The following is a 56,677-nucleotide window of genomic DNA, read 5'->3' on the forward strand; positions in this document are numbered from 1 at the left end:
CATAAACTTGGACACTGGGTCTGGATACTTGACCGGGGAATGGTCTTCGAACGTGACACAGATGGTAATCCTCTGCGCATGGTTGGCTCCCATCAGGATATCAGTACACGAAAAAATATTGAACAGGCACTTTCACACGCCCAGACTTTCGAGCGTATCGTAACAGACCTCTCCAATCAGTTCATCAACCTGCCCTTCGAGCATATTGATGCGATGATCTATAACACGCTGCAGCTTATCGGTAACTTTGTCGAAGCCGACCGAAGCTATGTTTTCCAGTTCCGTGATGATCTTCGCTTGATGGACAACACCCATGAATGGTGTGCCTATGAGGTTAAGCCACAACTCGAATCACTTAAAGGAATTGAAACCATTGGCTTCCCCTGGTGGATGGAGCAGATCAGGAACAACCGGATCATTCATCTTCCCCGGATCGCTGATATGGAAGTGGAGGCGTCAGCCGAAAAAAAGATCTTTGAGGCCCAACAGATCAAGTCGCTGATTGTCATTCCTCTTGTCGCAGGGTCATACCCTTTCGGCTATATTGGTTTTGATGCCGTAAAAGAGGAACGGGAATGGATGCCGGAAACCATTTCCATCCTGAAGCTTGCTGGCGGAATCATTGCAAATGCACTGCAACGCAAGCAAGTTGAGCACTTTATCCAGGCAGAACTTGATCTTGCCATTAAACTCAATCAATCATCGTCTGTCCACGAAACCCTCCGAACCTGCCTCCATGCTGCTATTCAAGCTTCCGGGCTGGATTGCGGAGGCATTTACCTGGTCAACAAACTTGACGAAACCATCACTCTTTCCATTCATGAAGGATTGCCGCAATCATTTATCAATAATTCAGCATCATACAGCTTCGAATCCCAGAATGCCCAGTTGATCCTGAAGGGAAAACCGATATACCACAAGTTCTATGATCTTGACCTTGCAAAAAAGAAAATACACCGGAACGAACAACTGAAGGCTATCGCCATCCTCCCGATCACCTACCGGGGAGAGGTTCTTGCCTGCCTCAATGTCGCTTCCCACACTCTGACACAGGTCCCTGAATTTTCCCGGAAAGGGCTTGAAACCATTACCGCACATATCGGTTCAGCCATCATGCAGGCTCGACAGGAGGAGGCAATTGCTGAAGCAAAAAGCAACCTTGAGTCACTCTTTGATACCATTGATGATCTCCTCTTCATTATCAACACGGAGGGCAATGTTATTCATACCAATGCCGCTGTCCGAAAAAAACTTGGCTACTCAGCAGAAACCATCCTCGACAAACATGTGCTTCATTTTCACCCCGAAGAGCAGTGGGAGATCGTAAAACGCAATATTGAAGGAATGCTTGCTGGTGACAAGAGCTCCTGTCTTGTCCCCTTACAGACAAAATCGGGAACACTGTTACCCGTCGAAACCAAAATCACAAAAGGCATCTGGAACAACAAACCCGTTCTGTTTGGAATAAGCCGCGACTTTTCTGAGCGGATACTCTCCGAAAAGAGCTTGCGAGAGAGTGAAAAGCGATTCAGGGAGCTGACCGAACTTCTTCCCCTTACGCTCTTTGAAACGGATATAAGAGGCGCGGTAACCTATGCCAATGCCAAAAGCCTCGAGGTTTTCGGCTACACCCCCGATATCACCCAAAAAAGAGTGTTCGCCATCAATTTTTGTGTTCCGCAGGATGCGAAAAAAGCATTGCTCCATTTGGACGCAATAAAAAAAGGGCAGAGTATTTCCGAAGAATATACCGCACTCCGACAAGATGGCAGCACCTTTCCGGCACAGGTCTACAGTTTACCAATCATTCATAACGGTCTGGTCAAGGGCATTCGGGGACTGGTCGTCGACCTTACCGAACTGAAAAAAGCGGAACAAGCCCTGAGAACCAGTGAGGTTCAAAAAAGGATCGTCCAGGAATTCAAGGCCCTCATCGACAATATTCCCGGGGCTGTCTATCAAACCAATGAAGAGAGCAAAACGACAATGCTCTCGATGATGGGTGATATTCTGCTGGATTATACCAAAGAGGAGTTTGAACATGAACTGTTTGAAACCGGCAGAATAATCCATCCTGAAGAGCGGGATACGGTCTCGACATCAAACCTCCAACTCAGGTTGGCCAAAACATCTCAGGCCCTTTTTTACCGTATTCTCATGAAAAACGGTTCAGTCAAGTGGCTCGAAGACCGAAAAACGTCCGTTTTTTCACCCGACGGCACATTCACAGGAATTGACGGCATTTTGTTTGATGTCACGGAACGTGTCACAGCACAAAAGGAGCACCAGATGCTCGAAGCAAATCTCCGCAGAACCCAGCGTCTTGAAACCATAGGAACACTCGCCGGCGGTATTGCGCATGATTTCAATAATATCCTGACACCGATCCTCGGCTATGCCGAAATGGGCATACTCAGCCCGAGTAATGATGATTTCCAGCAGGAATACTTCAGTGAAATTATTAAGGCTGCAGAACGTGCCAAAAATCTTGTAGCACAAATCCTGACATTCAGCATGGCCCAGGAAAGCACTCCGAATATTGTCAGCGTTCAGGAAATTATTGATGAAGCATTGAAACTTCTCCGTCCATCAATACCCTCAACAATCACCATCGAAAAAGAGGTTGATAACTCCTGCCGCAATATCCTTGCCGATCCCTCGCAAATCCATCAGGTCATTGTCAATCTCTGCATCAATGCATTTCAGGCAATGGAAAAATCAGGCGGTTTGCTCACCATTAAACTCGAAGAGGTCACTCCCGAAACCAGCCTGCAAAAACTGCTCCCGAAACTTCAAGCGGAAAACTATGTAAGGCTCAGCATTTCCGATACAGGAACAGGGATGGATGAAAGCACCCTGGAACGAATATTCGAACCCTTCTTTACCACAAAAACGGTTAACAAAGGGACTGGTCTCGGACTTTCCGTTGTCCATGGCATCATCACAAGCTTTAAAGGGGAGATTACTGTTGAAAGCTGTGCAGAAAAAGGAACCACCTTCAATATTTATCTTCCTGTCATCAATGAAGAAGCCCCTCCACTACCCATTGCTGATTGCTGTACAAAAGGATATGGCCACATTCTTTTTGTTGATGACGAGCCGACAGTACTCAAGATGATGACCATGATGATCGCGAAACTTGGATTCAAAATACAATCAGTGAGCTCGCCCCTGCAAGCGATTGAACTGTTTCGGAAGAACCCGGAACAATTCGACCTCTTGATCACCGACCTGACCATGCCAGAGATGACAGGCGTTGAACTTGCCGATGAACTGCACCTGAAAAACCCGAAACTGCCGGTGATACTGATGACCGGGTATGAAAAAGATATTGAGCACACCTCTCATCTCAACCATCACGGGATTTGCAAATTCCTCAAAAAGCCGGTCAAGCTCATAGAGTTAGCCTCAACAATCAATGACGTAATTTTTGGAACAAACACTTAATCTTCTTCCTTATGAAAATTCTTGTTATCGACGATGACGCGGCTGTAAGAAAATTTATCAGCATGATTCTGCAGAGAAAAAAACATACCGTCATCGAGGCTGATAACGGCAAAAGCGGCCTGTTGCTTCTGCAGGAAAACCCGGACGTCTCTGTTATGATCACCGACCTCATTATGCCCGAAAAAGAGGGTATTGAAACCATTATTGAAGTACGGCAACACTACCCATCTATAAAAATCGTAGCCATCTCGGGTGGAGGAAAAGTCAGCCCTGAAAACTACCTCGTCATAGCCGACGCCCTCGGGGCAAACACCACCCTGAAAAAGCCATTCAGCGGTCAGGAACTGATGCATGCCATCGAAAACCTGTAAAAAACTCCTTTTGAACAGAGCCAAGGTCCTGAACAATCTACTCTGGAAGCAGATCATAGTATTGTTCAAGACCTGACTGCTCTTCCTCAATATCATTGACCACTTCAAAAGTTTTATTTTTGGCTCTCTCAACCCATAGAGCGACGACAAGAAGCTCGGCAACGTCAGAGCGATTAATCCAGCCACTCCATAATCGGTCGCCGGTATCGACATGCAGTTTGTGATGCAAGGGTTCGCCATCCTTCAAACCACCGGGCCTGACAATGGTATAGGAGAGACCTGGTCTTGAAAAAACCGACCGGAGATGCTCTTCAGCTTCCCATTTTTTCAGCAACACTCCAGCGAAAAGATTCAGCGGATGGTACCACCTGGTAACAGCAAGAGAACTGACAAGTCCAAAATGGCTCACTCCCGCTTTCGAAGCTTCATCAACAAGCCTCTTCACCCCATCCCGATCCACATCGGCTGGCGACGACTCACCAGAATAGGAGCTGGAACCAAGCGCCGAGATAACCGCATCGCACCCCTTGACCGCAAGCGCAATATCGGACACAGACTGAATCTTGCCAGTAATAATTTCAACATGCTCACCAAACAAACGAAAAGCTTTATCGCGCTCCCTTGAAAAGACTCTTACCGGAACACCGTAATACAGGAGCCTCTTTACCACCCACTGACCGCACTTCCCCGTAGCCCCAACAACGAGCACTTTTCCATTATACACTTTATTACGTTCCATTATACTCCATTCAGAAGATTGAAAACAACTCATGGTTCAAGAATGCATGAGTATCTAAACCCTGAATGATTGCAATTAAGTTTCTCGACGAAGCGGGAATTTCATTACTTTCAAGAATAAGGAGTCGTTAGCCCGGCAAAAGGAGGCGGGTTCGTTTCTATGCCAACAATCATCCACACCGTCATGAAACAAAATCCCATCGTCATGGTTTCGCTTTTTATAGCGTCTTGCCTCACCGTGAATCGCACGGCCTCCGCTTACGATCAGGAGAGCTTCAGTACGCTGAAAAAAGGGGTTTCGGCCTGGAATTCCATGCGTCTTGCCAACCCCGAAGGAGCGTTCGACCTCGAAGAGGCGGAACTTGAAGATCTCGACCTGACTGGTGTGAACCTCGGCAAAACCGTGTTAATCAGGGTAAAACTCAACGGATCAAAACTTGACATGGCTGACCTGAAAGGAGCAAACCTGACAATGGCCCTGATAAAAAAAGCAAATCTCAGAAAGAGTGACTTTACAGGAAGCTCTCTTACTGGAGCAAATCTTCAGGGATCCTTCATGAAAGGTGCTGTGTTGCGGGAAGCCAACCTTGAGGGAGCAAATTTGAGATGGGCTATGCTTGAAAATGGTGACCTTAACAGGGCGAACCTGACTGGCGCCACTCTTTTCGAAGCGAATCTTGCGGGTGCAGACCTGAAAGGTGCAAATCTGAAAAATGCGCATTTCCTTGAACAAGCCAATCTCAACGGGGCTACGCTATCAAACAATACCATCCTGCCCTCAGGGAAAAAAGCCACAGCAAGCTGGAGTGCACTACACAATGCATCATTCGTCAGGGAACAGGAAAACGAGGCAATGACCTACAAAACACCACTCCTTGCAGAAAAGAACACAATCACCAAAACAGGCGCAAAAAACATAACGGAAAACAGAAAACAGCCTGCAACTGCTGCCCGAACCCGTGTTGAACAAAGCTCTTTTCAAAACACCAACATGGCTGGTGCCGATTTCCATAAAGCCGATCTCCACAAAGCGGAGATGAAGTCTGCAAAGCTGCAGGGAGCTGATCTTCAAGGAGCAAACCTTGACCGTGCATTTCTGAAAGGGGCTGATCTCAGCAACAGTAATCTTTCGAACGCATTACTTTACGGAGCGAAACTCGGCAATGCCAATCTGAGTGGGGCAAATCTCGAAGGAGCATCACTTTTTGAAGCGGATCTTGAAGGCGCGAATCTTGAAGGCGCAAACCTGAAAGGTGCAAACATTATGGACGCAAATTTCAACAATGCTACCCTGTCGTCAGAGACCATTCTTCCTTCAGGACAACAGGCAACACCAAACTGGGCCGCACGTCAAGGATGCCGGTTTGTGCATAAGAGCCAAAAATAATCAGGCCCAGGCACCCCGGAAGCATCACCCGAGCGAGACGGTCATCAATGCACAACAGATGCGGTCAACCCACAAAGCGCTTGCGATAGAGAAGATGCTGAAGCAGATGAGCTTTACTGATATTGGGGTCACTGGCCTGCAGCTTGTTTTTTTTGCCTGTCCGGGTAACGACATCAAGCGTGCCGTCCTCATTAACCTTATCGACTTTCCAGAACTTGTCTACCACATAGTGATACTCCTCACCGTGCTCAAGAGGAAAAACCTGCTTAGCCCTGGGGCCCGGACAAAATGAGCTTTTAGGCTTATGATAGATAATCTTGTCTCCGGCTCTGAACTGTGCCATCTTGACCTCCTTTCCGATTGTATGATCGAACGTTATTGGTTCGCTGTTGCCTATTCCGATTAATACAAATAAAAAAAGGATAAACAAATTTTTTTCAGAAAACGCCGAAAACAATAACATCCTCTCAATTACAAGGAAAACAGGTAAACCGGAAAAAAACTAACTGCCTGACTTTCTCAAAATCATGGTATACTCTCTTAAATCTGACATCGGTTTACACTTTATGTAGAGGCACCACTCCACAAGCATATACTTGCCTTCGCCGGTTTTAAATCTTGAATGAAACGTTACAATATCATCTTCCTGCCGTTGTCGGTGTAATGAACTCTGCACAAGCACATAGTCTTCAGGATGAATCAAAGAGGCCAATCCAACCTCTGACAACGCATTGGCTTCATAGCCTAAAAAAGTTTCAATCGATCCGGTCATATCAACCAGGCGTTCTGCATGATCAATAACTGCATAAGCCTCTATGACCGGTTTAAAGCGATCACTCTCACCACCAACATTGAGATGAACCTGCCTGAACAAATTATCGATATCCATCCGGGAGCGGGAAAAAGCCAGTGCATTGCTCAGCGGAGCCAAAGGATAATCTTTGACATGACCACTCTGCAACCATTGGATATCTGCCCCATCATTTCTAAGACGCTCAAGCATTTTTTTACCGGGCCGACACTTTCCCTGAAGATAGGGAGTCATCTGTGCCGGATATTTTATCCCGACGGCCTTGCAAAAAGAGTTGATGGAACCATGTTTCTGGAGAATATATTCCCGAAGCCGTTGACTGAATCCTGAATTTGACGACATATGAAAAATGCTGTTCGTTAATCAATAAAGTTGTACGAAATGAAAAAAGCTGCCCATCATATGCTCACGGACCAATGGATGTAAAATACAAAACTATATAGCACATATACTACAGCCTTTTAACACATGAACTTCTCCTGTGCGACATTTTTGCACCGTCCCGCTTTCAGGTACGCTTTTTTCCGGGAATATTGAAAAACAGACTCGTGAGTACAGGAATAACAAATATGGCAACCGTCACTCCAGAGGTAATGATGTCGGCATATGGCCCCTCCATAAACCTCATAACAGCCATTTCCGGATAGTAATGCTCTATCACTGAAAATGAGAGTTTGATACCAAGCAAACCGATAACCACAAACGCACAGGTTTCGAGAAACGGGTACCTCTCCATGAGCCCAACAAAGCCCTGGGCAACAAAACGCATAGCCAGAATACCAATAAAAACACCGACACAGATCAGTATAAGATTGTCGGTAAAAGCCACAGCAGCAAAAATATTATCTATCGAAAATGCAAGATCCATCATTTCGATAAGAAGAACCGTCGACCAAAATGCCCCCAATCGGCCTGAGGTCAATTGATACAACCAGTTACTCTGCTTGTTGAAATAATCATCATCTTTACTTGGGGTTTTTTTACCTTTCAGCCAGGCCCAGACAAGATAGAGCAGATAGAGACCTCCGAGAGGCTTTAACCACCAGATTTGCACCAGAAAAGCGGCAAAAAAAAGGCAGAGCCCCCTGAATACATAGGCTCCGATAATACCATATTTCAACGCAGCAGCCCGTTTTTTCGCTGGCAAATCCATAACCATAGTGGCAAGCACAGCCGCATTATCGACAGAGAGAAGACTTTCGATAATGATTAAATTGCTAACAACAAGCAGTGATGAGAGTGGATTATCAAAAATATGTTGCAGAAAATCAGTCATGAATTTATTCTATACTGTTCGTCATCTCCGTAAACGTCAAACACGCCCCATCACTACGCCCTGATTCAAATCTGAACCAGAACACCGATCTCAATCACCTGACCTGGAGGAAGATCGTAATACGCCGTTGCACTGAGAGCATTAAGCGACATCAACGCAAAAAGTTTTTTGCGCCACAAAATCATTTTCGACTTGAGGCCGGTAACAATTTTCTCCCGACTCAGGAAAAAGCTGATTGCCTCTGGCCTGAAAGAGAGCCCCTGACGATTTGCAAGCGAGATGACCTGATGAATATTCGGATACTCAAGAAATCCGTACCGTGCAACCACTTTAAAAACGCCATTACCAAGTTTGGTCACTTCTACCTTGCGACCGTCTGGAACCCTCGGCACCCGTTCCGTGCTGAAATGGAACAAAGCCACTTCCGAATGCATGATCTTGTTGTGACGCAGGTTGTGCAGCATGGCAACGGGAACAACGTCAGGATTGGCTGTAAGATAGACCGCCTGCCCCTGTACCCGGTGCGGCTGCTGCAGCGAAAGACTTTGCAGAAACTCATCAATCGTCAGGGTACGATCCTTCAATTGTTGGAGCAGTAGGCTGCGTCCCTGCTTCCAGGTAAGCATGAGCGTAAAGATAAACAGTCCGATTGCCAACGGAAACCATGCCCCCTGAAACAACTTTGTCGCACTTGCCCCAAAGAAAGAAAGATCAATGATGGCAAAAAAGCCGATCAGAACATTAAGGGCAATCTTGTTCCACTTCCAGAGATCCCTTGCAACATAATAGAACAGAATCGTGGAGATAAGCATCGTTGCCGTAACAGCCACACCATAAGCTGCAGCAAGCTTGCTGGATGAACCAAAGCCCGCAACAAGACTAATAGTAGCAACCATTAACGACCAGTTTGCCGCAGGAACATAAATCTGTCCAATATGTTTATCGGATGTATGCGTCACCGTCAGACGAGGCAGATAACCAAGTTGCATTGCCTGCTGGGTCAACGAAAAAACGCCCGTGATCAGGGCCTGAGATGCAATAATCGTTGCCGAGGTTGAGAGCACCACCATAGGAATCATTGCCCAGGAAGGCACCAGACCATAAAAAGGATGATGAGACTGCTCTGGAAAAGCGAGCAGCAAAGCCCCCTGCCCGAAATAGTTCAGGAGCAATGCAGGAAGCACCAGCAAGACCCAGGTCAACCGGATAGGCCGTTTACCGAAATGTCCCATATCGGCATAGAGTGCTTCAGCTCCCGTAACAGAGAGAAACACTGCACCCAAAACCATAAAACCCTGAAGATGATTGCTCAAAAGAAAAGAGATTCCATACCAGGGCAGGATAGCCTGCAATATCTGCGGATAGCGGATAATTTCAGCAAGGCCGAGTAAACCGATAACCACAAACCAGACAAAAATAATTGGCCCAAAAAGAGCCCCAACTCTTGCTGTTCCATGATGCTGAAAGAAAAAAAGAGCAACAAGAACAGCAATGGTAACCGGTATGACCAGCTCCCTGAATGCAGGCGCAATGATCTGCACTCCCTCCACCGCACTAAGAACCGATATGGCGGGAGTAATCATGCCGTCGCCATAGAGCAAAGCAGCTCCGAACAATCCGATAACAACCAATAACCAGCGTTCATAACCCTGTTTCTTGCTTTGCATGATGATCAGTGCGGTAAGAGCAAGAATCCCGCCCTCACCATCATTATCAGCTTTCATGATAAAGGTCAGATATTTCAGGCTGACAATCAAAAGAAGAGCCCATACAAGCAGAGAAAGAACACCAAGAACATTTACCTGTGTGATTGGAATACCATACTCACCATGAAAACATTCCCGAACAGCATAAAGAGGACTGGTACCAATATCACCAAAAACCACCCCGAGAGCACCAAGAGAGAGCCCGGCAAGCCGTTTTATGCCTGACAGCCCTGACTGGTTACGTAAATCAGGCTCTTCAGCTATTTTTGACATAATCAACCAGGAAAATGAATAAATGTATTGACCCTATAATTGTATTGACAACAAGAAAATTGCTCCGGATAATATAGATAATAAGTACAAAATCAAATAAAGCTACCGAAGGAGACAAAAACAGCCCACAAGACACACGCCAGAAAGAAGCGTGAATCGGTAAAAAAAGAACCCCGGAACCTGTTTCAGAATAACGTAATGAATGATTATTCACAATAAAGAATCAGTGCTGCAATTAAAACACTCCATTCGTTTTAGAACCAGAGCAATGACTCCCCGACAAAACAGGCCAATATCACGACATTAATGCACGACTTAGCGTAAAAGCCCTTTCAAAACAAGGCGTTATGCGGATATTTTCCACTTTGATATATTTTCCTTACATTGAACGGTACAGAACAATTGAATGATCGAGCAACTTTCATTCATTTCTATCCATTCCCATTGAGCACATGGGTTAATGGTAAGCGAATTTAAACCGTAAGCGTATGAATCATGAAAACCATTTTTTCCCTATTTCATTTGCAGCAATCCTGATTGTTGTAGCCCTGTCAGCAACGTTGATGACCTTTCCTGTTTTGGGCAAAAACACACAATATAGCCTTGAAAACAACTCTTCCGGGGATGCACTCCAGTCGGTTGCCACTTCAAAAAAGGGCGCATACAGACAGCACAAGGCACACGTTCCTGTTACCGAAGGCAAAGCATCCTTTTACGCAAACCAGTTTCACGGTCGCAAAACAGCAAACGGCGAAACCTTCAATATGAACCAACTGACTGCCGCACATCCATCACTTCCATTTGGTACCTGGGTAAGGGTAACCAATCTGCGAAATAGAAAGGAGGTCATCGTACGCATCAACGACCGGGGGCCATATGTCAAAGGGAGAGTCATTGATTTATCCATAGGCGCAGCGAAAAAGATCGGACTCTTAAAATCCGGAATCACAAAAGTTAAACTCGAGGCACTCGGTTCAGGCCAATCAACTCTTGCTGAAAGCTGAGAGAACGCACAAATTCAGGTAGCTGTTTTTTGTGCGCATCAATGAGCGCGGGTGCCCACACCTGCGGGAGAGAAATATTGATATTAGCCATTCCTTTGACCAGCACGCTCTTTTCCTTCAGGAAAAAAATCTCTTCTTCATAAAGAAAAAGAGCGTACTCGCAAGAAGAGAGGGGAATACGGAATGAAGAGATGTACTCCTTAGTTTTTTCAATGCACAACGCTCAATGGCTCATGACAAACTTGTTGAGATGATCAAAAAAAGCACGCGCTTCAAGAACACCAACAATCCGGCTATCGGCAATCTCATTGCCCTTCGTATCAAAAAAGATCATTCCGGGAGGACCGAAAAGGCCAAAACGCTTCATCAAGGCGCGGTCATCCTCACTATTGGCGGTAACATTAACCTGCAGCAGCGTCAGATTGCCAAGCTGCTCGATAACCTTGGGATCATGAAAGGTAAAGCGATCCATCTCCTTGCAGGCGACACACCAGTCGGCATAAAAATCGAGCATAACCGGCTTTTTCGCTGAAAGCAGAGCCTGATCAAGCTCTGCAACTGTCCGGATTCGGGTAAAACCAACACTCTTCTCCTCTCCTGAACTTGCCGACGAAGCGCCTTGCAACTGCGAAAGTGGCTCAAGAACATTGGTGCCACCTGCAGCAGCCCCTACAATTTCGAGTAACCCGATAACAAAAAGTACCAGACCAAACGTTTTACCGAAACGGTCAGCGATTGTTGGTTTTGCGCTTGACGCATCAAAAAGACCAAGAAAAACCGAACAGAGCAGAGCAAAAGCACCCCAGAAAAGCATAACCGCAGAAGCGGGAAGAATCGGCGAAACCATCCAGATGGCAACAGCAATCAACAAAAGCCCGAACACATATTTCACACCAATCATCCATGCACCAGCCTTGGGAAGCAAGCTACCAGCAGACAACCCGACAAGTAAAAGAGGAACACTCATCCCCATCGCCATCGAAAAGAGCGCCAGGCCACCCAGAAGCACGTCACGAGTCTGACTGATATAGACAAGGGTACCGGCAAGAGGCGCGGCAACACAAGGACCAACAATAAGCGCCGACAAGGCACCCATAAAAAAGACCCCGACAAAACGTCCCCTTTTTAAACCACCAGATGCCTTGCCCAGCTTACTTTGCAAAGAAACCGGCAACTGTAACTGATAGACGTCAAACATCGACAGAGAGAGCAGAACAAGAAGCAGCGCAAACATCACCAAAACCCATGGCTTCTGCAAAGCGCCAGCAAGCCCCTCTCCCGCAAGACCGGCAGCAACACCAAGCGATGTATAGACTAATGCCATCCCGAGGCAATAGGCAAGAGCCATCAGAAAACTGCGGCGACGTGTAACATCTCCCTCACCAACAATAATGGAAGAGAGAATGGGCACCATCGGCAGAACACAAGGAGTAAACGACAACAGCAACCCAAACGCAAGAAATGCAAGAGCAATTTTCCATAAACTGCCACCAGCAAGCGTAGCCGTTGCAAGAGAGAGATCATTGTCTTTGATGCTTGCCTTTGCCGATGCGCTCGCAGCGCTCTGAGCTGCAGGAGCCGAATCAACGGTATTCCGGGTATCGGCGCTGCCATTATCAACAGGATCAGCAACAGCCTCCTCACCAGCGAGTGACAGCAGACCCGGTCGGGCCGGATCAACCTTAAAAAGCTTTGTTATTGGAGGATAACAGAGGCCATCCTCAGCACAACCCTGGTAGACAACATTCAGCACAAACGGCCCGTCAGCCTTGACAAGAGGCACCTCAACATGCAGCATATCATGATAAATAGCAATCTTCTCATTGGTTGAAGGATCTGTTATCATGATCGCTTTCGGCAAAAGAGGAGCCTTCAGCTCAGCTTTGCCGCTTTCAACACTAACGGCAACTTGATCTCGATACAACTTGTAGCCTTTTGCAATATCCCAGTGCAACACAACTGAACGGGCACTGTTCAACTCAGCCGTAATCCTGAACGCCTGCTCAGGATCAAGAAACTCCGCCGCAAAAACGGTACTCACCCTGAGGAAAAGTACCAGAAAAAGCCCAAGAATAGCCACAGTACGCCTGAGAGCATAATGGCTCATTTTTGTTTTTCGCATAAGAAAAAAGTTATTGATGTTACGCCAAAAATTGTACTACGTATTTTTATAATATATCTTTCCCGACTGGTCAACCGCCAGATATCCCATCCCGGTATCTTCGAGAAAGGCTAATGCATCACTCTCTTTGAGCATTGATCGCGTTCTTGGCCTGACAGCAAAACCATGTCGAAATTCCATCAAACCCTTATCCCCGAAGAAATTATTGCCACTCTGTTCTATCGTTTCAACCAGGCACTTGATCACCAGTGTATCTTCGCTAAAACAGGCAAGATCGTTGATGCCGGTTTTGTCGAAGCAAGCCGTCATCGTAATACCCGTGAGGAAAAAAAAGAGGTAAAAGCCAGCAGTGGAACATCACGACCTACTCCGTAACCGATGCTGCGATTCATGATTGCCGGGAACTTGAAACCCTGATCGATCGTCATGACACTGGCCAGAAACTCTATGCGGATAGCGCCTATATCGATAAGGACGAAAGCATCGACTGGTGTGGCATTATCATGAAAAAGCCTCCAAAAATCATCCTTGAACCGATGAACAGAAAGCTTCCAATCGCCTTAACTCACAGTCCAGAGCGAGAGTTGAGCACCCCTTCTGCTTCATAACCAACAGCATTGATGCCTTGCCTGTTCCTGCGATCGGCATCTTCAGGGCAGCCACAAAAATTGGCTTGACGCATTTGACCTGCAACAGGATGCGTTGCGTAAAGCTGAAAAAAGTTTATACCGAAACATGACAGCCTCAAGAATAGCTATTAAAACCCTAAAGCACAATTAATGCCAGCTTAAAAAGTACTTAAAAAAACAGAATATCTTTCCCATCGGCTCCTACAAAAAAAAGAGGCACCAATTGCAACTGACACCTCTTTTACTCTTTATAACCTGTATAGGCCGTGAAGCCTGCCAAGACAGAAATTTTGAGTAAAAAATGGCACTACTCGTGGTTTTGGACAGGACTGATGACGCAAATGTTCAAAGATTGCCAGACATGTTGAGAGAATCCGATGGTACGGTTATGCCATAGCAAATGCACACCGATCTTTGTTTTCCTGAAAACAGCCAGAACTGGTTTGCACGAAAACGGTGACAGGAGGTACGCTCACGCTGCAGCAATCATTTTATTGTACCAGAATCGCTTGTGATGTTGCCAGCATTAAAATCCAGAGCCACTTTTTTTCCTCTTACCGGGGCAATAACTGATGCAGAATTGAATAAAAATAATGTTTGTCGCGTACTCTCTGAAGTGACTATATTCGGACGAAGGGATTGCATAAATATCGCGTCTTATTTATTGACTTAACTATCAATTATATAAGCAATTGTGATATTTTTTGCACCCTTTTTTTATTGCTTTGATGAATAACTCAGGTCAGGATCACTTTTCCTGTACTTGATCATAAAAGTGTCTGGGCAATCAACGAATAACAGATGCATCCGGTTTGACGTATCCAGTGTGGTCTTGCAACGCATTCATGACCACCTGTTTCAGAAAAGACTTTTTCTCCGCTCCAGGGTAACCGAACAGAGAGCAGTGGCGCGCAGATCATTTTTACTAATAATAACGTTCAGGTAGTCATTATGGCAGTTGTCCGGCGTCGCTTGTTTCAGACACCCTGGGAGTTCAGGGAATCCGTTTTGTTTACGGCGTCTGCACTTGTTGCAGGCTTTTTTATTGAATTTGCCACATCCGGCCGAGGCTTGGTACTGCCTCGGCTGCCTGTCAACGCCATAGCCCTGTCTCTCTTCGCAGCTCTCATATTGAGCATCGGCCTTGGTTTCAGGAATTCGCCCATTGTGAAATGGTTCGGAAGCATTCCTCTCGGACTCTCCCTTATTTTTGCGATTGCTCTTCTTTCGATGATCGGGGGCATTGTTCCACAAGATGCCGTTTCCTCTGGCTCATTGGCCGCCCGGTCAGGGTTCAACCATATTTTTTCAAGCTGGCCGTTTGCATTGACCATCATCCTCTTTCTTGCCAACCTCGGCCTCTCGCTTTCATGGAAGCTTGTGCCGTTCAGCATGAAAAATATCCAGTTTATCCTCTTTCATGCGGGCTTCTGGATAGCCCTTTCATGCGGCATTTTCGGCAGTTCTGACCTCCAGCGTCTTATTATCCCTGTTGAAGAGGGTAAAGCAGGAAACCTCGGCTATACCATGGGGAGCAATACTCCGCAGCAACTCCCGTTTTCTGTTTTCCTTCATGACTTTTCCCTTGAAGAGTATCCTCCCCAACTGCTGCTCTATGATCCGCACAACGACAAGCTCCTGATGAACAAGTCACAGGCAGTTATTGAAGTCCGGAAGGGTGCAACCGCCTCATGGGAGGGACTCGACGTTCTTGTGCTCGACTACATTCCCTTTGCGCTTCCCGGGGAGAAGGGCATTCCTCAGCCAGCAGAGATCTCAACCGGTATTCCTTATGCAAAAATCAGGATCAGCGCCGCTTCCGTTCAGCAGGAAACCTGGATCAGCACCGGAAGCCCGATCCTGAGACCAGACGCTGCCACATTGGGAAACCTCTTTCTTATCATGGTACCAGGCACACCAAAATCATTCCGCTCAGCCGTTACCGTTCAGGACAGTCAGGGCCATGAATTGATGTCAAATCTTGAAGTAAACAAACCTGTAAAATTTATGGACTGGAAACTCTACCAGATGGGGTATGATGAAAAAGCGGGACGCTGGTCAAAGCTGAGCCTGGTCGAAGTAATCCGTGACCCATGGTTACCGGCTGTTTATCTTGGCTTTTTTATGATTATGGCAGGGAATATTCTGTTTTTCTGGAATGGCATTAAACGAACAGAGAGCGCATCATGATAATCAACTTTAACACTGCAGCAATAGCGGCAATTGCCTGCTGGGCTCTTGGCTCCCTGCTGAGCCTTCTGGCCCGCCGTACTCCAGCCCTGAAAATTCCGGCATTTATCATCTCTTTTTCAGGAGCGCTGGTCATGGTGGCTTTTATTGCCTTTTACTGGTCGCTCCTCGACCGTCCACCACTCCGAACCCTTGGCGAAACGCGTCTTTGGTATGCGGCGCTCATTCCTCTTGTCGGCTTTCTGGTCGAGTACCGCTGGAAGATTGAGTGGCTGAAATACTACTGCATGGGACTTGCGACATTTTTTCTTGTCATCAACATGCTCCATCCCGAAGTCTTTGATAAAACCCTGATGCCCGCACTGCAGAGCCCCTGGTTTATTCCGCATGTCATTGTCTATCTGGTCGGCTATGTACTGCTTGCCGCATCTTCAGTTACCGCGCTTCATAACGTCTCTCTCCAGATACGACACAAAGAGAATACGAACGGTGAATCCGTCTCGCACTATCTGGCTCTGCTTGGTTTTGTGCTGCTCTCCTTCGGCCTGATTTTTGGTGCTCTTTGGGCAAAAGAGGCATGGGGCCATTACTGGACCTGGGATCCAAAAGAGACCTGGGCATTCCTCTCCTGGCTGGCCTATCTCGGTTATCTTCACGCCTTCAGCTACAAGATTGACCGCAGCAAGCTGCAATGGTATCTCGCACTTTCGTTTGTCGTGCTTCTGGTCTGCTGGTTCGGCGTCAACTATCTACCATCCTCACAAAACAGCGTCCACACCTACACGCAAAGCTGACACTCTGTACGGCACTGCATCCCCGATGCAGTGCCGTACAGTTAACATCAATATTTGTGAGGGAATCTGTGAACAAGGAGTAAATCCCAACTGATCGGGAAAGAGACGGGCGGGCCATACTTTAAGAATTCACCCAATTTTCTATCTGTAAGGCCGGGACTTTGATAAACTCCTTAACATTATTGGTGACAAGAATCAATCCTTCACTTCTGGCATGGGCAGCAATATGAACATCATTAACGCCGATTGGCTCCCCTGATTTTGCAAGAGAGGCCCTTATCGATCCATAATGCTGTGATGCTTTGGCACCGTAAGACAACACTTCCAATCTGCTGCAGAAATCTTCAATCACTGACAGGTTTTGACTGACATTGCTGCTCTTTTCAGCTCCATATAATAGTTCCGACAAGGTAATCGCAGAGATGGCCATTCGATCTGCGTTTTCATTAAAAACATGAAGTACCTCGATTGGACGGCGCTTCATCGTATAAATCACGATATTGGTATCCAAAAGATATCGCAGCATCAGAATGACTCCCGCTCAGGTTGCTCCTGTTGGTCACGTTCTTCCATAAAATCATCAGTAACCTTGGGAGCGTCCAAAAAAAAGCTCTCCCAGCTCTTTCCAACCGGGGAAATTATCCGTTCATTACCTCTTGCGCGGACATTTACTTTTTTAACGCTCTCCGGCAGACGCAGCTCGGCGGGCAATCTGACCGCTTGAGAACGATTATTAATAAAGACAGTGCTGATGGTCATGATACTCTCCTGAAATAATGGATACATCAGTTGTATATAGCAAATAAAAACAAAGCGAACAAGGACATATGACTTCACTTTCCGATGCAGAACTGCTCAAAGATGAGATTCACGATCTCTTCGCTGACCACTTTTCCGGTGATTTCTCCGACATAGTCGAGGGCTGAACGAAGCTCGAAGGCTATGAGTTCCGTTTCGGCCTGACGGGTGATCAGTTCCTGCGCGTTTGCGAGGGCATCGGATGCGTTGCGGAGCGCCTCATAGTGACGCAGGCTGGTCACCAGAACACTCGCTTCATGAAGCTTGTCAAGCCCTTCCACCATCGTGCTCATCAGGCGCTTGAGAGCCTCAAGCCCTTCTCCCTTGGCGGCAGAAAGTGCACACACTTCGCAGCCGGTCGCCGCACGGAGTTTTTGCAGCCGCTCTTCGCTCCCGGTTGCAAGGTCAATTTTGTTGGCCGCAACAATCATACGGGCATTGCTGTTACGCTCAAGAAGATCTCGGATCAGGGGAACTTCATCAAGGTAGCTCTCAAGGCTGATATCAAGGAGATAGACAAGAAGATCGGCTTCAGAAATTTTTTTGAAACTGCGCCGGATACCTTCATGCTCAACCTCCTCCCCTCCTTCGCGCAACCCGGCCGTATCGGTCAGGCGAAACATGGTTTTTTCATAGAGAAAGCACTCTTCGATATAGTCGCGGGTCGTGCCCGGCATATGGCTCACAATGGAGCGCTCTTCGCCGAGCAGCACATTGAGCAGGGTTGACTTGCCAGCATTCGGCAAGCCCGCAATCACCGTTGCAACCCCCTCTTTCAACAGTCTGCCATGCTGATAGGAATCCACAAGACGGTGCAGCTCTTCCTGTAACCCGGCAAGCTCTTCCTGAAGTTGCGTGCGACTTTGGAACTCAACATCCTCCTCGCTGAAATCAAGTTCGAGCTCCAGAAGGGCACATGAGCGCAAAAGCAGCTCCCGCATGGCGTCGAGCCTCAGGGAGAGGGTTCCCTGCATCTGGGTCACTGCGGTACGGAATGCGGATTCTGTTCGGGCATGAATCATCTCGCCAATCGCCTCAGCCTGCAGAAGATCAATCCGCCCGTTCAGAAATGCCCGCCGGGTAAACTCACCCGGCTCTGCCAGCCTGCACCCCTCATCAAGCAGCACTTTAAGGATATGCTGAACAACAACAGGGCCGCCATGACAGGTGAACTCAACCATATCCTCCATAGTAAAGGAGTTTGGTGAACGAAACACCAAGGCAACCACTTCGTCAATGAGCCCTTCGCTGTCATGCACCGTACCAAAATGGGCCCGAAACCCTTTCGATGCAGTAAAGCGAAAGTTCGGGTTGTTTTTTTTGCGAAACACCTTCTGGGCGATATCAAAAACCCCCTCGCCGCTGATACGCAGCACCGCGAGAGCGCCAACGCCAACCGGTGTGGCAATGGCGGCAACAGGAGCTTCCTGCCGGGGCAAGATGATGGGCATCGTCATGACTTTCAGAAAAATAAATTATATGCTATTGTGCAAGGGACATTGAACACTCTCCCTGAAGTATACAGAAATAGCGGCAAGAAAGCGTAACTTCAGCCAGAGTTGAAAAGCAAAACTGAGAAAATAGCATGACGCAATGGCTGAAAAAACAGCGACAGAAGAGTTGAAAGCCGACATTGTCGCGCAGAGAGAACGAACCCTTGCAGAGCAGTTCGAACGAGCCCTGAGTCTTGTCAAGGTACTGCGTCAGGAGTGCCCCTGGGATCGAAAGCAGACTCCGGAGTCGCTGGCCCACCTGTTGCTCGAAGAGAGCTACGAACTGATCCACGCCATCGACCAGCAGGATGAAACCGAACTGAAAAAAGAGTGTGGCGACCTTTTTCTCCATCTCTCTTTTCAGGTTCTCCTCGGAGAAGAGCGGGGAACCTTCTCCTTTGCCGATGTTTTTGAAGCGCTCTGCCACAAGCTCATCAGCCGTCACCCGCACGTCTTTGGTGATGTCATAGCCGAAACCGAACTGGAGGTGCTGCAAAACTGGGAGAACCTCAAGCTCAAGGAGGGACGCCAGAGCCTGCTTGACGGAGTACCGAACGCCATGTCGGAGCTTCTGCGCGCCTATCGTGTACAGAAAAAGGTTGCGGGAGTTGGTTTCGACTGGCCCAGTGACGAGGGTGTGCTCGATAAACTTGCCGAAGAGCTCAGGGAGCTGAAAGAGGCTGCCACCAAAGAGGAGCAGGAGGAGGAGTTCGGCGACCTGCTTTTCACCCTTGTCAACTACAGTCGCTTTCTTGGAGCAAACCCTGAAGATGCTCTCCGCAAAGCCACAAACAAGTTTATGGGCCGCTTCCGCCATATTGAAGAACAGGTCCAGGCATCAGACCGCAACTGGCAGGAGTACACACCGGAAGAGCTCGACAGACTATGGAGAGCTGCAAAAGAAAAGTAGATGCTACTCACCCTCAAGAAACTCCCCTGCAGCTTGATAATATGCTTCATTGACGCGGTGACCACCGGTAAAGCTGCAGGCAACAAACGCAATCCCCCCTTCCTGCAACCGTGCAACATCCCGTTCATACCGCTCCTGCGAATAGAGCTGATCGCGGGTACCACGGGCAAGATGCACCCGTCCCATACGCCCACTTACGGCAAGTTCCGGAGGAATGTCACCGCCAAGGAGCAGGATGCGCTCTGCCGGGTAACGGCCAAGCAGGGCTGCACGGCAAGCCATGCCGGTACCTTGTGAAAAGCCATGAAAGCAGAGGCGGTCGTTCACATCGTGGAGCGCCCTGATACGCTCGATAACCGCATCGACATAGCGCACATTCTCTTCAATATGCTGCTCGCGATCACAACTGGTCATCCAGCTTGCGCCGGGATTGCCTGCCGCAGTATAGAGGGAGTGGAGCGCTTCGATGGAACAGCAAAACCAGCGATCTGAGCCAGGAATTGCACACAGCAGACGAAACTCATCTTCAGCAGTCTGGCCGTAACCATGAAAGCCCGCAAGAAGCGGAGCCGTACCTGGATCAGCGGGCAAACGGAGAAGATACTTCCCGCTCACCGATGTTTCTATGGTATGTACCTGCAAAACATTCTCCCGAAACCAGTTACCCATTGAACTGGAACGGAGATGCTCCCTGCCGCACTGCACGGCAGAGGCATCATCCCGATTCCCGCGTTACGACTCCAGAATCTTCATAATACCCCGAAGCGGTATGGAGGCCCAGTCAGGACGATTGTTGAGCTCATAATTGAGTTCGTAGACCGCCTTGTTCATCAAATAGGCCCGCATCAGATGTTCACGCTGCTTCGGATCTGCCGGAACAATATTACTGCCTCCGGTCTTTGCAAAATAGCTGTCGAGAAAGTACTGGCCAGCATAGAAACTCCAGCGGTCAGCCCAAGGCTCAAGGGCAAGCCGCTCTTCCGGACGGAAGAGGGTGTTGTCCTGCTGCAGCACATTAAAGGCCGCATAGTCGAAGGAGCGCAACATGCCTGAAATATCACGGAAAACCGAACGTTTGATTTTCCGTTCGGAGAGGGGCCGGGCAGGCTCTCCCTCAAAATCGATAATCACAAAATCCTTGCCGGTAAAGAGTACCTGGCCAAGATGAAAATCGCCGTGAATCCTGATTTTGAGTGTATCGATTTTCTCTATCCTGATGGGATCAAACTGCTGCAAAATCTGTTTCTGCCTCTGCACAAAAAGAGATGCAAGCTGCTGCTGCTCCGGAGCCATCTGATGCATGATTTCACGGATAAGAAGAACCGCCCGCTTCACCTGTTCGCACATCGCCTGGTAGATAGAACGCTGATAGAGTGTAGTAAAAGCCTCTGGCGCAAATGCCGGATCGCTGTCGAGCGAAGCAAGGGAGAGGTGCATTTCAGCAGTCCGTTCTGCAAGCTTTTCAAGCATGCCAAGATAGGCTTCACCAATCAGTTCATGCATGATTTCGGGAAGCTGCACGGGATCACCACTGAGTTTCGGCAACGCAGGCAATACCATGCCGGAGTTGATTTTTGCAAGGATATCATCATAATAGCGTTTCACCTGACTAAGCGAAAGCTGCCAGGCATCCCCTTCGTTTTTCACAAAATGCTGCAAAATACCGAGAGAATAGCCGTTGGTGCGACTCTGCTCATAGTTCAGTGAACCAAGATAGCCCGGCAGGTTTTTGAACGAAGTATGCTCACTCAGCGCACGGCACATCTCCACTTCGGGAGAGATTCCGATTTCAATGCGGCGATAGAGCTTCAGGCAGAGATCATTATTGAAGCGAATTGAGGTATTCGATTGTTCGACACCCATCAGGAGGGGCTCATGCTCCATTCCCTCTTCCGCAACAGCATCCATCTTCATGGACTTCATTCCGGAAACAGTGCCCTCTTTACCCTGCCAACTCTCCTTGCCGGTAACAAGCTGATAGAGATGGTTCAGGAAACGCCCATCAAAGGTGGCGTCGCACAGATAACCCTCTTCATCGCCAATAACGACCCTTGCAATAACGCGCTTGTAGAAATTATCATCCTGGAGAGAAACCAGGGAAAGCGGAGAAAAGCATACCGGGAGTTGATAGCGTTCATTCTCACCACTTGAATAGCGCACTTCCGTAACCAGCAACTTGGCTTTTGCCATTCCCGCCACAGGAATGGTATCGACGATGGAGATACGCATGATATGACGCACCTTGCCGCCAAACCAGCGGCTTACCTTGAAGTACTGGGGCAGAATCTCTGTTTCAAGCCGTTCGCGGCTTTTGCCGGTAAAGAGGCTTTGCCAGCGAGAGGGTGTCGCAAAAGGTTTGTCGAGGTATGGACGACCATCCGTATTTTCGGTATCCTTGACCAACTGCAACCAGAAATATCCATAGGATCCCAGGGCCACCATGTAGGGAATTTTCCTGATTTTCGGAAAACGGTTCATGCTGAACACCTCTTCAGGGATATAGCCGTCAAAGCGGGATAGATCAATCATCACCGCCTGGGCATTTCTTGAGAGGTTGATCACACTAAGCATGGTTTCATCCTCGAACTGACGAATAAAAATCAGCACTTTGGGGTTGCTCACCTGCAGGAACTCAATGGTACCACGGCTGAGCGATTTGTAGCGATGAGCAGTTGATATGGTATGGCGCATCCACCAGAGCAGGGAGTTGACATTGCTCTCCTGCACCTCTACGTTGACCGCCTCATAATGATATTCCGGATCGATGATGACCGGGAGCTGCAGCCGCTGGGGATTGGCACGCGAAAACCCTGCATTACGGTCAGAGTTCCACTGCATGGGTGTACGTACTCCATCTCGATCACCAAGATAAAAGTTATCGCCCATGCCAATTTCGTCACCGTAGTAGAGTACCGGAGTTCCGGGCAGTGAGAGCAGCATGATGTTCATCAGTTCAATCTTGCGGCGATCATTGGCCATGAGCGGTGCAAGACGGCGGCGGATACCAAGATTGATACGGGCCTTGGGATCGTTGGCATAGACCCTGCGCATGTAGTCGCGCTCCTCGTCAGTAACCATTTCAAGCGTCAGCTCATCATGATTGCGAAGGAACGAAGCCCACTGGCAGATCTCCGGAATTTCCGGTGTCTGTTCCAGAATATCGAGAATGGGAAAACGATCTTCGGTAGCAAGCGCCATATACATGCGCGGCATCAGGGGAAAGTGGAAGTTCATGTGACAGAGGTCACCGGTACCAAAATAGGCTGCAGAATCTTCAGGCCACTGGTTGGCTTCGGCAAGCAGCATCCGGTTGGGATAGTGCTCATCCACATAGGAGCGCAACGCCCTCAGATACTCATAAGTCCTCGGTAAATTTTCGCAGTTACTCCCCTCCTCTTCATAGAGATAGGGAACAGCATCAAGGCGGAGACCATCAACGCCCATGCCAAGCCAGAAATCAAGCACACCGAGCAGAGCCTTGTGTACTTCGGGGTTTTCAAAGTTCAGGTCGGGCTGGTGATGGTAGAAGCGATGCCAGAAATATTGCCCGGCAACCGGATCCCATGTCCAGTTTGAAGCCTCGAAGTCCTGGAAAATAATCCGGGCTTCAGAATATTTGCTGGAATCGTCACTCCAGACATAGAAGTTTCTCTCTGGAGAGCCTGCCGGAGCCTTCCGGGCACGCTGGAACCAGGCATGTTGGTCGGAAGTGTGGTTCACGACCAGCTCGGTAATCACCTTTATACCAAGAGAGTGTGCCTCTTCAATAAACTCCCGGAAATCTTCCATCGTCCCGTAATCGGGATTGACACTCATATAATCGGCAATATCGTAACCATCATCTCGTAAAGGCGATGGATAAAAGGGAAGCAGCCAGATGGCAGTAACACCGAGACTTTGCAGGTAACCAAGCTTCTGGCGCAGTCCCTGAAAATCTCCAACACCATCATTGTTGCTGTCATAGAACGTCTTGACATGCGCCTCATAAATAATGGCGTCTTTGTACCAGAGCGGTTCGGGTTGATACATGTTAGAATTCGTTATAAGTAGAAAGTGACTGAATGTTAAAACTCATGTTATCAGGAAAGGGTCACCCTGAAAATGTGCGCTGGCATGATCCATGGATTCATCTCCACGAAGTTCCATTCGCCATTCCAGTTGTATTGATTACCGTTGAGCAGATCCTCAACCATGAAGGGGTGCTGATGCGAAAGTCCGAAAAGTTCGAGAGGGAACCTGAGCCACCCTGACTGCGTACCGGACTGATCAAGATTGACCACCACAAGAACAATATTGCTGCCATCCGCCGACCGCTTCACATAGGCCATCAACTGTTCATGTTCATGACCCGGAGAATCTTCAACATGAACAAAGGTAATGTCAGAAGTCTGCTGAAGGGCAGGATTCTCTTTCCGTATCCGGTTGATGCGGGTAATCTCGGCGCGGATATTGCCCGGGCGATCGAGATCCCACGCTTTGATCTCATATTTTTCGGAATCAAGATACTCCTCCTTGCCTTCGCCAACCGGCCGATTTTCGCAGAGTTCATAAGCCGGGCCATACATGCCATAGTTTGACGAAAGTGTTGAGGCCAAAACCAGGCGGATAATAAACTTCTCCCGTCCGCCTCGCTGGAACTCTTCGTGCAGGATATCGGGCGTGTTCGGCCAGAAATTCGCCCGCATGAAATGTTTCAGTGGCGCTGAGGTCAGTTCACTCACATATGCCTGCAGCTCCTGTTTTGTGTTACGCCAGGTAAAGTAACTGTATGACTGACTATAGCCAATTTTAGCCAGCCGAGCCATCAGTTTTGGGCGGGTAAAGGCCTCTGCCAGAAAAACGGTATCAGGATGCTCCTCCCTGATTGAGGAAATTACCCACTCCCAGAAAGGAAAGGCCTTGGTATGGGGATTGTCAACACGAAAAATTTTGACACCCTTGTCGATCCAGAAAAGAAAGATGCTTTTCAGCTCAATCCAGAGGTTCTGCCAGTCAGCAGACTCAAAATTGATGGGAAGGATATCCTCATATCGTTTGGGAGGATTTTCGGCGAACTGCACTGTCCCGTCCGGACGCCAGGTAAACCACTGCGGATGCTCTTTGACGTAAGGATGATCAGGCGAACATTGAAAAGCAATATCAAGCGCCACAGAAATGCCGAGCTTCTCAGCCTCCGTCACAAATGCTGTAAATTCTTCAAGCGTACCAAGTTCCGGATGAACGGCCTTGTGGCCTCCATCCTTATTGCCAATTGCCCAGCAACTGCCCGGCTCATGGGGTGCGGCAACAAGGGCATTATTCTTGCCCTTCCGCTTCGTGTAGCCTATCGGATGAACAGGAGGAAGATAGATAACATCGAATCCCATTCCGGCTATCATCGGCAATTGCCGACAACAGTCATTGAATGTACCGTGCCGGCCTGGCTCTGAACCCCATGAACGGGGAAAAAGCTCATACCACGCACTGCATCCAGCCTTTTTCTGCTCCACGGTCAAGCCGAGTATGTTATCATAGAAAGAGGCATACGCCTTGTCGGGATGACGCTCCATGAGCCGGGCAAGTTCTGCATCAAGCGCCGCTATGGCTGCCTCCTCCTTATCTTCTGAACGGAGGCAGGATGCAATAAACCTGAGCATGGCGGCATCGACCGCTTCAGCCCGTTCAGCTCCCTTCTCCACCAGAAGAGCGCCGATCTGCAGGTCGAGCGACACATCCTGACCAGCCTCAATTTTTTTCGCCAATCCCTTTTTCCATGTCTGGAAGTGATCAACTTTAGCCAGAACGCTATACTGGTAATAGCCAGGAGTTCCTGCAAGAAAGGAACCTTTCCATCGATCGTTACCTTGCGGCTCCATAGGAGATAACGTCCACCCCGCACTGCCTGGGGGTCGGAAGCAGATCTCTGCCGTGATGGTATCTGCACCATCAACAAAGATATCTGCCTCAACAAAAAGCCGATCACCCTCCACAACTTTCGCCGGATACTTGCCCCCGTCGATTTCAGGTGAAACATTTTCTATAACAACTCTCTGACGACCGTCACAGGGTTGATTGCTGTAAGAGGGACGCGCCCGTTGGAATGCATTATTCATCTTCAGAATCTCAGGATTAATGGCCGGAGGTATACCGGTACAGACTGGAAAATAGGAAAACTCCTTTACTTTATTGCGTAGATACTCTTCTAATTTCAACGATAGCATCAAATAGCCCGACAGAAACAACCTCTTTGATTTCTGCTGAAAAAAATTGTTCATTGTGAACATCTGTTATCCTCTCAAAACTCAACTCTACCGAGCAATTATGTTTGAACCACAAAAAGAAAGACTGCAGGAGATTCATCGTCGCCTCGAACAGTTACGGGGGTATCTTTGACGTCGATGAGCGCAAAGAAAAAATCGAGGATCTTGAAAAAATTTCCTTCGATCCAGCCTTCTGGAACGACCAGAAAGCAGCAAACAAGGTACTCAAAGAGCTGAACGAACATAAATCATGGACAGACGCGTATGAAAAAATCATTCTGAAGGCGCGCTCCTGTCAGGATGAGTTCGACATTGCCATAGAACTTGACGATGAATCCTTCGGCGAAGAGCTGACTGCACTCATTGCGTCAATCGAGCATGATATTTCAGCCATTGAGTTCAAAAACATGCTTTCGGGAAAGGATGATGCTGGCAACGCCATGATCACGATTCATGCCGGAGCTGGAGGAACCGAGGCACAGGACTGGGCTGAAATGCTCTACCGCATGTACATGCGCTGGGCTGAACGCAAGGGATTCAAAATCTATACCGACGACTACCAGGAGGGTGACGGGGCAGGAATAAAAACCGCAACGCTCGAAATCGAGGGCCCTTATGCCTATGGTTATCTGAAAGCTGAAAACGGCGTTCACCGACTGGTGCGTGTCTCGCCGTTCGACTCGAATGCCCGGCGCCACACCTCTTTTGCCAGTGTCTTCACCTACCCCGAAGCGCCACCCGATGTTGAAATCGACGTCCGCAAAGAGGATCTTGAACTTTCAACGTTCCGCAGCGGCGGCAAGGGCGGCCAGAACGTCAACAAGGTGGAGACAGCCGTACGCATCAAGCACCTCCCGACGGGTATCGTCGTGGGTTGCCAGGAAGAACGTTCACAGTTCCAGAACAGGGAACGCGCCATGAAAATGCTGATGGCTCAACTCTACCAGCGACAGCGCGATGAAGAGGATGCCAGAAAACGGGAGATCGAAGGTAAAAAGAAAAAAATTGAGTGGGGAAGCCAGATCCGGAGCTATGTTCTCGATGACCGGCGCATCAAAGATCACCGCACCAACTACGAACGATTTGATGTAGAAACCGTGCTTGATGGAGATCTCGACGAGTTCATGGAAAAATACCTCTCCGAATTCGGTGACTGATGGCAAACCCTGACAACGGCCATCCTGTCCGGTTCGGCATCATTACCGACATCCACTTCTCAACCGGGAACGAAACTGCGGCAGCACACCTCGCTGCCGCAGATCTTCGCAACTGCATAGAGGGATGGAAAAGAAAAAAGATCGGTTTGCTGCTGCAGCTTGGTGACTTGATCCAGGGCAGCGAAGCTCACAAGCAGGAAGAGTTCCTGCAAGTACACTCCATCCTCAAAACTTTTCCGGGCGCCATCCGCCATGTCATCGGCAATCATTGCCTGGCCCTGCCTCGCGAGGAACTGATGGCAGCTCTCGGACTGCACAGAGCCTTTTACTCATTTACCCTGCAGGAGTTTCGTTTTATTGTGCTTGACGGCATGGATATTTCAGTGCTCCGCCAACCTGAAACGCCGCAAGAGCGCCAGATCCTTGCCTCTTTTTTAGCCTCTCCTGAACTGCACGACTATTGCGGAGCTGTGGGAATCAAGCAGAAGAGGTGGCTGCAAAGAGAGCTTCAAGTGGCGGAGGATTCCAATGAAAAGGTGATCATCATCTGCCACTTCCCGCTGCTTCCTGAGACGACCGACCAGAAACATGGGCTTCTGTGGAACCACCGGGAAATTTCAGAACTTCTTCTCTCTTCTGCCGCCGTCAAGGCCTGCCTCAGCGGCCATTATCACTATGGAGCTTATGCGCTGCTGAACGGTATCCACTTTATCGTGCTGCCAGCCTTCGTTAACCGCACCGCACACCCCCGCTTCGCCTGCGGTACGGTAGAATTGAAGAGCAAACAGATCGTGATACAAAATCAGCTTGACGAAACGCTCTATGATCTCCCGCTTCGCCATTGAGAATAAAAACGCACCGTCACTGCCCGCCATTCTCCGCAAAAGGATTTGCAATCTCTTCCATCGCTCTGACACTGATCTGATCTGGCAGCTCCTCAGACCCAAGGGCAACAACAATTGCATCGAAAAGAGACTTCAGCTTCTCCGCATTGAGCGCTCCCTCCTTATCCCGTGTGATGTCAAGGCTTCCGTAAAGCGAAATACGATCGACCCTGTTCTCTATAGTCAAGCCGCCAATACCCAATGAATCCGATTCATTGGCAAAAGGGATCAGTTTTTTCTCTTTCTTGCTCATGCTCGCATCCTCCTGTTTCATGAAAAAATCAAATTAACGAATCTTGCCTCCAACGAATTCAATAACGATCATTATGCCGTGTCGGGTCAGGCAATTTCAACATCGATTGTTTATCAGCAAATGATAGTTTCGGGAAAAAATTGATCCCTGCCAATTTCTCAATCTGACTGATACTCAAAACCTGCCACTCTTCACCCGGCTCATTGCTGACAACGTAAGCCGCCCCCCTTTTCAAACGAGGATCATAAACAATTTTAAACATGTTCGTCGGCACAAAAACCCGGCCGTTCAGACGTTTTAGAGTGGTACCAAGATAGAGTGGCCCGGAAATTACATAGAGATCGCCACGGTTTCTGACCATTGTCCTCACGGAAGATTCGATGGCGGCCCATAAATTACGGTTATTGTCCGGATCCTGGGGAATCATATTCGCAAGTGAAAAGCATTGCCACTGTGCCTTCTCTGTCGGCATGTCAGCATTTGGCGCCATGTGGCCACGATCCAATCCTGATTTTGCGTAATCCTTCAGTTCTGCCCGTTCACTGACAGGAAGCTGCTCTTCATGGTGAAAACTGTTCCGCCTCTCCAATCCCTTCGCACTCAGCAAGTTCTCGCGTGTCAAATACTCAGCAGACCATAACGGGCTCATGGTCACACCCGAATGCATGACAACATAGTTATCAAAACCCAGTTCACGAGTTTTCTGCGCCAGTTTTGTATTCTTGATATCCGGAGCAACACCGCTCAGATATTGCAATGGCCAGGGTGTGGAAGAAGCATACAGCGTACTCGCATTCCCTGCTGCCACAAACAGCAGGAAGAGCACAAAAAACGATATTCGATTCCGAAAAGAGATTGCCGACCTGAGCACCATCATAAAAGCCCCCCTGTGATACTGATTTTGAAATACATTCCACACCACGAAAAGGGGGCAAGCCGCTTATAGGCAGCTAACCCCTTTTTCTGCGGGAATATACATTTACAGGAGGAGACTATCCCTGCTCTTAAAACAGAACAATCAGCATAAAAGCAGGAGTGGCGTATTCAGGACAGAATACCAGGGTAAGTTTCATACTCTCATTATTTTCCTAACTCTGAAGTGCAACTGGAGCAACGGGTAGCCTTGAGAGGTACGATCGAAAGGCAATAAGGACACTCTTTTGTTGTCGGAGCCAAAGGTGGGGCCTTCTCTTCACGACGAAGCATATTTATAGCTTTGACAAGCAGGAACACTGCAAATGCCATGATTAAAAAACTGATCACAGAGTTAAGGAAGAGTCCGTAATTGACCGTAACCGCTCCTGCCGCAGTCGCATCGGCCAAAGCGGCGTAAGGAGCTGCTGCCTTGGAACCCTCTTTTAGAATAAGGTAGAGATTTGTAAAATCGACTCCTCCAATCAACAGACCCAGTGGGGGCATCAACACCTGGGAGACAAGAGTATTGACAATCGTACCAAACGCTCCACCAACAATGATACCAACTGCCATATCTACAACGTTGCCCTTCATGGCAAACTCTTTAAACTCTTTAAGCATGATCACTCTTCCTCAAAATTCATTGAAAAACATTCGGTTAGTAACAAAACGACATAACATTCCGTCGCATTTCGCGTACTGTCCTCTTCTGGCGAAGAGAGCAATAACGCATTCTTACTCAATAAGCCCATATTTTTTGCCAAGCTCGCTGAGCACTTCACAGGTATAATCAATATGTTGTCTGGTATGAGCCGCAGAAACAATAAACCGGAATCTGACTTCATTAAATTTAACGCCAGGATAAGTCACTGAAACGCTGAATATTCCCCGTTCATACAGCTCTTTTTCCATATTCTGCATTATGGTTTGACTTCTGATATAGATAGGAACGATAGGGCTTATACTCTCGCCAAGATCAAAATTCAATTTTAATAATTTCTCTCTGAAATATCGATTATTATCATGCAACGTTTCGCGGTGTATTGGCTCTTTTTCAATAATATCAAGAGCCTCAATGACGGTTGCTGCCGATGATGGCGTCACACAACATTGAAAAATGTATGCATTAGCACTGACTTGTATCAAAGAGCAGAGTTCTTTATTCCCGGCCACAACACCTCCAACCGATGCTGCTGCCTTTGAGAGTGTTGTCATGAGCATATCAACAGAATCAGTTATGCCCATCTCCAGACAAAGCCCACCTCCATTTTTTCCATAAATACCAAAACTATGCGCCTCATCAACATAGAGAAAAAAATTATTGCTTTGCTTCAAATCAGCTATTTCCCGCAAGGGAGCAATATCTCCACTCATGGAATAGACAGACTCGATAATGACAAAAATCTGATCATATAACTCTTTATATTTATTAATCTTACTCCTCAGGTCATCAACAGAATTATGCTTGAATGGCAAATATTTCGCTCCGGAGAATTTGCAGCCATCGAGAATACTCGCATGAACCTCACGATCAATGAGAATAAGAGAGTTTCGTCCTGCACAAAGTGAAGATATTGCTCCCACGTTTGCTGTATAACCAGTTGGGAATATAATTCCTGCCTCTTTATGAAACAGTTGCGCGACCTTTTCCTCAATTTTTTTATGTAACTCACAGAAGCCGCCGCTCATTGCGGATGTTCCTGATCCGGTTCCATAAACTGCTATAGCATCTTGTGCTGCTTTGATAACTTTCGGGTGCCTGTTCAGGCCGAGATAATGGTTAACCGACCAAAGAACACACTCATGTTCTTTGTTATTGTGATGAGATTTTATCATCACCTTAGCCGAACTACTCTGCTTTGGATAACGATCATAACACCAAACATCTTCCTGTAGCTGAAGATCTTTCAAGTTATCAATATGCCTCGCCACATCTTTCAAACGTATAATTCCTGAAGATCCCAGTTTTTGACGCAACATGCCGATTTGCATCGAACTGGTTAACTCAATATTATAATCCATGACACTACCGTTTGTTTATGAATCGAATACGCAAAAAATCGGTTAAGCCTATCTTTTTTTTCTATAACTCAAAAATGCTTTACATACAAAAACTCGTCTCCCCCAACCTACACAACGGATCAGAATTATCAAACAAAGCAAAAAAAACGCTTCCCCTCCATTACGCAACTTCTCAAGAATCCAATATTCCCTGTTTTTCTCTGTTTTTCCTTCTCAATCAGCACTCAACGATTTTGGCAAAAACGCATCAACGCGCCAGTTGCTTTCATTGTTGGCTCCGCCCCGATGATACTCGCCGAAGCATGGAGAATTCTCAGGCCCCGTCATGAAGGTCTGGAATATGGTAAAGAAAATAGAACCGTTGATCGGCACCCTGCCGTTTCTGCGAACCTCATCCGGCCTGATGCGCACAAGAGCATCCTGTGGGAATGGGGAGAATGCATTGAAAGCCTGGCTTGCAGGGATATTCCGATCAGCAAGAAAAAGAATACGCGGCTGTCGCTTGCCGTCACGATTCAGGTTCCAGCCGCTCTGGAAAAGCTTCCAGACAATCTGGAAAGCGATAAAGGTCTTGCCTGTTCCTGTTGCGAGTGTCAACAGTATTCGCTTGCCACCATCCGCTATGGCGGCAAGCATTTTTCGCATCCCGCTTTTAAAGGAGAATTTCCACCGACATGCTACCCGAACACCACGTCAGATCGTTTGATGAATTCGATAAAGTTCATACAGGGAACAGCGACCTCATCCATGGCACAAACTGCAGGAATCTTTCTTTTCGCTGAAATATCTGGAAGCCTTTGTTGCCGCCCTTCATCTGAGACCAAGCCAACATTATTGACGCTTGCAGTGGCTATAATAAAGATGTCGTTTTCACCTACCCCTTTGGAATGATAACTGTCAGAGGAAATACCGAGAAGATTCTTGATTTTGAATGCCTCCCGGACAATGACATTCGTGATCGCAAACAGTTCAATATTTGCATCTTTGAGCCATGCCGCACATTCAGGAGCTTTGTTGTCAACTTCATCATATGCAACACGTGGCATAACCAAATGTCTATCTGTAAATTGCTCAGCCATCCAACACCATAACCCGGGAAACTGCCGAATCGGGTAATTATCCCAGGCATAGATAATGGATGAGGCGTCAACGATCAGCATAGAAATGCTCCAGACTATGCAGATCTTTGATTTTGATACTGTCAAGATAACTGCTTGCCTTGGTCAGTGTAATTTGGCGGGCATTCAGGGCATCCAGCACTGTCCGCACGTAGGTATCACCGAACACGTGCCTTGGTTCACGATAGCGGTATGAACGGTTTCCCCCCTCTTTTTGATGAATGATCAACGTTGCATGCCACTCCCTGTAAGCAGCATATTCGCTTTGCAGCAGGCGACCGGCATCAAGTAATCGACGCAAAATCACTTCACAACTCACCCCCCATGCCTTGCAGTGCTTGTCAAGCCAGACATCGAACCGAGAGACCTCTTCAGGTCGTTCGGCGTCATTGATCAGGGCAAGAAAATTATCCGGTACCAGCAGATGACCTGCAAAGGAGTTGGCATCGCGCTCTCTACCATGGGAAGAGTCCAGATCGAAGTTGTCGTCAATGGAACTGCTCTTGTGCAAAAGCAAATGAGCCAATTCATGCATGAGCGTGAATGTTTGCCTGCTATCCGAAGCCTGTTTCTTGACAACAATCACCGGACAATCGGGATCATACAGGGTAAACCCGATAATCGGGCTCTCTTTTGGAATCTGCCACTTGCCACTGTAACCATTACTCCGAAAGACCAGAATACCTCTTGCCTCCACGGCAGTACGGTAAGAGGCAAAATCATTGCTATCACCGAGTCCAAGCCATGCACGAACAATGCGAGCCACTCCAGGGAGGGTCTTTTCGTGCAAATCCGGTGGAGTGAATCGTACCCGTTCCGTTTCATCCATATCTTCAAGCAGACCAAGATAGACTTCCCTCTGTTTTTCGACCCGCTCAATAAATTTTTTAAGCTCCGGCGTCACCTCCGGCTTCTGATTGGTCAGCGTTCGAAACTGCGTCGTATGAACCTGTGCAACATCAACCGGCCCTTCCTCCAGAAAAAACAGTACCCCGCGACCAAAAAAGTCCGCCACCTTGCGCAACTGATTGAAGGTGATGCCATCTTCGCCAGCCATCACCCGCTCGATGCTGCCTGGCGCTATGCCAAGCGCAGCAGCAAGCTCATCCGGCGTTATGCCATAATCGGCACAACACCAAAGAATACGCTCCGGATTGATGGACTGAATATGTTCCATATCTATACTAACTCATTATATCTTAACGATCTCCGGCGATTACCCTGCGACCGGTTAATGGTAAACACCTGAAATGAGAAGGGTTTTCACCCATCAAAGCAAGTAATCAAAAGAAATACAGGGAGACGAAATCTCGAACCAATTACACAATATAGAGAGTTCCCGGCAAGATGCGAAGCCGGATAAATGAATCGTTAACTCTCTGGCAGGAGTCACAGTACAGGCTACAGCTCTCCCGAAAAAGCCTTGTGCAGAATGGATTTTTTCAGGGCATTTACCGTTTGGCGGAAAACTTGATGGCAACAACCGATGGGTCAGGGTGCCCGAAACTATTCCCTGGAACTCTTGTGCTCCCAAAGTGGGCGCGTGTTCGCGTTCTTTTTCGTCATATTTCTTTCATAAAAAAGAGCGACTTACGCTCTAAAAACAGAGAAGCTGCCTTTTGATGGCAGCCTCTCTGAAATTTGTTAACCAGCCCACCAACTACATCGTAAGAATATCATTTGCAGCAGTGATCTGAGACTTCCGATCCTTTATCTGGTATTCTCTTCGAACTGCCTCTAACTGTTTGTTCATTGCAATGATGGCCTCAATATGCTCTTTCTTGTCAAGAACGGTTACTTTTCCATCCCGCTCAAGTCTCGCATTGATATCATCTGTTTTGCTGATTTTTTTCATCATAAGTTAAACGATTTTAGATTGTGCTCATAAATCGCAACAGGCGAAAAATGTAACACCTTACCCCCCAATTTACTATAACTTTTTCATAAAGCTGATAAAATCCACTTGAGCGGAAATATCCGACAAGAACATCAAAATAACGAGTATCGGCAAGGGTGGCCTTGAACCTGTCGAGAAGAGTCTGGTTCCCGTCATTTATAAAAAAGTAAGGTCAGTCTGGCTTCCGCTCACAGATTGGCTCCGGGTAATTTCTATTGGAATGAGGTGGTGTTGTCAGGCAAAAAAACATATCAACCACAATCACATCGATTTCAAAGAGCGCATTGAAAAAAAGGTTATAAACCCATTCAGCTCCTCATCCGATCCTACAGCACCCTGTCCAGCACGGCGATGATACGCCCGGCGGCGGCTCCATCCCATTTTTCGGGGATTTTTGAGCGGCTGGTGATGTGCTGATGCGTTCCGGGATGGAGGATGTCGTGGATACGGCTCCTGATCTCCTCTTCATCGAGGCTGACAAGGGCGTTGGTGCCTATTTCGATGGTGGCGGGGCGGGCGGAACTCTCCATGATGGTGAGGCAGGGAACGTTCATGACGGTGGCTTCCGACTGCATCTCCTCGATGTCGGTGAGGAGCAGCAGGGAATCCCTCAGCAGTTTCAGAAGGGCGGCATGTGCCGGAGGCTGGATCATCTTCACGTTCTCTGTTTCGCTGAATGCATCACCCATGCCGTGCTGCTGCAACAGCGCGTCAAGCCCGGCAACAAGCGGCATGACGACGGTGATCTTGCCGGAAATCTCTTTGAGAAGCCGATGGATCATTTCAAGCGGCTCTTTTTCGGAGAAGCGACCTGCCGGGTTCAGGAGCACCAGCGCATATTTTTTGGGTTTGACCTCCGGAACCGCTGCTGCATCGGAGTTGTTTGCCTCTTCCATCAGACCAACGAGGCTGTCGATGAGCAGGTTGCCAGCAAAAAAGACCTTTTCATCGGCGACCCCTTCGTTGATGAGGTTGTATTCGCCGCTGTGTTCGCTGACAAAGTGGAGGTCGGACATGGCGTCAATGACGACGCGGTTGACCTCGTCAGCATCTGAACGCTCGTAGCTGCGCAGTCCGGCATCAACGGCGGCAACGGGCAGACCGAGTTTTGCTGCGGTAACGGCGGCCCCGAATGCGGCATTGTCGCAGCCACAGACCAGCACAAGGTCAGGTTTTTCGCTGAGCATGATTTTTTCCATGGCGGTCATGGCAACGGCAAGCTGCTCAACCGGTGTGCCTTTCGGAAGAGTGATGGTATGGCTGGCTTCACCAATACCGAAACTTGCTGCAAGGTCGCGGCTGATGGGTTCAGCGCATACCGGAGTGGCAAGCATCACTATCGGCTGGTAGGCTCCCTTTTTTTTCAATGCTTTATAGAGTGGGGCAAGCAGAAGAGCGCCTGGCTGGCCACCAGCGGCCAAAAGTAATTTTTTCACAGTCAAAACAAAGCTTTATATACATTAGGGGAAAGATCTTTCAGGTACAGGTACCCATGAAAAACAACCAGAATTCAATGAGACAGGTTTCTTCACGCTCACTCACCGCTTTTCTGCTGCTTGTTCTGGCAGCATCCGTCGCGCTTCCCCATCATAATACACTCCGGGCGGAACAAAAGAAAATTATTCTCCGTCATGCAGATCTCATCGAGGGGGGGGGCGATGAGGCTGGAAGCTACCGCTCGGTTATCGGCAATGTGGTGTTTCAGGACGGCTCCCTGACGCTGACTTGCGACAGCGCTACCGATTACGAGCGGGAGAACAAAATTGTGCTGAAGGGCAACATTGTCATTGCCGACGATGCTTTTGCAATCTATGGCGACAACGGCGTCTACTTCTCCGACAAGCAAACGGGAGAATTACAGGGCAGCGTCAGGGGCAGGATGCTCGATAACTCTCTTTTCGGCAAGTCACACCGGGCGGTGGTCAACAAGGCAAACAGCCAGGTTTGGCTCTACGATGACGCAATCGCATGGCATGAACAGCAGCAGATCAGTGGCGACATTATTCTGCTCCACTTCACGGAGTCCGGCGACAGCAAAAAAAAACAGCGTCTTGATGAGATGCAGGTACACGGCAACGCTTTTTTTGCTGCTGCCGATACCCTCTCCCGTTCGCCAGTTGTCTACGACCAGTTCGGCGGCAAGAAAATGGTGATTCGACTCCTCGAGGGATCAAAAATCGAGGACATTACCGTCACCAGTCAGGCGGAGATCCTCTATCACCTCTACAATGAAAAACAGCAACCGTCGGGGATCAACTATTCGAGCGGGGATATGATCCGGATGCTCTTCACTGATGGCAGGCTGAACCGGATAAAGGTGACCGGGAATGTTGAGGGAAAGCAGTACCCTGAAAGTTTCAGGGGCAACAAGAGTATCGACCTGCCAAAGTTTATCTGGAGAGAGGAAGAGAATCCTTTCAGGAAGCAGAAAAGCCTTCCATGAACGGGGAAGGCTTTCTGTAAATTGGAATTGATCCTCTTTTGTCTCCTATTTGGCCAGAGGACAGCCTCCGCCCGAGCAGGCTCCGGTTGAGCATGGACTTGGCGTTGGCGCTGCTGGCGCGGGTTTGCCACTGCCGTAGTCTGTTTTATAAAAACCGGAGCCTTTCAGCAAAAATCCACCGCTGGCGCTGATGACCCTCTCGAAGCTCTCTGTTTCACATTTCGGGCAGAGCGTCAGGGATGCATCGCTTATTTTCTGTACTATTTCAAGCTCATTTCCACAGTTGCTGCAACGATACTGATAGGTTGGCATCTCTATTGTTCTCCTTGATTAATCGCTTGCTGACGGCCATTGTTCTCCGTCACCATGTTGTTGTTTATAAAATTCCCGGGCCTGAAAAAGGCGCCATTTTCGTATATACTGCTATTTGCCGGAATATAAAACCCTCTGCCGTGATAGTCAAAACCCGGGCTGTAATATTGCGGGAGATAAAATACCGCGACCAATCGAAGATCTGTTCCATCTACACCCGAGAGTTCGGAAAAATGTCGATCATTATCAAGGGTGCACGCAACCCGAAAAACAGGCTTTCAGGGCTGTTCAGCGCTGGCAATGTGGTCGATCTGGTACTGTATAAAAAAAGCAGCCGCGATATCCAGCTTGCAACTGATGGTAACCTTGTTTTAAGCCCAATGGTTCCCGAGCCGGATCTTGAACGGTTCGCCATCCTCTACCGCATCATTGACTTTGTACGCCATACAACAGAAAACGACGAAAAAAATCTCCCCCTTTTTACTCTGCTGACAGGAACCCTTGAGCAGCTCTATCATACCAATGTCAATTTTCAGCAGCTCTATGCCTGGTTCCTTTTACGCTTTGTCTCCCTGCTTGGCTTTCAGCCCTCCCTTCGCACCTGCGTATTCAGCGGAGAGGAGCTTTTGCCTGCCATTGAGGCACTGCAACTTACAGAGCTCTATTTTGTGATGAACCCCGGCGGACTTGCGCTACCCAAAGCTGCTGGATCGAGCCTGGCTAAAAAACAGCTCATTCCGGTGCGTCTCGCCATGCTGCTGAGTGCGCTTGCTGCAACGCGCCTTCCTGCCGGTGACTCCATCAAGGCCGACCCCCGGGAGATTGAAGATCTCTGGAATCTGCTTCAGGAGTACTGTTCGCTCCATCTGGAACATGCACGGGGGCGCAAAAACCTTGACATCGTCTCTCAAATCCTCCTGAAATAGGCAGACAGGCTCTTTTTGTGGTTTTATATCTTCTTGACTATTTCTATCTTGACAGAGCATTTTATTACTCTTATAATGGTCTTGTTCAATCAATAAACAGCATTGTCCGACATGCCTCAACTCACCAAATCTGCTGAACTCTTTGAAAAAGCAAAGAAGTTTATTCCCGGCGGTGTAAACTCTCCGGTACGAGCATTCAAATCCGTTGGTGGAACTCCAGTGTACATGGCCAAAGGGTCAGGAGCATACATGACCGACGTTGACGGCAACACCTACCTCGACTATGTCGGCTCGTGGGGCCCTTTTATTCTTGGAAGCATGCATCCAAGAATCACTGCCGCGCTTGAGTATACCCTGAAAAATATCGGCACCAGCTTCGGCACCCCGATTGAGATGGAGATCGAAATTGCCGAGCTTCTCTGCAAAATTGTTCCGTCACTTGAAATGGTGCGCATGGTTAACAGCGGGACCGAAGCCACCATGTCGGCTGTTCGTCTTGCTCGTGGCTACACGGGCCGCGATAAAATTATCAAATTCGAGGGATGCTACCATGGCCACGGAGACAGCTTCCTCATCAAGGCTGGTTCAGGCGCACTGACACTTGGCGCTCCCGACAGCCCCGGCGTTACCAAAGGCACGGCAATGGATACGCTCAATGCAACCTACAACGATATCGATTCGGTTAAGCTGCTTGTCAATGAGAACAAGGGGCAGATTGCAGCCATCATCATCGAGCCTGTAGCAGGCAACACGGGCGTTATCCCGGCCAAGCCCGGCTTCCTTGCAGCGCTTCGCGAACTGTGCACCGAGGAAGGTATTGTGCTGATTTTTGACGAGGTGATGTGTGGTTTCCGTGTGGCGCTTGGCGGTGCACAGAGCCTTTACGGCGTTACCCCTGATTTGACCACCATGGGCAAGATCATCGGCGGTGGCCTTCCGGTGGGTGCATTCGGCGGCAAACGCGAAATCATGGAGCGTGTTGCTCCACTCGGCGATGTCTATCAGGCTGGTACCCTTTCAGGAAACCCGCTGGCGCTGACCGCAGGTCTTGAAACCCTGAAAATCCTGATTGACGAAAATCCCTACCCGGAACTCGAAAGAAAAGCGGTTATCCTTGAGAGCGGTTTCAACGATAACCTGAAAAAACTCGGGCTGAACTATGTGCAGAACCGCGTCGGCTCGATGTCCTGCCTCTTCTTTACGGAGACGCCGGTAGTAGACTACTCGACCGCAGTCACTGCAGATACAAAAAGACATGGAAAATATTTCCACTCCATGCTCGATCAGGGTATCTACCTTGCCCCGTCGCAGTTCGAAGCAATGTTCATCAGCTTCATGCACACCGACGAGGATCTCGAAAAGACCATCAAGGCGAACTATAACGCTCTTGTGGCCTCTGGCCAGTAACCTCTGGTGTGCACAACGCAACCTCCAAAAGGGAAGCTTCACGGCTTCCCTTTTTTATTCCATAATCCCCACTCGCACCTGCTCCCTTGTCAGCATTGCCCGTCCTGATGCATCCCTGACCAGTTGCTCAACGATCGGCAGAAATCCGTCGATCTTCTCTGCAGAATCAACAATCTCGATAACCATGGGCAGGTTTGTACCCAGATCCATGATTTTGGAGGTATTAAACTGCATGTCGTGGCCGAAGGAGAGTACCCCTTTGAGTACCGTAGCGCCAGCCAGACCAAAAAGCCGGGCTTCACGGACAACTTCCTCATAGAGTGGCCGATGACCGTAACGCACCTGTTCGCCGACAAAAAGCCTGAGCATTTCCAGATTCTGTAGTTCCATGTTGATTCTCCCTTATGTCCAGAGTTTTGCAAAAAGCGTTCCTGTGTAGAGGGCAACAAAGCCCCCGATAATAGTGCCAACAAGATAGATGCCGGCATAAAAAAGCTGACCATCCTTGAGCAATGCGGCATTTTCAAACATATAGGCGGAAAAGGTGGTAAATCCTCCGCAGAAACCTGTAACGAGCAAAAGCCGTGCTTCAGGGGAGACAAGCGTCGTCGAAACCGCCAGCTCACTGAGGAAGCCAATGAGAAAACTGCCAAGAAGATTGACTGTCAAGGTTGCAAAGGGAAAGCCCGGCACCAGGGGAACAAACGTGAGCGCCACAAGGTAGCGGGCCATCGAACCGATAAACCCGCCCACACCGACAAGCAGCACCGCTCCAGCCTGCTTCATAACCCGGCCCCTCCGGAATGTTCGACGGCTGTTGACATGACCGCTTAACGATCGTGGCAACCGGTTTGCCCATCCTCAATACGCTTGTGTGCGCAACACATTTCATCGAGAATACCAAGCAAAGTGTTGAAAATGCCAACACAGATGATGGTCGGCGCCCACAGGCCGATAAAGATGGCTATCAGCTCATGGTTCACACCTGTACCGAAGATAAAGAGATAAATGGAGAGGAGTATCGACAGTGTCGCTCCGATAAAGTAGTAGTGCGGCTTCATACCCTGCGCATTTGATTGAATTGATCCCGGCCTTTTCAAAATGTAAGAATAATAACTCCACTAAAAAATCCGCACACGGCTCCTTTGCTCCTTAATCCTTATTCAATATCGATATGCACCTCATTACGCCGCAAAAACGGAAGCGTCCATGGAGGATCGTAACTTGCTGCCCGAGGCTGAGAGAGCACCCTGAACCTTTTCTTCTCAAGCCACTCCGTCAACTTCCCTGCATAGTTCCGCAGGTTGCTTTCGGAATGCAGGCCCGAATAACAAATAACGCCAACTTTTTTGCCTTGCACAGAACGGAGTTTTACCGCCGGATCAAGCGGTACGGGAAGTGATTCAAGCGTTGATCCTTCAGGCATCACAAAGGCCATCACCCATGCGCTTCCCCTCTTTTCCTGAAGCACCGGTGCGGTCATGGAGATTTTTTCACTGACCTGCTCCTGAAGTACAGGAGCTGTCATCGAGAGCTTCTCTTTTGAGCGGTTTTTACCAAAAATATATCCGGCAAGACGGCTGAAGCCCGGCGCTCCTGTCTGCCCGTATGCACCCTCAATAACAGTCTCGGCAACAATCATCTCACCATATTGCCTGACCTCAATATCCCCATGCTGCTCAAGCACTTTGAACGGCGGCTCACTCGCCGTACGCTTTCCCAAAACCGAACAGCCAGCAAGCATCAAACTTGTCATCAGCAGCAGCGACAACCCTCCCATAATAATCCTCCCCTGAAATACATTGTTCTTCAAACCAGTCACCCAAGAGGAACAATCATATGGAAGAAAAGGTTTGAAAATTGTCTCTCCATTATTGATGAGCGATTCAAGCATAAAGCTGTTCGCCATCAGAGAGAAAACGATAGCAAAGAGGGAGCGCACGGTTCCCTTGAGAAAGTTGCTATATTTTATGGTCGCAAAAAGCGCTTCAAGGCAAGGAAGAAGAACCGTGATTAATCGAAGAAAAATTCGTCTATGCGCCTGACTCCAAAAAAAAGGGTGGTCGCCATCGACTACGGAACAAAGCGCATCGGAATGGCCCAGAGCGATCCCCTCTGGCTTTTCGCGCAGCCGGTCGGAACCTTTGACCGCGCCGGACTCTCCAAAGCGCTCGGTACCATGATACAGTCCGATGATATTGCTCTCGTCATTGTCGGCTACCCGCTCAGCGAAAATGGCGAAAAAAACGCCATGACCGGTGTGATTGACCGCTTTCTGGAGACACTTCATGAGGAGTTCCCCCAACTGAGGATTGAAACCCTTGATGAGCACCATTCATCGAAGGATGCACGCAGTATCCTCGTCGCATCCGGAAAATCAAGAAAGGTGCGGCAACAGAAGGGGCGGGTCGACAGCGCAGCAGCCTGTATCCTGCTCAGAGAATACCTTGAAAACCAGGAAAATGAGCGCTAAAGAGGCACACTCCGGAGAGCAGTTCCAATGAAACGTTTTTCCTTTAGCTTTTGGAAGCGGCTTCTGTATCTTTACCATTTTAAGCAACTCTTTACAGGACAACTTCAACCATGCTTGACGTTTTCAAGACAACCGGCGCCCTGCTTGATGGCCACTTCAGGTTGACCTCCGGCCGCCACAGCAATGCCTACTTTCAGTGCGCAAAGGTTCTGCAACATCCGGAACACCTGACGGCAGTATGCAGCAAAATTGCAGAACATTTCACCGGCAAGGGAGTCGAAACGGTCATCTCTCCTGCAATCGGCGGCATTGTGGTTGGCACGGAGGTGGGACGACAGCTCGGTGTCAAAACGATCTTTGCTGAACGCAAGGAGGGGGTTATGTCCATCCGCCGGGGCTTCACGCTGGAACCCGGTGAACGGGTACTGGTTATCGAGGATGTCATCACCACCGGCGGCTCGGTTGCCGAGGTGATTGAACTGATCAAGAGCGCTGGCGCATCACTTGTCGGGGTTGGCTCGGTGGTTGACCGCAGCAACGGACGTGTTAAGCTTGCTGACGACCATTTTTCAGTCCTTTCGATGGAGGTGATCAGCTATACTCCCGAAGAGTGCCCTCTCTGCAAGGAGGGTGTACCAATCGACGCTCCCGGAAGCAGGGCAAACAAGCAAAACTAACGGCATGAGTGTGGATTCACCTATCAGGAGCATCTCATTTATCGGCCTCGGATTGCTTGGCATGTCGCTGTTGCAGGCCATAAAGCGCTCTCCGCTGGCCCTTGAAAGCGATATTTTCTTCCAGGGGTTCGACCCGAACTTTTCTGACGGCGACCGCGAAAGCGTTGAATCGCTTGGAGTTGACCGCTTCACTGATGACAAAAAAACACTCTATCAGGCTGACCTGATCATTCTTTCTGCTCCGGTAGAGATCAATATTGCCCTGCTCGATGAGATCAGCCAGCTTGCTCCACCCACGACATTGGTCAGCGATGTCTCAAGCACCAAGTCGCTCATCGCCCGCCGGGCCCGGGAGCTCGGACTCCCTTTTCTCGGTATGCACCCGATGGCTGGCAAGGAGCAGCAGGGGTACCGCGAAAGCAATGCAGAGCTTTTGCAGGGACGCCGCATTATCCTCTGTGACGACAACAATCTGCTTGCAGGCGACAAAGCGGCTTTTCTTGTTGCATTGCTTGAATCAGCAGGCTGCACAACGCTCTTGATGACCCCGGAAGAGCATGACCGGGTCATTGCAAAAATAAGCCATCTGCCCCAACTGCTTTCGACACTGCTGATGACCTGGTGCGGAGATTCAATCAGTAAATCCGGACCCGGCTTCGCCACGCTTGCACGGCTGGCAGGAAGTTCGTGGGATATCTGGCGAGACATCATCGCCACGAACAGCGACAACATTGCAGATGAACTTGAACGCTTTTCCCGAGAACTTGACCTGCTCTCGCACGAGGTGCGAAAACATGACCTTGAGCAGCTTGAATCGCGCTTCAATGAGGCCAATCGGCTCTATCAAACCCTTAAAGAGATGAACCGGCCATGAAATTCGCCATTGTTGTCAATGTTACAAGGCAGAACGCACTCGATCTTGCCCGCAATCTCGCCTTATGGCTTGACGAACGAAAAGTTGCCTATATTTTTGAAAGCCTTTCGGCTGAAAAACTGCAGACCGATAATTCGGCGCCAATCGAGGAGCTCAACAAACACTGTGATGCCTTTATCTCACTTGGAGGCGACGGCACACTGCTCTTTACCTCACATTACGCCGTAACAAAACCGGTTATCGGGGTCAATGTCGGCTACCTCGGTTTTTTGACCGAGTTTACCCAGGCGGAGATGTTCACGGCTATAGAACGAGTGCTGAACGGAAGCAACACCATCCATACCCGATCTCAACTTGATGCGACCGTGTTGATCGATAATGAGGTTCAGCATCTTCGTGCACTGAATGACGTCGTTATCGAAAAAGGGGCCTATCCGCGTATTCCGACCTTTATCATAAAACTCGATGGCGAGCTGCTCAGCTCTTATCGGGCAGACGGAATCATTATTGCCACGTCGACCGGCTCAACGGCATACTCCATGTCGGCCGGTGGCCCGATCATCGCGCCGAAATCGAGTGTCTTTGTGATCACACCGATATGCCCGCACATGCTGACCGTCCGGCCAATCGTTATCAGCGACGAAAAAATCATTGAGGTATCGGTTGATGCACCCGACGGCTCTTTCCCCCTGAACTGCGACGGTAATCTAAAAAAAATGCTTGATCCTCAGGAGAGCATCACAGTCCGAAAATCGACTGTGGCGATCAATCTTGTCGCCAATGAAAACCGCGATTACTGTGAAATCCTGCGCACAAAACTGCTCTGGGGGCGCGAGCATAATTTCGGAACAATTGACAGTTGACAATCGACAGTTCACAACTCTCCATTATCACATTGTCCATTATCATTTATCCTTTGTCCATTGAACAGCATCAGTTCCGATTCGCTCTACCACCTCCTCGGCATTCCTTCTGACACTCCGCTGCTCATTGAGGAGATGTGCAAGAGGCTAAGGCCGGTTATCTATCCGGCACCTGATCTTTCGCCCCGGCTCGAACGTTTTTGCTCCGCACTCGCCGCAGCCATGCACGCTTTGGGAATCGCCGTTCTTTCACAGGAGGAGGCTTCAGGGGATGACGGACGTTTCGCTCCGGGCACCGTTATTCTCGCTCCGGGATATTTCCCTGACAGCCTGCTGGCTATCAACCGGGTCACAACACTGTACAACAACATCATCGTCGGGATCTACGACGAACCCGCTCCGCTCAGCCCGGAATCTCTCCCCCAGGAGCGCCTCGACGCCATTGTCGGCAGGCTTGCACGAGATATGGTGCATATCCTCATCTTTGTCGCCGACCACTCGTGGAGCATCTGCACCATGAACGGCGGAGTGGTCAACTTCAATACGCCGCTTCCCTGCCTTGAGGATGTCCGAAACACACTGGTGCCAAAACTGACGGCACAGGTTGTTCCGCCAAGGGGTGAAGAGCTTGACATACAACACGGAGCACTGCAGAGCGGGAGTGCGGAGTTTGAGGCCATAGCGAAGGATTTTCTGGAGTGCAGCGCCCTGTGGAGCAAGAACGCCTGCCTCTTGACGCATACCTCAACCGAGGGACTCGAATACCGCAGCAACTTTTACAAACGCATTGTTGCCCGCTATCTCGACCAGCGAAGCGGCATGAGCTACGGCTTCTTTGCCCGCCAATTACCGGTTACCGTAAAGCCCGCCCTTGTTCTTGGCGAGTCGGCATCAACAGATCATCGTGGAGAGAATGAGTCGGATAGGGTCAGAATCCGGGTACTGGGACGCACCATGCTCGTTCCGGTACCACAGGTACGCGTCATGACAACCAGGTCGGGATGCAGAAAAAATCATCTTGAAGCAAAGAGTGATCTGGTGGAAATCGGGCTGATACAGCGCAACGGAAGGGGACGCGCATACCTGAAAACCCCGATGGGGTGCCCGCCGGAAATTGTTGCCAAGCCCTCCTTCGACACCCTCACCATTCTGGCACATGCTCTTGGCAATGCCCTGACGGCAAGTATCCTGATGACGCTCAGGCCAGAAGCGAGCTTCCCCCTTCATCTTGCCCAATTCGGGGCTTCGATGACGCACTGGCATGATTATCCATCAATCGAACTGCTGCCCGAAGGCTATCATCTGCATGGGGAAAACAACCCTCCTGTCGCCTGCTCAACACCACAGTCGGCGGCATACAGCCTTCTTGGCAAAATAGCCGCACTTGAAATTGCCCTTGAGCAGGGAACAACCTATAGGGGAGACGTGCATGTTGAGCCCTGTCACGGCACCAACATTGTCGGTATTCTCTCACTTGCCGAGACGGCTGGGCTCATGAACCCGGCCCTCACACCGGATTTCGCAGAGGAAGAGCCCTGAAGAGTCACTCCTCCTCAACACGACACTCAATGTAGGGCCATTTACCCTGTCGGATGAGAATCATTTCGACCAACTCCCGCACACACCCTTTTCCCCCTTCATACCCCGAGATATAACCAACCCTGTGCCGGAGATAATCAACGCCGTCAATAGCTGTTGCAGGCAAACCGACTTTTGACAGCACGGCAACATCACCCACATCATCACCGATATAGGCGCACTCCTCATCGGAAAGATTGTGGCGCTGGAGAAATGCCTCATAAGAATAGAGCAGATTTTCCCCGTTAAGGTAGAGATCCTCTACACCAAGCGCTTCAAGCAGGGGACGATACCCTTCAGCTTCTCTTTCCGACAGAACGGCAATATGTATGCCCTGCTTCAGAGCCTCCTTAATGGCAACAGCATCCCTGACCGAGATGGAACAGATCTCTCCTCCATTACTGTCGAAGGTAATACGGCTGCCGTTCAGGACACCGTCAATCGGAAAAACAAGCGCCCGTACCGCACTGAGTGCCTCTTCAATTCTTGATGTTGGATCAGCTTGCGAAGGCTGCATCCCGAAATATTGAAAACCTTCCAAGAGCGTATGATGTTTTAGAGTGAATGAAGAGCGTGCACACACCGGTAAAGATGGAGCAGTTGTTTAACCATCGTACTGAAATCAGCCAGTGGAATCTGGGTAGCCGCATCCGAGAGGGCTTTTGAAGGATCCGGATGAATCTCAAAAAAGAGTCCGTTCACACCGGCGGCAACCGCTGCCCTGGCAAGAGGCAGTACATACTGACGTTCTCCTCCCGAAACCCCCTGGCCTGCTGCAGGCAGTTGAAGGCTGTGCGTCGCATCATAAAGCACCGGATAGCCCGACTCCGCCATCTTTGCCAGCCCCCTGAAATCGACAACAAGGTTATGATAGCCAAAACTTGATCCCCTTTCGGTCAGCATGACCCTCTTGTTGCCCGTCTCGACAACCTTGGCGGCAGCAAGCGCCATATCCTCAGGGGCCATAAACTGCCCTTTCTTGATATTGACCGCAAGACCACTCTCTCCGGCAGCAACAAGAAGCTCCGTCTGACGACAGAGAAATGCCGGTATCTGCAGCACATCAACATAACGGGCAGCAAGCGCAACCTCCTTTGTTTCATGCACATCCGTAATTACTGGCATCCCATAGTCCTGGCGAATTTCAGCAAGCACTTCGAGCGCCTCGATGTCACCAATCCCGGTAAAAGATCTCCCGGAGGTGCGATTTGCCTTGCGGTAAGAGCCCTTGAAAATAAAATGAACTCCCTGCTCCCGGCTTATGCGCTGCAACTCATCAGCCGTCTGCAGAGCCATTGCCCGACTTTCGATCAGACAGGGGCCTGCTATGAAGAGCGGCATATTGTCATCAGGGAGTGAGAGTGAACCAATTGAGAACTTTTCCACGTTGTTATCCGTTACTCTTTTTTCAGGTTAAAATGGGTGGAGATGATGACTTTGATCTTTTTGTGCCTAAATTTACAACAATAAATTCTTATTCACACTCCGTAATCAAACGCGAAATAGTATGAGCACCGCTGACACGAAACAACGGTTGGATGAGATCGAAAAACAGCTTGCAAATCTTGTGGAAGAGCAGACCGTCATCAAGGCAAAATGGGATAGCGAAAAAGAGCTGATTCAGTCATCGCGCAGCCTGAAGTCGCAGCTCGAAGAGCTGCGTGTGCAGGCCGAGGAGTTCGAACGGCAGGGGGACTATGGCAAGGTTGCCGAGATCCGTTATGGCAAAACCGTCGCCATCGAGCGCCAGATCGAGGAAAACCGCCTCAAAATTGAAGCAAAAAAAGCATCCGGCGATCTCATCATGAAAGAGGAGATTGACGCCGAAGACATTGCCGATATCGTCTCGAAATGGACCGGTATTCCCCTCAGCAAGATGCTCCAGTCAGACCGCCAGAAACTCCTGCTGATTGAAGATGAGCTGCACAAGCGGGTGATCGGGCAGGAAGAAGCGGTCACTGCAGTCAGCGAAGCGGTCAAGCGCTCACGGGCAGGAATGGGCGACGACAAACGGCCAATAGGCTCTTTTATCTTTCTCGGCCCGACCGGCGTTGGAAAAACCGAACTGGCGCGTACACTTGCAGACTATCTGTTTGATGACGAAGATGCCATGATACGCATCGACATGAGCGAATACATGGAAGCGCATACCGTCAGCCGCCTGGTGGGCGCTCCTCCCGGCTACGTCGGCTATGAGGAGGGTGGACAACTCACCGAAGCGGTACGCAGGAAACCTTTTGCTGTTGTCCTGCTCGACGAAATCGAGAAAGCACATCCCGATGTCTTCAACATTCTTCTGCAGATTCTTGATGATGGACGACTCACCGACAGCAAGGGACGGACAGTGAATTTCAAGAACACCATTATCATCATGACGAGCAACATCGGTGCACAGCTTATCCAGTCTGAAATGGAGATGATGGAGGGAGCAAACCGGGAGATCATGCTTTCCGGCCTGCAGGAAAAACTCTTCCAGCTCCTGAAGCAGAAGGTTAAGCCGGAGTTTCTCAACCGCATCGATGAGGTTATCCTCTTTACGCCGCTCACCAGGGAGGACTTGAAAAAGATTGTGCTGATCCAGTTCGACCGCATCAAGGAGATGGCAATGCGGCAGCATATCAACCTGACAATCTCTGAACCGGCCATCCAGTGGTTTGCCAATGCAGGGTTCGACCCGGCCTTCGGCGCCCGACCGCTCAAACGGGTAATGCAGCGCAAAATTACCAACCGTGTTTCAGCGCTCATTCTTTCAGGGGAAATTGAGGAGGGGGATGAGGTTGCCATCGACATTGCCGACGGCGAACTCACCATTATGAAAGCGGTCGTTTGAAGCCCAAAGAGCTCCACAGGCAGCAGACAAACGGTTAAACAATCTGGTGAAAACTCTCTTCTTTGCCTATGAACAATAGATCACGGGTGCTGCTGGCATCGTTGCTGCTCCTGCTTCTCTTTCGCATGACAGCATACAGTGCAACACAGCCCGACAGCACCTCTCTGAAAATCGGCCAGATGCTCATGATCGGCTTCCGGGGGTTCAGCGTTGCTGATGCTCCGGAGATTCGGGCTGATATCAGGGAGCGCCAGATAGGAGGAGTCGTGCTCTTCGACTACGATGTGCCATCCCATTCCACGTCAAGGAACATCAGCAGTCCGGAGCAACTCGCCCGCCTGACAATGGAGCTGCAGGAGTTGTCGCAAATTCCGCTCCTGATTGCCATAGACCAGGAGGGAGGAAAGGTCAGCCGCCTCAAGCCAGCCAGGGGATTTCCCTCCAGTGTTTCGGCGGAGCATCTGGGAGCGCTCAACAACCCCGACAGCACCAGAGCTGCAACCCGGCAATGTGCAAAAACGCTGAAAGCAATGCACATCGGCATGAATCTTTCGCCTGTCGCTGACCTGAACGTCAATCCTGACAATCCGGTTATCGGCAAACTTGGTCGAAGCTTCTCATCCGACCCTGCAGTGGTGACGGGAAACATCAGCATCATTTGCAGCCTCTTCCGGGACGAGGGCATTATTCCCGCACTGAAACATTTCCCCGGTCACGGCAGTTCAACCACCGACACGCATCGTGATTTTACCGACATTACAGCAAGCTGGTCAGAAAAAGAGCTGGAGCCCTACCATGCCCTTATCGCCGCAGGCTATCATGACCCAATCATGACCGCACATGTCTTCAATGGAAAACTCGACCCCCTCTACCCGGCAACACTCTCAAAAGCGATCCTCGACGGAGTGCTCCGCACCCGACTCGGCTTCGATGGAGTGATTGTGAGCGACGACTTGCAGATGAAAGCCATTGCCGACCATTACGGCCTTGAAACGGCCATCCGCTTGGCCATTGAGGCTGGTGTTGACCTGCTGCTCTTTGGAAACAATACCAGCTACGATCCGGCAATTGCCTCGAAAGCCGCAGCAATCATGCATTCGCTACTGCAGAAAAAGCTCATTACAGAGGAGCGTATCGACCGCTCATACCGAAGAATCATGGATCTCAAAGAACGCTATCTCTTCAAATGCAAATGAAAACCATCTACCTTGTCCGTCACGCCAAATCAGACTGGGGAAACGCCAATACCGGCGATTTCGAACGGACGCTGAACACGCGTGGCATGAAAGCCGCCCCCTTCATGGCCGACCTTCTGAAAAAGAAGAAGATCCTTCCGGAACTTGTTCTTTCAAGCCCCGCAACCAGGGCGCTCACCACGGCGGAACTCTTTTGCGAAACGCTTGGCTACCCAGAGGAGCAAATCCAGAAACGAATGGAGATCTACGAAGGCGGTGTACTCCATCTGATGAAAATCGTCCAGCAGATCCCCGACACCTGCACTACGGCAATGCTTTTCGGACACAACCCGACGCTGACAGAATTTTCAAACCTGCTTGCCGGAAGTTATATCGAGAATCTGGTAACCTGTGGGGTGGTCAGAATTGACCTTGATATCGACTCGTGGAAACATGCAAATCCTGATGGCGGAAAACTGATCTGGTACGATTTTCCAAAGAAGCACCGGTAACGGCTCAGTCCCGCTCCTGCTTCAGGTCGCGTGTCATCAAATCGAGAATCGCCTGCTCGACAGGCTTTCGTTCGAAGAGCATCTGATAGACGGCCCGCGTGATAGGCATGTCAACCCCGACGGCCCTGCTCAGCTCATAAACCGCCCTTGAGCTGTGGACACCCTCGGCAATCATATTCATCTGGCTGATCACCTCATCCAGCGAACGCCCCCGTCCAATCTCTTCACCAACATAGCGGTTTCGGCTGTGGCGGCTCAGGCAGGTGACAACAAGATCACCAATACCGGCAAGACCGGAGATGGTCACCGCTTCGCCACCAAGCTTGCTGCAAAGCCTTGAAATTTCAGCCATCCCCCGGGTAATAATGGCGGCCTTGGCATTATCGCCAAATCCTATGCCATCCGAGATTCCTGCCGCAATGGCAATAATATTTTTGACCGAACCGGCAATTTCAACCCCGACAATATCGGTATTGACATAAACGCGGAACATACTCGTATGGAAAACCTCCTGCACCTTTTCTGCCGTAGCAAGCGATGACGAAGAGGCGACAACGGTAGTGGGTTGTCCCTTCGAGACCTCTTCTGCATGACTCGGGCCGTACAGCGCTGCAACCTGGGAGGGGCAGACACCGGGAAGCACTTCAAGCAGCACTTCCGACATCCGTTTTCCCGTCCCGATCTCAATCCCCTTGGCCACATTGACCAGAATTTTTCCGCTCAAATCAAGCGTACAAAAACCGAGGATGGTCTCCCGCAAAGCCTGCGAGGGGACAGCGGTCACAATCATCTCCGACCAGGAGACCAGAGGCTGCAAATGAGGGGTTATCTGCAACGAGTCGGGAAAAGCTACCCCCTTGAGGTAGCGGCGATTTTCTCGCTCGGCATCAAGCGTTGCGGCAAATTCAGGCCTGTGCGCCCAGAGGCGAACATCATGCCCTTTTTTCGCAAGCAGAACAGCCAGGGTAGTTCCCCAGCTTCCCGCCCCCAGTACAGCAATATTCATCCGCAGTGTCTGTGCCTTAATGCTTTTTTCCGAAGGTTACGCGACTTTCGGTGCCAGAGATCAATCGTCTGATATTGGTCCGGTGCGTATAGAGAATGGCAAGCGCCACAATAAGCCCAAAAATCATGAGGTGATAGTCGAGACTGTCATGAAAGGAGATCGGCGAACCGAAAAGGCCAATATAGTAATCGAGGCCACTGCCAAGCTCGAAAATATATTTACGAATGGCAATAATCAAAGGGAATGCAATTGCTGCAAGCATCGATGCAACAGAGACGTGCCGGGAGATATAGACAGTGAGGAGAAAAATTCCGACAACCATCAACATGCTTACCGGGGCGATCCCGATCAGCATACCGGCAGCAGTACTGACCCCCTTGCCCCCCTTGAATCCGGCAAAGAGCGTGAAGACATGGCCGATAACCGCGCTCATTCCGGCAAGAAGGCGCAAGGCAACCTCATTCATGTCAGGAAAGGCGCCAATCGGGTGGTGGCGGAAAAAAGCCACAACCGAGACCGCCGCAACAACACCCTTGACAATATCAATCAGGGTAACAACAAGACCCGGCTTCCAGCCAAGCACCCTGAAGGCATTGGTACCACCGGCATTGCCGCTGCCAAAGTTCCGGATATCAATCCCCTTGAGCAGTTTTCCCGCCACAAGGCTGGTAGGAATGGAACCAATGATATAGCTCACCGCCAAAATGGCCAGTAAAGTCAGCATGAATCTCTCTGATTATTGCTTTATTTTTTTCTGGATACCTTTCCGATAATGTACGCATTTTCCTGTTGAGATTTCAAAGTTGAGAGCACTCTCTCGACCGCACTTTTTTCAACAATCATCACCAGTCCTACACCAAGATTAAAGGTTCTGCGCATATCCTCCTCGGGCACATGGCCTGCCCTGCGGATGATATCGAAAATCAGGGGTTCGGGCCATGCATCCCACGCAACTTCAAGCGCCAGCCCTTCAGGCACAATGCGCATGGTGTTGCCCATCAGACCACCACCGGTAATGTGCGACAAGCCCCTGACATCAGGCGAACCAAAGAAGGGCTCAATAACAGAAAGGTAGGAGCGATGCACCTTCAGAAGTTCCTCTCCAATGGTTCCCTCAAGACCCGGAAAGGTATCGTGCATCCTGTTTTCAAGCACTTTTCTTGCAAGCGAATAGCCATTGGTATGCAACCCGTTCGACGGGAGCCCGATAAGCAGATCGCCCTCCCTGATTGCCGAGCCATTGATGATTTTTTCATGATCCACAACCCCGACAATGGAACCTGCAAGATCAAAGTCCCTCTCCTGGTACAGACCCGGCATCTCCGCCGTTTCACCGCCAATCAACGCACATCCGTTTTCACGACAGGCATTGACCATACCGGTCACCACAGAGGCCGCAATGGCGGGAGTCAGTTTTCCGCAGGCATAGTAGTCAAGAAAGAAGAGTGGTTTTGCACCGCAGACCAGAATATCGTTCACACAATGGTTGACCAGGCATGAGCCCACCGTCTCATACTGACCAAGCTCAATGGCAATCTTGAGTTTCGTACCAACACCGTCAATGCTGCTGACCAGTACCGGTTTGGTATACTTCGCAAAATCCGGCTGAAAAAAACCACCGAAAGCACCAATATCGGTGATGACTCCCGGAGTAAATGTCTGGCGAACCTGGGGCTTGATCATCCGGACAAACTCTTCGCCCGCACTTATATCAACTCCAGCTTTTTTATAGTCCATGTGTGCAGTACCTCTTGTTTTTACAGCCGATTATAAAGACAATTAACGCCGTTTGTTCATTCCGGCACCTTACCGGCTTCCTGCCGGAGTTTCAAAAATACCCTCATTCTGGGGGCCGGAAAAAAACTCCCGGTGCAGATTGTTGACCGCCGTTACCACTTCAGGCTCTTCGACCACAAAACCGACATTAATCTCCGACGCGCCCTGCGAGATCATTCTGAGATTTACATCCTTCAAAGCACTGAAAATCCTTCCCGCAACACCGCGTGACATGCGGAGATTATCACCAACAACACTGATGGTTGACACTCCATGCTCAATATCAACATCACCAAGAGCCTTGAGAGCCCCGATCAGCTCATCGCTGAAGCATTTATCGTCAACCGTAAGCGAAACCGAAACCTCGCTGGTCGCAATCATTTCAACCGATACACCATAACGGGCAAAGACATCGAAGAGTTCATTCATAAAGCCATGGCGACCGAACATACGATTCGAGCGCACATTGATGATGCACTGCCCCTTCTTGACCGCAATCGACTTGACCAGCCCCTCATAACTCATGCCCGAAAGCCGCTGCGGGTCGTTGGTAATGATCGTCCCTTTGGCATCAGGATGCAATGAGTTCAGCACATAGACCGGAATATTTTTCTGCACTGCCGGAGCAATGGTATCGGGATGGAGCACCTTTGCGCCAAGATATGCAAGCTCCGCCGCCTCCGAAAAGGTCATCACCCTGATGCTCCTCGCTTCAGGCACCATGCGCGGATCGCAGGTCATAACACCATCAACGTCTGTCCAGATCTGGATAGCATCATCATTGAGCCACGAACCAAGCAGCGCCGCCGAAAAGTCGGAACCACCCCTGCCGAGCGTCGTCGTCCGGCCATCCTGCGTTGAACCAATATAACCCTGCGTCACAACGGTCATTCCGCCCTCAAGCAACGGCTTGATGAGGCGACCCACCCGCTCTTCACACACCTCCTGCAACGGACGGGCAAAGCCAAAATTATCGTCGGTAATCATCACCGTCCGAACATCCACCCACACGGCCTTGTGACCCAGCTCCTTCATGGCCGCAGCAAAGACGGTCGTGGAAAAAAGCTCACCGAAGGAGCAGAACATATCCCTCGAACGCTCCGTCAGTTCACCCACAATATCAACACCCTTTATCAGCAATTCCAGCCGACTTGCCAGCTCCTCTATCTTGATGGCAAGTTCCGCCTTCAGCTCAACTCCCTTGATCAGCTCATCAAGCAGATTGAGGTGAAAGCTGCGCACCTCACCAGCCAGGGCCATCGCCTCATCCAGAGCGCTGCGCCCTGAAGCATCAGCAATGTGCACCAGTTTATTGGTAATACCACTGCAGGCACTCAGCACCACCAGAGGCACCGCCTTCTGCTCTTCCCTTGCAACAATGGAGATCGCCTGCCGCATTGCCTTGGCCGTCCCCACGGAAGTCCCTCCGAATTTCATCACCGCCATATTCTTTACTCAAATAATTTAATAGAGTATCTTGCCTCTTATTGTTTTTCACCTCTTCCTTTTCACCAGGAAGCGGGCAATGGCCACTCTTCATAAAAAAACAGAACATCACCTCTCATGCAGCAACAATTCACCCCTGCCGCATCACGACCAGACCGAAGCCTGCAATGCAGAACACTCCTGCTCCTCTGCACCATGATCGGAACAGTACTCGCCGTTACCGGCTGCCAGAGTTCCTGGAGCGGTTCAGGATACCGCATGGAGAGCAAATATAGTTTAAAAAACAGAAAATCGCATATCTCCTGCCGCCCTGAAGGTGGAGGCAGCGCCCGCATCTGCCCCTTGCCACTGAAGATAAAACCGCAGTCGCTCGATCAGCTCTTTTCATCCATTAACGAATCCCTCGGCACCAGGTATCGCTTCGGCGGAGCAACCCCAAACGGCTTCGATTGTTCAGGGTTTGTGCTCTATCTTTATCAGAAAAACTTCCGCATGATTCTGCCACGCACCGCAAGCGATCTTGCCGCAGTTGGCAATATGGTACCCAAAAAGAGCCTCCGCCCCGGCGACCTTGTATTTTTCAGTAACGCAAGCCGAAGCATCGATCATGTCGGCATCTTTGTCGGTCAGGAGAGCTTTGCCCATGCAGCAAGCAGTGGAGTCAAACTCAGCCGCCTCAACGAGCGGTATTACGACAGTCATTTCGCCTTTGCCACACGCCTGATCACCACAGAGTAAACGCTCCCGAAGTGCTCTCTGATGCCCATCTCTTCTTTACATGGGGAAATCTGTATATTGCGGACAGCAACCCTGCAACCATCTTAATCTGCCCGACCATTTTTATGCCTCAACCCGGAACAAACCACTTTATTGAGCTGGCTTTTCAAATAGGCCCTGACCTGCATGAACTCTGCATCGGCCTGCTTGCCGGAGAGGGAATCGACTCTTTTCTTGAAGAGGATCACCAGCTCCTCGCCTATCTGCCTGAAACCCAATGGACAGAGGAGAAGGAAGAGAGCCTCCGCTCAATGCTGCAGGAACGGCTGGGCACGCTTCCCGCTTACACAGCAACCCTCATCGCCGACAGAAACTGGAATGCCGATTGGGAGGCAACCCTGCAACCCATCGAAATCTCCGACAAACTGCTGATTGTTCAGCAAAGCAATGACATCACGCCAAAACCCGGACAGATCGTCATTCAAATCAACCCGAAGATGTCGTTCGGCACCGGCTACCATGCCACAACGCGCCTGATGCTGCGCCAAATGGAGCATCTCGACCTGAAAGAGAAAAAAATCATGGACATCGGCACTGGCACCGGCGTTCTTGCCATTGCCGCCCGCAAACTCGGCAACAACCGCCCCATCCTCGCCTTCGACAACAACTCCTGGGCCGCTGAAAACGCCGTTGAAAACATTGCGGAAAACCAGGCCGATGAAATCACGGTCGCACTCCTCGATGCCGAAGAGGATCTGGTCGTCAACCTCAAAGAGGGCTACGACCTGATTCTGGCCAACATCAACAAAAACGTCATCGACCGCATCCTGCCGGTAATCCGCAAATATGCCCCTTCGGCCCCGGTGCTCCTCTCCGGCATCCTTGTCTACGACGAACCCTGGCTCAACAAGCTGCTCAAACGGCTCGGCTACACTGCGGAGAAAACCATCTATGAAGATGAATGGCTCTCAAGCTTTATAAAACCACTATGACCAAACGCGTTTCATGCATCGATATCGGCACCAACACCGCTTTGCTGCTTATTGCCGACCTTGATCCGGCTACATGCGCCATGCAGCCGATCTACCACAAGCAGACCATTGTGCGGCTTGGAAAAAATGTCGATGCCGACAAAGTGATTGACCCGCGAGGATTGCAACGACTTATCGACTGCATGGTTGACTATCGCCAGATCAGCGATGAACACAGTGTTGAAGAAATCATCGCC

At 49.5% G+C, this 56,677-nt stretch carries 57 protein-coding genes (2 of these 57 running past the window's edge); 24 read left to right on the forward strand and 33 right to left on the reverse strand.

Annotated features, from left to right (window positions below; all coding sequences use genetic code 11):
• Positions 1-3,447, forward strand: partial view of a PAS domain S-box protein gene (locus tag AC56AD_RS13930; protein ID WP_012509384.1) — the 3' portion only. Its footprint begins 381 nt before the window's first position; 3,447 of the gene's 3,828 nt are visible here — the last part of the coding sequence; its start codon lies beyond the left edge, outside the window; the stop codon is at positions 3,445-3,447.
• 11 nt (positions 3,448-3,458) lie between these two features.
• Positions 3,459-3,818 carry a response regulator gene (locus AC56AD_RS13935; RefSeq protein ID WP_012509385.1) on the forward strand — a complete coding sequence of 120 codons (360 nt, stop codon included), beginning with the start codon at positions 3,459-3,461 and terminating at the stop codon, positions 3,816-3,818.
• Positions 3,819-3,855: 37 nt separating this feature from the next.
• Here AC56AD_RS13935 and AC56AD_RS13940 read toward each other — a convergent pair whose 3' ends face one another.
• The gene (locus tag AC56AD_RS13940; protein ID WP_012509386.1) at positions 3,856-4,557 is read right to left on the reverse strand and encodes an SDR family oxidoreductase; all 702 of its coding nucleotides are present in this window, start codon (positions 4,555-4,557) and stop codon (positions 3,856-3,858) included.
• Positions 4,558-4,716: 159 nt separating this feature from the next.
• Between AC56AD_RS13940 and AC56AD_RS13945 the strand changes: the two genes are divergently transcribed.
• Positions 4,717-5,943, forward strand: a complete 1,227-nt coding sequence (locus AC56AD_RS13945; RefSeq protein ID WP_012509387.1) for a pentapeptide repeat-containing protein — start codon at positions 4,717-4,719, stop codon at positions 5,941-5,943.
• A 64-nt stretch (positions 5,944-6,007) separates the two neighbouring features.
• Here AC56AD_RS13945 and AC56AD_RS13950 read toward each other — a convergent pair whose 3' ends face one another.
• From AC56AD_RS13950 to AC56AD_RS13965, 4 genes are all read right to left on the reverse strand, one after another.
• Positions 6,008-6,286, reverse strand: coding sequence for a hypothetical protein (locus AC56AD_RS13950; RefSeq protein WP_012509388.1), 279 nt, complete (start codon positions 6,284-6,286; stop codon positions 6,008-6,010).
• 159 nt (positions 6,287-6,445) lie between these two features.
• Positions 6,446-7,096 (reverse strand): PAS domain-containing protein, encoded by a 651-nt coding sequence (locus AC56AD_RS13955; RefSeq protein ID WP_012509389.1) that lies wholly within the window; start codon positions 7,094-7,096, stop codon positions 6,446-6,448.
• A gap of 166 nt (positions 7,097-7,262) precedes the next feature.
• Positions 7,263-8,030 (reverse strand): DUF475 domain-containing protein, encoded by a 768-nt coding sequence (locus tag AC56AD_RS13960; protein ID WP_012509390.1) that lies wholly within the window; start codon positions 8,028-8,030, stop codon positions 7,263-7,265.
• A gap of 65 nt (positions 8,031-8,095) precedes the next feature.
• Positions 8,096-10,009, reverse strand: a complete 1,914-nt coding sequence (locus AC56AD_RS13965) for a potassium transporter Kup (RefSeq protein WP_012509391.1) — start codon at positions 10,007-10,009, stop codon at positions 8,096-8,098.
• A 488-nt stretch (positions 10,010-10,497) separates the two neighbouring features.
• Between AC56AD_RS13965 and AC56AD_RS13970 the strand changes: the two genes are divergently transcribed.
• Positions 10,498-11,013 carry a septal ring lytic transglycosylase RlpA family protein gene (locus AC56AD_RS13970; RefSeq protein WP_012509392.1) on the forward strand — a complete coding sequence of 172 codons (516 nt, stop codon included), beginning with the start codon at positions 10,498-10,500 and terminating at the stop codon, positions 11,011-11,013.
• A 223-nt stretch (positions 11,014-11,236) separates the two neighbouring features.
• Here the strand turns inward: AC56AD_RS13970 and dsbD are convergent, their stop codons facing one another.
• Positions 11,237-13,135 (reverse strand): protein-disulfide reductase DsbD, encoded by a 1,899-nt coding sequence (gene dsbD / locus AC56AD_RS13975; RefSeq protein ID WP_012509393.1) that lies wholly within the window; start codon positions 13,133-13,135, stop codon positions 11,237-11,239.
• 36 nt (positions 13,136-13,171) lie between these two features.
• Entirely contained in the window at positions 13,172-13,315 is a 144-nt protein-coding gene (locus AC56AD_RS13980) for a hypothetical protein (protein ID WP_190274004.1), read from the reverse strand.
• Between AC56AD_RS13980 and AC56AD_RS13985 the strand changes: the two genes are divergently transcribed.
• The 3 genes from AC56AD_RS13985 to AC56AD_RS13995 all read left to right on the forward strand — a co-directional run bounded on the left by AC56AD_RS13985 (position 13,301) and on the right by AC56AD_RS13995 (position 16,748).
• Entirely contained in the window at positions 13,301-13,510 is a 210-nt protein-coding gene (locus tag AC56AD_RS13985) for a hypothetical protein (RefSeq protein ID WP_049759940.1), read from the forward strand. The genes AC56AD_RS13980 and AC56AD_RS13985 overlap by 15 nt on opposite strands.
• Positions 13,511-14,715: 1,205 nt before the next feature.
• A complete protein-coding gene (locus tag AC56AD_RS13990) occupies positions 14,716-15,954 on the forward strand; it encodes a cytochrome c biogenesis ResB family protein (RefSeq protein WP_012509394.1) in 1,239 nt (412 codons plus the stop codon).
• Positions 15,951-16,748, forward strand: coding sequence for a cytochrome c biogenesis protein (locus tag AC56AD_RS13995; protein WP_012509395.1), 798 nt, complete (start codon positions 15,951-15,953; stop codon positions 16,746-16,748). The genes AC56AD_RS13990 and AC56AD_RS13995 overlap by 4 nt, the downstream gene beginning before the upstream one ends.
• A gap of 121 nt (positions 16,749-16,869) precedes the next feature.
• Here AC56AD_RS13995 and vapC read toward each other — a convergent pair whose 3' ends face one another.
• The 3 genes from vapC to mnmE form a co-directional block, all read right to left on the reverse strand.
• Entirely contained in the window at positions 16,870-17,259 is a 390-nt protein-coding gene (gene vapC / locus AC56AD_RS14000; RefSeq protein ID WP_499052178.1) for a type II toxin-antitoxin system tRNA(fMet)-specific endonuclease VapC, read from the reverse strand.
• A 14-nt stretch (positions 17,260-17,273) separates the two neighbouring features.
• On the reverse strand, positions 17,274-17,507 hold the full coding sequence (vapB, locus tag AC56AD_RS14005) for a type II toxin-antitoxin system VapB family antitoxin (RefSeq protein ID WP_012509397.1): 234 nt from the start codon (positions 17,505-17,507) through the stop codon (positions 17,274-17,276).
• 74 nt (positions 17,508-17,581) lie between these two features.
• Positions 17,582-19,003, reverse strand: coding sequence for a tRNA uridine-5-carboxymethylaminomethyl(34) synthesis GTPase MnmE (gene mnmE, locus AC56AD_RS14010; protein WP_012509398.1), 1,422 nt, complete (start codon positions 19,001-19,003; stop codon positions 17,582-17,584).
• A 136-nt stretch (positions 19,004-19,139) separates the two neighbouring features.
• On the opposite strand from mnmE, the gene mazG reads away from it, so the two are divergent.
• Positions 19,140-19,949, forward strand: coding sequence for a nucleoside triphosphate pyrophosphohydrolase (mazG, locus tag AC56AD_RS14015; protein ID WP_012509399.1), 810 nt, complete (start codon positions 19,140-19,142; stop codon positions 19,947-19,949).
• A 3-nt stretch (positions 19,950-19,952) separates the two neighbouring features.
• Here mazG and AC56AD_RS14020 read toward each other — a convergent pair whose 3' ends face one another.
• The 3 genes from AC56AD_RS14020 to AC56AD_RS14030 form a co-directional block, all read right to left on the reverse strand.
• A complete protein-coding gene (locus AC56AD_RS14020; protein ID WP_012509400.1) occupies positions 19,953-20,618 on the reverse strand; it encodes an alpha/beta hydrolase in 666 nt (221 codons plus the stop codon).
• A 63-nt stretch (positions 20,619-20,681) separates the two neighbouring features.
• Entirely contained in the window at positions 20,682-23,978 is a 3,297-nt protein-coding gene (gene treS / locus AC56AD_RS14025; RefSeq protein ID WP_012509401.1) for a maltose alpha-D-glucosyltransferase, read from the reverse strand.
• A gap of 50 nt (positions 23,979-24,028) precedes the next feature.
• On the reverse strand, positions 24,029-26,041 hold the full coding sequence (locus AC56AD_RS14030) for an alpha-1,4-glucan--maltose-1-phosphate maltosyltransferase (protein WP_012509402.1): 2,013 nt from the start codon (positions 26,039-26,041) through the stop codon (positions 24,029-24,031).
• A gap of 208 nt (positions 26,042-26,249) precedes the next feature.
• Between AC56AD_RS14030 and prfB the strand changes: the two genes are divergently transcribed.
• Together prfB and AC56AD_RS14040 are read left to right on the forward strand one after the other, a co-directional pair.
• Positions 26,250-27,345, forward strand: a protein-coding gene (gene prfB, locus AC56AD_RS14035) for a peptide chain release factor 2 (RefSeq protein ID WP_223293935.1) whose coding sequence is annotated in 2 segments (ribosomal slippage) — positions 26,250-26,318 and positions 26,320-27,345 — 1,095 coding nt in all. Because the reading frame shifts where the segments join, the coding sequence is not laid out codon by codon here.
• The gene (locus AC56AD_RS14040; protein ID WP_012509404.1) at positions 27,345-28,190 is read left to right on the forward strand and encodes a metallophosphoesterase; all 846 of its coding nucleotides are present in this window, start codon (positions 27,345-27,347) and stop codon (positions 28,188-28,190) included. Before prfB ends, AC56AD_RS14040 begins: the two co-directional genes overlap by 1 nt.
• A gap of 16 nt (positions 28,191-28,206) precedes the next feature.
• On the opposite strand, the gene AC56AD_RS14045 is transcribed toward AC56AD_RS14040, so the two are convergent.
• The 9 genes from AC56AD_RS14045 to AC56AD_RS14085 all read right to left on the reverse strand — a co-directional run bounded on the left by AC56AD_RS14045 (position 28,207) and on the right by AC56AD_RS14085 (position 35,870).
• Positions 28,207-28,482: a hypothetical protein gene (locus tag AC56AD_RS14045; RefSeq protein ID WP_012509405.1), complete on the reverse strand. Its 276-nt coding sequence runs from the start codon at positions 28,480-28,482 to the stop codon at positions 28,207-28,209.
• A 58-nt stretch (positions 28,483-28,540) separates the two neighbouring features.
• Positions 28,541-29,359, reverse strand: a complete 819-nt coding sequence (locus tag AC56AD_RS14050; protein WP_012509406.1) for a DNA/RNA non-specific endonuclease — start codon at positions 29,357-29,359, stop codon at positions 28,541-28,543.
• Positions 29,360-29,562: 203 nt separating this feature from the next.
• Positions 29,563-30,018 (reverse strand): large-conductance mechanosensitive channel protein MscL, encoded by a 456-nt coding sequence (gene mscL / locus AC56AD_RS14055; RefSeq protein WP_012509407.1) that lies wholly within the window; start codon positions 30,016-30,018, stop codon positions 29,563-29,565.
• A 114-nt stretch (positions 30,019-30,132) separates the two neighbouring features.
• Positions 30,133-31,419 carry an aminotransferase class I/II-fold pyridoxal phosphate-dependent enzyme gene (locus tag AC56AD_RS14060; RefSeq protein ID WP_012509408.1) on the reverse strand — a complete coding sequence of 429 codons (1,287 nt, stop codon included), beginning with the start codon at positions 31,417-31,419 and terminating at the stop codon, positions 30,133-30,135.
• A gap of 213 nt (positions 31,420-31,632) precedes the next feature.
• Positions 31,633-32,064, reverse strand: coding sequence for a DEAD/DEAH box helicase family protein (locus AC56AD_RS14065; protein WP_041526572.1), 432 nt, complete (start codon positions 32,062-32,064; stop codon positions 31,633-31,635).
• 32 nt (positions 32,065-32,096) lie between these two features.
• Positions 32,097-32,579, reverse strand: a complete 483-nt coding sequence (locus AC56AD_RS14070) for a DUF4411 family protein (protein ID WP_012509410.1) — start codon at positions 32,577-32,579, stop codon at positions 32,097-32,099.
• Positions 32,566-33,714, reverse strand: a complete 1,149-nt coding sequence (locus AC56AD_RS14075; protein WP_012509411.1) for a helix-turn-helix domain-containing protein — start codon at positions 33,712-33,714, stop codon at positions 32,566-32,568. Before AC56AD_RS14075 ends, AC56AD_RS14070 begins: the two co-directional genes overlap by 14 nt.
• Positions 33,715-34,197: 483 nt before the next feature.
• A complete protein-coding gene (locus AC56AD_RS14080) occupies positions 34,198-34,395 on the reverse strand; it encodes a hypothetical protein (RefSeq protein ID WP_012509412.1) in 198 nt (65 codons plus the stop codon).
• A gap of 365 nt (positions 34,396-34,760) precedes the next feature.
• On the reverse strand, positions 34,761-35,870 hold the full coding sequence (locus AC56AD_RS14085) for a UDP-N-acetyl glucosamine 2-epimerase (RefSeq protein ID WP_012509413.1): 1,110 nt from the start codon (positions 35,868-35,870) through the stop codon (positions 34,761-34,763).
• Between the two features lie 77 nt (positions 35,871-35,947).
• On the opposite strand from AC56AD_RS14085, the gene AC56AD_RS14090 reads away from it, so the two are divergent.
• Positions 35,948-36,877, forward strand: a complete 930-nt coding sequence (locus tag AC56AD_RS14090; RefSeq protein WP_041526919.1) for an OstA-like protein — start codon at positions 35,948-35,950, stop codon at positions 36,875-36,877.
• A 45-nt stretch (positions 36,878-36,922) separates the two neighbouring features.
• On the opposite strand, the gene AC56AD_RS14095 is transcribed toward AC56AD_RS14090, so the two are convergent.
• Positions 36,923-37,189, reverse strand: coding sequence for an FmdB family zinc ribbon protein (locus AC56AD_RS14095; protein WP_012509415.1), 267 nt, complete (start codon positions 37,187-37,189; stop codon positions 36,923-36,925).
• Between the two features lie 140 nt (positions 37,190-37,329).
• On the opposite strand from AC56AD_RS14095, the gene recO reads away from it, so the two are divergent.
• On the forward strand, positions 37,330-38,115 hold the full coding sequence (gene recO / locus AC56AD_RS14100) for a DNA repair protein RecO (RefSeq protein WP_012509416.1): 786 nt from the start codon (positions 37,330-37,332) through the stop codon (positions 38,113-38,115).
• A gap of 111 nt (positions 38,116-38,226) precedes the next feature.
• A complete protein-coding gene (gene hemL, locus AC56AD_RS14105) occupies positions 38,227-39,522 on the forward strand; it encodes a glutamate-1-semialdehyde 2,1-aminomutase (protein WP_012509417.1) in 1,296 nt (431 codons plus the stop codon).
• Positions 39,523-39,576: 54 nt separating this feature from the next.
• Here the strand turns inward: hemL and AC56AD_RS14110 are convergent, their stop codons facing one another.
• The 4 genes from AC56AD_RS14110 to AC56AD_RS14125 form a co-directional block, all read right to left on the reverse strand.
• A complete protein-coding gene (locus AC56AD_RS14110; protein WP_012509418.1) occupies positions 39,577-39,912 on the reverse strand; it encodes a DUF190 domain-containing protein in 336 nt (111 codons plus the stop codon).
• A 12-nt stretch (positions 39,913-39,924) separates the two neighbouring features.
• The gene (crcB, locus tag AC56AD_RS14115) at positions 39,925-40,308 is read right to left on the reverse strand and encodes a fluoride efflux transporter CrcB (protein ID WP_012509419.1); all 384 of its coding nucleotides are present in this window, start codon (positions 40,306-40,308) and stop codon (positions 39,925-39,927) included.
• 44 nt (positions 40,309-40,352) lie between these two features.
• Positions 40,353-40,583, reverse strand: a complete 231-nt coding sequence (locus AC56AD_RS14120) for a hypothetical protein (RefSeq protein WP_012509420.1) — start codon at positions 40,581-40,583, stop codon at positions 40,353-40,355.
• A gap of 98 nt (positions 40,584-40,681) precedes the next feature.
• Positions 40,682-41,431: an SOUL family heme-binding protein gene (locus AC56AD_RS14125; protein ID WP_223293936.1), complete on the reverse strand. Its 750-nt coding sequence runs from the start codon at positions 41,429-41,431 to the stop codon at positions 40,682-40,684.
• 126 nt (positions 41,432-41,557) lie between these two features.
• Here AC56AD_RS14125 and ruvX point away from each other — a divergent pair, with 126 nt between their 5' ends.
• The 5 genes from ruvX to AC56AD_RS14150 all read left to right on the forward strand — a co-directional run bounded on the left by ruvX (position 41,558) and on the right by AC56AD_RS14150 (position 45,948).
• The gene (gene ruvX / locus AC56AD_RS14130) at positions 41,558-41,995 is read left to right on the forward strand and encodes a Holliday junction resolvase RuvX (protein WP_012509422.1); all 438 of its coding nucleotides are present in this window, start codon (positions 41,558-41,560) and stop codon (positions 41,993-41,995) included.
• A gap of 110 nt (positions 41,996-42,105) precedes the next feature.
• Positions 42,106-42,672: an orotate phosphoribosyltransferase gene (gene pyrE, locus AC56AD_RS14135; RefSeq protein ID WP_012509423.1), complete on the forward strand. Its 567-nt coding sequence runs from the start codon at positions 42,106-42,108 to the stop codon at positions 42,670-42,672.
• Positions 42,673-42,676: 4 nt separating this feature from the next.
• The gene (locus AC56AD_RS14140) at positions 42,677-43,546 is read left to right on the forward strand and encodes a prephenate dehydrogenase (RefSeq protein WP_012509424.1); all 870 of its coding nucleotides are present in this window, start codon (positions 42,677-42,679) and stop codon (positions 43,544-43,546) included.
• Entirely contained in the window at positions 43,543-44,409 is an 867-nt protein-coding gene (locus AC56AD_RS14145) for an NAD(+)/NADH kinase (RefSeq protein WP_012509425.1), read from the forward strand. The genes AC56AD_RS14140 and AC56AD_RS14145 overlap by 4 nt, the downstream gene beginning before the upstream one ends.
• A gap of 60 nt (positions 44,410-44,469) precedes the next feature.
• On the forward strand, positions 44,470-45,948 hold the full coding sequence (locus tag AC56AD_RS14150) for a hypothetical protein (protein WP_012509426.1): 1,479 nt from the start codon (positions 44,470-44,472) through the stop codon (positions 45,946-45,948).
• Between the two features lie 4 nt (positions 45,949-45,952).
• Here the strand turns inward: AC56AD_RS14150 and AC56AD_RS14155 are convergent, their stop codons facing one another.
• Together AC56AD_RS14155 and kdsA are read right to left on the reverse strand one after the other, a co-directional pair.
• Positions 45,953-46,504 (reverse strand): KdsC family phosphatase, encoded by a 552-nt coding sequence (locus tag AC56AD_RS14155; RefSeq protein ID WP_012509427.1) that lies wholly within the window; start codon positions 46,502-46,504, stop codon positions 45,953-45,955.
• 38 nt (positions 46,505-46,542) lie between these two features.
• Positions 46,543-47,373, reverse strand: coding sequence for a 3-deoxy-8-phosphooctulonate synthase (gene kdsA / locus AC56AD_RS14160; RefSeq protein ID WP_012509428.1), 831 nt, complete (start codon positions 47,371-47,373; stop codon positions 46,543-46,545).
• A gap of 121 nt (positions 47,374-47,494) precedes the next feature.
• Between kdsA and AC56AD_RS14165 the strand changes: the two genes are divergently transcribed.
• The 3 genes from AC56AD_RS14165 (at position 47,495) to AC56AD_RS14175 (ending at position 50,504) form a co-directional block, all read left to right on the forward strand.
• A complete protein-coding gene (locus AC56AD_RS14165) occupies positions 47,495-48,817 on the forward strand; it encodes an AAA family ATPase (RefSeq protein ID WP_012509429.1) in 1,323 nt (440 codons plus the stop codon).
• Between the two features lie 68 nt (positions 48,818-48,885).
• Entirely contained in the window at positions 48,886-50,013 is a 1,128-nt protein-coding gene (locus tag AC56AD_RS14170; RefSeq protein WP_012509430.1) for a glycoside hydrolase family 3 protein, read from the forward strand.
• On the forward strand, positions 50,004-50,504 hold the full coding sequence (locus AC56AD_RS14175) for a SixA phosphatase family protein (protein ID WP_273278162.1): 501 nt from the start codon (positions 50,004-50,006) through the stop codon (positions 50,502-50,504). The genes AC56AD_RS14170 and AC56AD_RS14175 overlap by 10 nt, the downstream gene beginning before the upstream one ends.
• Positions 50,505-50,508: 4 nt before the next feature.
• Here AC56AD_RS14175 and AC56AD_RS14180 read toward each other — a convergent pair whose 3' ends face one another.
• The 4 genes from AC56AD_RS14180 to lysC all read right to left on the reverse strand — a co-directional run bounded on the left by AC56AD_RS14180 (position 50,509) and on the right by lysC (position 54,732).
• Positions 50,509-51,510, reverse strand: coding sequence for an NAD(P)H-dependent glycerol-3-phosphate dehydrogenase (locus AC56AD_RS14180; RefSeq protein ID WP_012509432.1), 1,002 nt, complete (start codon positions 51,508-51,510; stop codon positions 50,509-50,511).
• 16 nt (positions 51,511-51,526) lie between these two features.
• Positions 51,527-52,234: a glycerol-3-phosphate 1-O-acyltransferase PlsY gene (plsY, locus tag AC56AD_RS14185; RefSeq protein WP_012509433.1), complete on the reverse strand. Its 708-nt coding sequence runs from the start codon at positions 52,232-52,234 to the stop codon at positions 51,527-51,529.
• 20 nt (positions 52,235-52,254) lie between these two features.
• A complete protein-coding gene (gene purM, locus AC56AD_RS14190) occupies positions 52,255-53,247 on the reverse strand; it encodes a phosphoribosylformylglycinamidine cyclo-ligase (RefSeq protein ID WP_012509434.1) in 993 nt (330 codons plus the stop codon).
• Positions 53,248-53,316: 69 nt separating this feature from the next.
• A complete protein-coding gene (gene lysC, locus AC56AD_RS14195; protein WP_012509435.1) occupies positions 53,317-54,732 on the reverse strand; it encodes a lysine-sensitive aspartokinase 3 in 1,416 nt (471 codons plus the stop codon).
• 117 nt (positions 54,733-54,849) lie between these two features.
• Between lysC and AC56AD_RS14200 the strand changes: the two genes are divergently transcribed.
• The 3 genes from AC56AD_RS14200 to AC56AD_RS14210 all read left to right on the forward strand — a co-directional run.
• A complete protein-coding gene (locus AC56AD_RS14200) occupies positions 54,850-55,470 on the forward strand; it encodes a C40 family peptidase (protein WP_041526573.1) in 621 nt (206 codons plus the stop codon).
• Positions 55,471-55,574: 104 nt separating this feature from the next.
• Entirely contained in the window at positions 55,575-56,441 is an 867-nt protein-coding gene (gene prmA / locus AC56AD_RS14205; protein ID WP_012509437.1) for a 50S ribosomal protein L11 methyltransferase, read from the forward strand.
• A protein-coding gene (locus AC56AD_RS14210; protein WP_012509438.1) for a Ppx/GppA phosphatase family protein crosses the window boundary here: on the forward strand, positions 56,438-56,677 show its start. It continues 699 nt past the right edge of the window; 240 of the gene's 939 nt are visible here — the first part of the coding sequence; it begins with the start codon at positions 56,438-56,440; its stop codon lies beyond the right edge, outside the window. Before prmA ends, AC56AD_RS14210 begins: the two co-directional genes overlap by 4 nt.

The organism is Pelodictyon clathratiforme (genome assembly GCF_982375515.1).

Bases quoted from the DNA above. Each gene is read 5' to 3' on its own strand.
- AC56AD_RS13935 (WP_012509385.1), top strand. From the start codon at position 3,459: ATGAAAATTCTTGTTATCGACGATGACGCGGCTGTAAGAAAATTTATC.
- AC56AD_RS13940 (WP_012509386.1), bottom strand. From the start codon at position 4,557: ATGGAACGTAATAAAGTGTATAATGGAAAAGTGCTCGTTGTTGGGGCT.
- AC56AD_RS13945 (WP_012509387.1), top strand. From the start codon at position 4,717: ATGCCAACAATCATCCACACCGTCATGAAACAAAATCCCATCGTCATG.
- AC56AD_RS13950 (WP_012509388.1), bottom strand. From the start codon at position 6,286: ATGGCACAGTTCAGAGCCGGAGACAAGATTATCTATCATAAGCCTAAA.
- AC56AD_RS13955 (WP_012509389.1), bottom strand. From the start codon at position 7,096: ATGTCGTCAAATTCAGGATTCAGTCAACGGCTTCGGGAATATATTCTC.
- AC56AD_RS13960 (WP_012509390.1), bottom strand. From the start codon at position 8,030: ATGACTGATTTTCTGCAACATATTTTTGATAATCCACTCTCATCACTG.
- AC56AD_RS13965 (WP_012509391.1), bottom strand. From the start codon at position 10,009: ATGTCAAAAATAGCTGAAGAGCCTGATTTACGTAACCAGTCAGGGCTG.
- AC56AD_RS13970 (WP_012509392.1), top strand. From the start codon at position 10,498: ATGAATCATGAAAACCATTTTTTCCCTATTTCATTTGCAGCAATCCTG.
- dsbD (WP_012509393.1), bottom strand. From the start codon at position 13,135: ATGCGAAAAACAAAAATGAGCCATTATGCTCTCAGGCGTACTGTGGCT.
- AC56AD_RS13985 (WP_049759940.1), top strand. From the start codon at position 13,301: ATGTCGAAATTCCATCAAACCCTTATCCCCGAAGAAATTATTGCCACT.
- AC56AD_RS13980 (WP_190274004.1), bottom strand. From the start codon at position 13,315: ATGGAATTTCGACATGGTTTTGCTGTCAGGCCAAGAACGCGATCAATG.
- AC56AD_RS13990 (WP_012509394.1), top strand. From the start codon at position 14,716: ATGGCAGTTGTCCGGCGTCGCTTGTTTCAGACACCCTGGGAGTTCAGG.
- AC56AD_RS13995 (WP_012509395.1), top strand. From the start codon at position 15,951: ATGATAATCAACTTTAACACTGCAGCAATAGCGGCAATTGCCTGCTGG.
- vapB (WP_012509397.1), bottom strand. From the start codon at position 17,507: ATGACCATCAGCACTGTCTTTATTAATAATCGTTCTCAAGCGGTCAGA.
- mnmE (WP_012509398.1), bottom strand. From the start codon at position 19,003: ATGACGATGCCCATCATCTTGCCCCGGCAGGAAGCTCCTGTTGCCGCC.
- mazG (WP_012509399.1), top strand. From the start codon at position 19,140: ATGGCTGAAAAAACAGCGACAGAAGAGTTGAAAGCCGACATTGTCGCG.
- AC56AD_RS14020 (WP_012509400.1), bottom strand. From the start codon at position 20,618: ATGGGTAACTGGTTTCGGGAGAATGTTTTGCAGGTACATACCATAGAA.
- treS (WP_012509401.1), bottom strand. From the start codon at position 23,978: ATGTATCAACCCGAACCGCTCTGGTACAAAGACGCCATTATTTATGAG.
- AC56AD_RS14030 (WP_012509402.1), bottom strand. From the start codon at position 26,041: ATGAATAATGCATTCCAACGGGCGCGTCCCTCTTACAGCAATCAACCC.
- AC56AD_RS14040 (WP_012509404.1), top strand. From the start codon at position 27,345: ATGGCAAACCCTGACAACGGCCATCCTGTCCGGTTCGGCATCATTACC.
- AC56AD_RS14045 (WP_012509405.1), bottom strand. From the start codon at position 28,482: ATGAGCAAGAAAGAGAAAAAACTGATCCCTTTTGCCAATGAATCGGAT.
- AC56AD_RS14050 (WP_012509406.1), bottom strand. From the start codon at position 29,359: ATGATGGTGCTCAGGTCGGCAATCTCTTTTCGGAATCGAATATCGTTT.
- mscL (WP_012509407.1), bottom strand. From the start codon at position 30,018: ATGCTTAAAGAGTTTAAAGAGTTTGCCATGAAGGGCAACGTTGTAGAT.
- AC56AD_RS14060 (WP_012509408.1), bottom strand. From the start codon at position 31,419: ATGGATTATAATATTGAGTTAACCAGTTCGATGCAAATCGGCATGTTG.
- AC56AD_RS14065 (WP_041526572.1), bottom strand. From the start codon at position 32,064: ATGCGAAAAATGCTTGCCGCCATAGCGGATGGTGGCAAGCGAATACTG.
- AC56AD_RS14070 (WP_012509410.1), bottom strand. From the start codon at position 32,579: ATGCTGATCGTTGACGCCTCATCCATTATCTATGCCTGGGATAATTAC.
- AC56AD_RS14075 (WP_012509411.1), bottom strand. From the start codon at position 33,714: ATGGAACATATTCAGTCCATCAATCCGGAGCGTATTCTTTGGTGTTGT.
- AC56AD_RS14080 (WP_012509412.1), bottom strand. From the start codon at position 34,395: ATGATGAAAAAAATCAGCAAAACAGATGATATCAATGCGAGACTTGAG.
- AC56AD_RS14090 (WP_041526919.1), top strand. From the start codon at position 35,948: ATGAGACAGGTTTCTTCACGCTCACTCACCGCTTTTCTGCTGCTTGTT.
- AC56AD_RS14095 (WP_012509415.1), bottom strand. From the start codon at position 37,189: ATGCCAACCTATCAGTATCGTTGCAGCAACTGTGGAAATGAGCTTGAA.
- hemL (WP_012509417.1), top strand. From the start codon at position 38,227: ATGCCTCAACTCACCAAATCTGCTGAACTCTTTGAAAAAGCAAAGAAG.
- AC56AD_RS14110 (WP_012509418.1), bottom strand. From the start codon at position 39,912: ATGGAACTACAGAATCTGGAAATGCTCAGGCTTTTTGTCGGCGAACAG.
- crcB (WP_012509419.1), bottom strand. From the start codon at position 40,308: ATGAAGCAGGCTGGAGCGGTGCTGCTTGTCGGTGTGGGCGGGTTTATC.
- AC56AD_RS14120 (WP_012509420.1), bottom strand. From the start codon at position 40,583: ATGAAGCCGCACTACTACTTTATCGGAGCGACACTGTCGATACTCCTC.
- AC56AD_RS14125 (WP_223293936.1), bottom strand. From the start codon at position 41,431: ATGGCGAACAGCTTTATGCTTGAATCGCTCATCAATAATGGAGAGACA.
- ruvX (WP_012509422.1), top strand. From the start codon at position 41,558: ATGCGCCTGACTCCAAAAAAAAGGGTGGTCGCCATCGACTACGGAACA.
- pyrE (WP_012509423.1), top strand. From the start codon at position 42,106: ATGCTTGACGTTTTCAAGACAACCGGCGCCCTGCTTGATGGCCACTTC.
- AC56AD_RS14140 (WP_012509424.1), top strand. From the start codon at position 42,677: ATGAGTGTGGATTCACCTATCAGGAGCATCTCATTTATCGGCCTCGGA.
- AC56AD_RS14145 (WP_012509425.1), top strand. From the start codon at position 43,543: ATGAAATTCGCCATTGTTGTCAATGTTACAAGGCAGAACGCACTCGAT.
- AC56AD_RS14155 (WP_012509427.1), bottom strand. From the start codon at position 46,504: ATGCAGCCTTCGCAAGCTGATCCAACATCAAGAATTGAAGAGGCACTC.
- AC56AD_RS14165 (WP_012509429.1), top strand. From the start codon at position 47,495: ATGAGCACCGCTGACACGAAACAACGGTTGGATGAGATCGAAAAACAG.
- AC56AD_RS14170 (WP_012509430.1), top strand. From the start codon at position 48,886: ATGAACAATAGATCACGGGTGCTGCTGGCATCGTTGCTGCTCCTGCTT.
- AC56AD_RS14175 (WP_273278162.1), top strand. From the start codon at position 50,004: ATGCAAATGAAAACCATCTACCTTGTCCGTCACGCCAAATCAGACTGG.
- AC56AD_RS14180 (WP_012509432.1), bottom strand. From the start codon at position 51,510: ATGAATATTGCTGTACTGGGGGCGGGAAGCTGGGGAACTACCCTGGCT.
- plsY (WP_012509433.1), bottom strand. From the start codon at position 52,234: ATGCTGACTTTACTGGCCATTTTGGCGGTGAGCTATATCATTGGTTCC.
- purM (WP_012509434.1), bottom strand. From the start codon at position 53,247: ATGGACTATAAAAAAGCTGGAGTTGATATAAGTGCGGGCGAAGAGTTT.
- lysC (WP_012509435.1), bottom strand. From the start codon at position 54,732: ATGGCGGTGATGAAATTCGGAGGGACTTCCGTGGGGACGGCCAAGGCA.
- AC56AD_RS14200 (WP_041526573.1), top strand. From the start codon at position 54,850: ATGCAGCAACAATTCACCCCTGCCGCATCACGACCAGACCGAAGCCTG.
- prmA (WP_012509437.1), top strand. From the start codon at position 55,575: ATGCCTCAACCCGGAACAAACCACTTTATTGAGCTGGCTTTTCAAATA.